The sequence below is a fragment of the Clostridium sp. YIM B02506 genome, assembly GCF_022324845.1.
Lineage (GTDB): Bacteria > Bacillota > Clostridia > Clostridiales > Clostridiaceae > Clostridium_T > Clostridium_T intestinale.
Genome location: NZ_JAKGTG010000016.1, coordinates 38662 through 95809, shown reverse-complemented (window position 1 = coordinate 95809; position 57148 = coordinate 38662). Strand labels below are relative to the sequence as shown.

Below are 57148 nucleotides of genomic sequence, written 5' to 3'. Positions count from 1 at the left end.
ATAAAAAAAAGCAGGGCATGTATTTCTACATACTCTACTCTTTGAGTGTATCATCTTAACTTAATGACATTGAATTAAAATGGAGTGTTCTTTTTATTTATGGTAAAATATTGACAAGAGATAAAACCAATGATAGTATAAAACTTATAAAGAGTTAATAAATAACTCATAAAATGGAGTGATAATTTGTGAGAGTAGAGTTACAAGAAAAATTAGAATTACTAAAAGATAATTATAGTGATGCTAAAAAAGAATTTAAATGGGATATGGCTATATTTAATCATTTTATAGCACTAAGTTATGCTAGCAAAGGTAAGAGGGCAGATACAGAAAAAATTAAAGAAATAAAAACTTATATTAAAGATAATACTGGCTTTTTTTCTAAATTTAGAGGGAACAGCTTATCTTTAATGTCGTTACTTTTGTCTTTTGAGGAAGATTATAAAACTACCTTTAAAGAGATAGAAGAAATGACAATTAAACTTAAAGAAAATGGAATAGCCTCCTATGAATATAGTCCAATGATAGCATACACATTTTTGAAGAATTCTAATAAAGAAAATATGGACGAAAATATTCAAAGAGCTAGATTATTTTATGAAGATATGAAAGATAATCATGTGTTTTTGACATCTAAGGATGACTATGTTTATGCGGCTTTATTAGGATGTACAGATTTAGATGTAAAAGGAACTTGCGATAAAATAGAATATATATATTATAAATTGCACAGTATTGGATACAGTAGGAGCAATGGACTTCAGACAGTATCTCATATTCTATCACTGAGAGATGACTATGAGTTTAGGGTAGAACTGTTTAATCAGATAGTAGTTAAGTTAAAGCAATTAAGGGTTAAAGTTAATAGTTATAATCTAGCTTCCATAGCAGTAGTTGCTTTAATCGTTGATGATTATTCAGAGATTTGTAATGAAATACTAGAAGTATATGAAGATATAAAAAATGCCAAAGGTTATAAATATGGGGTGCAGGCACATATAAAAACAATGTTTAGCTCTATTTTAGTTACAAGTATATATACAGATGAAAAAAATAAACTTATGGATATATCATCAGGGTTAACAATGCAGCTAATTGCAGTTGCTCAGCAACAGGCTATGATGGCAGCCGCATCTGCAGCAGCCGCTTCAGCGGCAGCATCATCATCATAAATTAAGGAGGTTTTTATGAGAGTTATTAGTAGAAGTATGGCTATTTTTATATTAGGGATTATAGGATTTTTTGTTTTTCTAAGTCCAAGTAATACTTGGGCAGCATCCAAGGAATATTATATTTCAAATATAAATATAGAAGCTAAAGTCGATGATAAAGGTAATATGAATGTTGAAGAAACCTACAGATACAATTTTACAGGAAAGTTTAATGGGATAAAAAGAAACGTAAAAACAAAAGGTTCTGATGGGGTTGAGGATGTTAAGGTATCCATAGTAAATAATAACAAGGATGAATTTATAAATGAAAGTAATAGCGAAAACAACAATACTTTTCAGTTAAATAAATCAAGTAGTGAAACTGAAGTAAAGATATTTAGCCAAAGTCAAGATGAAGAAAAAGTGTTTAAGATAAGGTACACATTAAAAAATGTAGTAACCAGTTATAGTGATTTATCAGAGCTTAAATGGGTGTTTTTTGAGAATGAAGATGATGTAAAAATAGATAATATTACTGTATTCTTGACTCTTCCTAATGAAATCACAAAAGAGGTTACTTATAGTGGAGAGGGTCCCAAAAGAGGAGAATTAAGAAATATTGACAATAAATATATAAGGCTTACTTTAAATGATATGGAGAATAATGACGTAATAGGAGCTTCGGTATTATTTCCATCAACTTGGATTAATACTTCTAAAGTAGTAGATAAAACCTATGATGAATACTCTAAAGAGGCTAAAAAACAAAAAACAATTACCACAGTTGTTATAGCTTCAGGAATATCAATAGCAATACTTTTAATAACTATTCCTTTATATTTAAGTAGTAAGCGTAGAAAAAAAGCAATAGATAAATATAGGGAAGATTATGTATTCTTTAACGGAAATCTATATGAAGATATACCATCAGATTTAACTCCTGCATTAGTATCTATATTAGTGAATGGAAGAATAGATATAAATGATTTTCTAGCGACGATATTATACCTCTCAAACAAAGGAATAATAAAATTTGAGGGGAATTACAGTGAAGATGATTATGAAGATGTCTCTATATCAATAGATGAAAATCATAGCTCGGCTTATCTTTTAGATAGTGAAAAGTATTTAATAGGCTGGTTAAAAGGATATATGAAAAATGGGAAGGTTAAACTTTCAAAATTGCAAAAGGTATCTAAGAGTGAAAGCTTTAGAGAGGAATACTCAAGCTGGGAAAATGTAGTTGATATAGATGCTGAAAATCTTAATTTCTACACAAATATTTTAGGAAAGCAGATATTAACAAATGAGTATGAGGATGAAAGACTTAAGTGGAGAGCTTTTGAGAGATACTTTACTAACTTAAATGATGTTGATGATTTAAAGGACTTAAACATATGGAGCAGAATATTACCTTATGCTATAGCTTTAGATATATTTGATGATGTACAGGATTTTATAAAAGGAGATTCAAATTATTATGATTCATATAATCCTATGTATAACTATGGATTTATGTATTTCTATGCAAGTAGTTATCATGATAATTTTAACCACAATTTCTCTAGCTCAGATAGCAGCAGTTCTACAAGTAACTTCTCCGGTGGAAGTGGAGGAGGAGGCTTTGGTGGCGGAGGGGGAAGTAGTGCCTTCTAAAATCTTTTAACTGTGATATAATTTAATATATATTTTAATAGTGGATATATGTGTTATTATCCACTATTTTTTTGGAGGAGTAGGATATGAAAAGAGTTGCAGCTGTTCATGATTTGTGTGGATTTGGAAAAGCTTCTTTAAATACAATTGTACCTATATTATCTTCTATGGCAATTCAAGTGTGTGCTGTACCAACTGCTGTGTTGTCTACTCATACAGGCGGGTATAAGGATATTGCTGTAAGAGATTTAACTGAATATATGGAGGAGCATATAAATCATTGGAAGAAGTTAAATTTGAGTTTTGATTGTATATATTCTGGATATTTAGGTTCTCCTAAACAAGCAAAAATAATAAAAGAGTTTATAGAATACTTTAAAACTAAAGATAATATAGTTTTAATTGACCCCGTAATGGGAGATGATGGAGAACTATATTCATCAATAACAAATGAAATGGTCTTAGAAATGAAAGATCTAGTATCACATGCAGATATTATAACGCCTAATGTAACAGAAGCTTTAATGATATTGGGTAAAGAATATAAGGACAAAGAAGATTTATTATACTGGAAGGAAATTTTGATTAACCTAGCAGAATTGGGTCCTAAAAAAGTTGTATTAACTTCTGTAAAAGCTTTTGGTAATGAAAATGTATTTACTTTGGCTTATGACAAAGATCTAAATAAATTCTATAAGGTTGAGACTCAGCATATAAACATATCATTTCCGGGAACTGGTGATACCTTTGCATCTATAATGCTTTCGTACATACTAAAAGGGGAAAGTTTTGATAAAAGCGTGAGTAGAGCATGTAGCTTTATATATAAACTTATAGAAGAAGGTAAACATCATGTAGAGGATATACGTGAAGGATTACCATTAGAAATGTTTTTAAAAGAACTTATTTTAGATGATTATTATTTAATAGATTCTAAAGAACTATAATAAATAGAAGCCCTCTAGTATGATTTTTAGAAGGCTTCTATTTATTTATTTTAATTGTGTAGCAAGGTATTCTCTATTATGAATTACACTTTGGTTATTCGGAATGTATTTTGCAGCAAGTTCATTATGAAGGTTTGCTTCTACAAATTTACCCTGTCTAGAATAACAAACACATAATTGAATATGAGGAATCCAGGTAGAATAGCTAGCTTGAACTAAAGCAAGGGAACCTTTGTTTTCAGGTAGTTTTGTAGCTAAGTCATACCAAAATATAGCTTGATCTAATTGATTGCTACTAAAGAAATAATAAGCTATTTTACAACAAAAATCAGCTCTAGGTATATCATACTGGAATGTTTTTAAACAATAATGCATAAAGCTATCCATATCTTTCTTTTTAGCATAACATTCAGCTATATTTGAGCAAGCTGTTTTATTATCTTCAACCCATCCTTGTTTTGAGTTTATAAATTTTTCATAGTAAGTTATAGCCTCATCAGTTCTATTGTTATAATAAAGCTCATTAGCAAAATAAAATGTATCTCTTGGAGAAAATTCTTCTCCTCTTGAAGCTCTTGCCTCAAAAATTCTTAAGTTTCTATTGCCGCTAGATTTAAGTTTCTTGTGATATACATTAATATCAGCGCTATGGATATTACCATACACAGATAGATACTCGTGAACTGGCCCTATCCACTCGAAGTTGTTGCTCCTTTTTACAAGTCTATTTCTCCTAAGTTGGCTTGTAGCATTGCCATATTCATCTTGACCTAAAATATAATTCATAGTTACTGAATCTATAGTTGTGTCAAAATTACTTTTTAAATTTATAAGTTTATTTACGTCTTCCTCTAATAAAATGTCGTCGGCATCTAACCACATAATATAATCTTTAGTGGCCTTACTAAAAGAAAAGTTTCTAGCCTTTGCAAAATCATCAATCCATTCAAAATCATAAACCTTAGCACCAAGCTCTTCTACAATACTTTTAGTATTATCTGTAGAACCAGTATCAACGATTATAATTTCATCTAAAGCATCTCGAATAGAGTTTAGACATCTTGCAATAACATCAGCCTCATCTTTTACTATCATACATAAACTTATAGATATTTTTTCATTCATAAGTGCACCTCTTTTGTAATTTATAAAAATACTTTCAAAGTATATTATGAATTTACTCTATAAATGTACACTGTAAATCCCTCCAAAATAATATGAAATGCTAAGAAAATACAATTTATATATATAAATTATAAATTTCATGAACAGGTAAGGAGATATAATAATAATTTATATAGTAAGTAAAATTTTTGGAGGAAAAGATGAAAACTAGTATAATCATATTAACTTATAATAAACTTGAATACACAAAACAATGTATAGAAAGTATTAGAGAATTTACAGAAAAAGATTCATATGAATTAATCGTTATAGACAATAATTCAACTGACGAAACGCCTAAGTGGTTAGAAGAGCAAGAGGACATAATAGCAATATTAAATGAAGATAATAAAGGATTTCCTAAGGGATGTAATCAAGGAATGGAGATAGCCACAGGAGATAATATATTACTTCTTAATAATGATACTGTAGTTACAAAAAATTGGCTTGAGAATTTAACTACTGCTTTATACAGTGATGAAAGTGTAGGGGCTGTTGGACCTGTTACTAATAACTGTTCTAATTTTCAAAATATAGCTGTGACTTATAATAATCTAGAAGAAATGAAAGTGTTTGCTGAAGAGTATAATAAATCCAATAGCGAAAATTGGGAGCATAGACTTATATTAATAGGATTTTGTTTACTTGTAAAAAAAGAAGTTGTAGATAAGATAGGGCTCCTAGATGAAAGATTTTCACCAGGGAATTATGAAGATGATGACTATTGCTTTAGAATTACTGAGGCAGGATACAAATTAATTTTATGTAAAGATACATTTATTCACCACTATGGAAGCCTAAGTTTTAGTGCAGATTTAGTAGCTTTTAATCATTTAATGGCTACTAATGGAATTAAATTTAAAGCTAAGTGGGGTTTTGATGTAGGCTATTCATGTGGAGTTAGAAATGACATTATAGGACTTATAGATTCACCAAAAGATAAGGCGATAAATGTATTAGAGGTTGGATGTGCTTGCGGAGCTACATTAATAAGAATAAAAGACCTTTATAAAAATGCTAATATATATGGGGTAGAGTATAATTTAAACGCAGCAAAAATTGCTGGGAAAAATGTTAAACTGCTAGGATATAATATAGAAACTGATAAAATAGAATGTGAAGAGGAATTTTTTGATTATATTATATTTGGAGATGTACTAGAACATTTACATGATCCTTCTAAAGTATTATTAGATTTAAAGAAGTTTCTAAAAAAGGATGGCTTTGTAGTAGCTAGTATACCAAATGTTATGCACTATAGTGTTATAAGAGGACTTTTAAATGGAAACTGGACTTATGAGGATGCTGGATTATTAGATAGAACACATTTAAGATTTTTTACTTTTAATGAAATTAAAAAAATGTTTATTAATACGGGCTATGTTGATAGATTTTATCTAAAGGTATTTATAGGAAGAAGTCCTCAAGATGATGAATTTATTAATAAAATATCTCCATTAATTGATGATAGCTTAAAATGGCAATTAGATGCATATCAATATCTTGTTAAAGCTCAAAGAATAAACTAAAAATAGGAATATTTTTAATTAATAGATAATATACATGTATAAAATACTTGTATATTATCTTTTTTTATTCTTTAGATAAGTATAGCTTATAGTAAATGAACTTGATGAAGCTGAGAAAGAAGGAATCTAATGTAGAATAAAAAAACATCCTTTTAGAAATAGATTTCTAAAAGGATGCATGGTTAAATTATTTTAGATTCTTATAGTTATTATAAACTATAGAATAACTAGTTGATAGTTAAACCTGCACTTGCATATCCAAGTACTGTATTTATTAGTGTTACTCCAGCAGCAGTTGCTGAGAATACTAATAGAAGACGAGTCTGAGCGGTTACAGGAATAGCTAAACCAGTTGTAATTCCATTACTTACGGCTCCTATAGCTACTATACCAGTTAATGCTGGTGCTAAAGTTACACTTGCACCTGGAACAGCAGTAAAGGTATCGTCAGGTGTAGGCGAACTAAATAATTGAGCTGTAATTGTTATAGTAGTTCCTACAAGTGTTAAGGCAGCTGCTGTACTGAAGTATGCTGAGATAGAAGTAATTGTTCCATCACGAGGAGCTGAGAATGCAAAATTATTAATACCAGTTAGATCTATAGTACCACCAAGTATGCTTATACCTGTTTCATTTGAACCAAATCCAATAATACTAGTAGTACCAACCAAACCACCTGCTATAGTAGTAAGTGCAGCAGGTGTACCAGAAGCAAATGGGATTATAGCACCTGCAGCAGTAGCACCAGTAGCACCGGTAACGCCAGTAGCACCAGTAGCTCCGGTAGCACCAGTAACACCAGCAAGACCAGTAGCACCAGTAACGCCAGTATCTCCAGTAGCGCCAGTAGCACCAGTAGCTCCGGTAGCACCAGTAACACCAGTAACACCAGTAGCGCCAGTAGCACCGGTAACGCCAGTAGCACCAGTAACACCAGTAACACCAGTAACACCAGTAACGCCAGTATCTCCAGTAGCGCCAGTAGCACCAGTAGCTCCGGTAGCACCAGCATCGCCGGTAGCGCCAGTAGCACCAGTAGCTCCGGTAGCACCAGTAACACCAGCAAGACCAGTAGCGCCAGTTACGCCGGTAGCACCAGTAGCACCAGTAGCGCCAGTTACGCCAGTAATACCAGGATCGCCAGTAGGACCAGTAACTCCGGTAGCACCAGTAGCGCCAGTAACACCAGTAGCACCAGTAACCCCAATACCAGGACCAGTAGGACCAGTAGGTCCAGTAGCACCAGTAGCGCCAGTAGCACTAGTGGCACCTCTAAAAACAAGTGTGCAGCAAGCATTATTGCAACAACCATTATTTAATCTATATACCATATTTAAAAGTACCTCCTAATATATAATTAGAAATAAAATATCTCCTATATATAGATTATGGAATTTGGTGAGATTTGCCACATTTTATAATAAACATAGACATTTTTAATTTCTGATAACAAATATAAATAGGGTGAAAGTTGACATAAGGAAAACAATGTATTAGAATTTAATAGTAATTTATGTCCTCATAGTTCAATGGATAGAACAGTCCCCTCCTAAGGGACAAATGTAGGTTCGATTCCTACTGGGGATACCAAGAATAAATAAAGCCGATTTAAACTCAAAGTTTAAGTCGGCTTTATTATGTTACAGTTATTAAATCCAAATAAGTAAATTATATACAGAAAAATTGAGAAAATAATTATTAAACACAAATTAAATAGAATTTTAACAAAAAAAAGTGAATATTCACACTATTTTAGTGTACAATAGAATTAAGATACACACTTATAAAATAAATGTGTAGAAAAGGGGCCATAGGAAATGTATCAGTTTAATCTGAACGTTATCCTATGGTTTTTTTATACACATTATTACTGTAGAAGATAAACCATGAATTACATACAAAAACTAAGAGAAAAAGAGATAATACAAGAAAGAGATTAACAAATCACTTAAAAAGATATCAAATAACCTATTTAATGGTTAAAAATAGGTTGTGATGGAAATATTAATGGTTTATAATGTAATAAAGTAATAAATAGAGGAGAATATAGGATATATGCCCATATACATACAAATATTAGTAACTGTATTATTGATATATGTGTCAATAATAAATCTAGTTAGCTACAAATTAAATCTTAAAGATCTTTTTATAATGATATTAGCCGCAGAGTTTATTGCAGTACCTGTAGCTCAAATAGAAGAGTTTTTAGCCATAATTCCAATGATAATAATAACAGGAGTTATTTTATATAAATATGATAAGAACCTCATGATAAGCATAATAATTCCAATAGGGGCAGTACTTATAGGAGTGGTTGCAGATTATATAGTTAGTAATACATATATATCCTTATTTGGTATAAATGTAACTAGAGGAAATTTTAATATAGGAGTTGCCTTACTGGAGTTTTTTATATGCATAACCATAAGCAAGGTTATAGGATACTTATTAAATAAAAAAATCAAGTTAACTAATATCAATCTAAAAGGAAGGTATGGAGTACTTATAGTTTTAAGCTTACTACTAACGTTAATTATTTTTTATACAAACATTTATCTAGGTAGCAAGGCTGGTTTTAATGAAGATGTATTAAGAGCTAATGGAATTTTATTTTTAACATACTTTATTTTGCTGGGAGTAATTCTTTTTGTTTTAATTAGAAGCTTAACTAAGGAGTTAGAATTTAGAAATAAACAAAAGGAATTTGAGAATCTAAAACAATATACTGAGAGTTTGGAAAAGCTTTATTCTGATATGAGAGTATTTAGACATGATTATATAAACATAATATCATCAATGATCGGATATATAGATAATAGAGATATGGACGGATTAGAAAGACATTTTTATGAAAATATAATTCCTGTAAGTAAAAGTATGCAAAAAAAGGATTTTAAAATTGGAGCAATAAAAAATATCCATATACCCGAGATAAAAGGAATAGTTTCTTCTAAGCTTATAAGAGCGCAGGAGTTAGGCTTAGATGTTCATGTAGAGGTTGTTGAAAACATAGATGATATAAAAATGAATATTATAGATTTAAGTAGGATATTAGGAATTTTATTAGATAATGCAATTGAAGCATCTAAAGAAAGTTTAGAATTTAAGTTAAAGCTCGCATTTATTAAAACAGAAAAAGCAATAATTATTGTAATCTCTAATAGCTACAAGGAAAAAAATATTTCTCTAAATAAGATATTTAAACCTAATTATTCTACAAAGGGATCAGGAAGAGGACTTGGATTAAACAATTTAAAAAAGATAATAGATGACTATGATAATGTATTTTTAGAGACAAAAATGATAGATAATTACTTTATACAAGAGCTACAAATAACTAATACTTAAGATAAAATCTCTGAATTATTTTTCAGAGATTTTTTTTAAAAGTGACGTTTATTACAGAAATAAGCACGTTTACTGCATAATCAACACAAAATTTTACAAATATGTTACATTAAAATAATATACATATAATAAGACAAGGGGGATATTAATGAAGAAACTGAAAAAAAACCACATAATATTAATAGCTATAGCAGTTATAATTTTAGCAACCAGTATAGGATTTTATTTATTAAAGAAAAATATGCACACAAATGAGAAGGCAAAAATAAGCACCTATACAATATCATCAGGAGAAAAGGTATTTGTTAATGGTATCATTGGTCCAGAGGGTACTGAAGATATATATCTAGATGCAACAAAAGGAAAAGTAGATAAGGTTTCAGTCAAAGATGGACAAGTAATTAAAAAAGGAGACAACCTGTTTACTTATAAAAATGAGCAGGTAACTGAACAAATTAATCAAATTAACTCTCAATTAAAGGCAAGTAAATCCCAAAGGGAAGAGCTTTTGGCACAAAAAAAGGCTCAAGAAGAGGCTATTAAAAATCAAGCTTTATTAGCAAGTCAGAATCCAACAGAAGATAAAGCTACTAATACATCAAATATTAATAGCAGCCTTGTATCTACAGCAAGCATAGACAGTCAAATAAGTGCTTACGAGGAGCAATTAGCTTCACTTAAAAACAAAGAATATACAAGTATAAATGCACCTATAGACGGAAGAGTTATACTACATGGCGAGTCTAACAATATGACGAGTCCATATATAACTATAGAATCTGTTAATTTTTATATTAAAGGAACTGTTAATGAAAAGGATCAACCTAAATTAAAAGAAAATCAACTGGCAGAGATAATAATCCTTCCTACAAACAAAAAAATAACAGGAAAAGTTACTACAGTAGGAAACAGACCAGTAACCAATAATATAGCCATTGCTAATGCAACTGCAGCAACTGCTGGTGCAAATATTTCTAACTATGAAGTAATAATAACACTGGATTCACAAGAAAATTTAACTAATGGATTCCATGTACAAGCTACCATAAAGTTAGATGATAAAGGGGTAGAAATACCTAAAACTTCAATCTTAAAAGAGGGTGAAGAGTCTTATGTTTTCAAGGTTTTAGATAAAAAATTAGTTAAACAAGTTATAACTTATAGCGAAGATGGAGAAAAAGCAAGAGTTACAAGTGGTCTATCAGAAGGTGATGAAATAGCAGAAAATCCTAATGATGAAATGAAAGAAGGGATATCTGTTGAGTAAGGTTATAGAGCTTAAGAATATAGATAAATACTATAAATTAAAAGGCGATAGATTACATGCACTAAAATCTATAAATTTAGATATAGAACAGGGAGATTTTTTAATGATTATGGGTAAGTCAGGTAGTGGTAAGACAACCCTTCTAAATCTACTTGGTTTTCTAGATAGCTTTGATAGTGGTAATTATATATTCAATGGGAAAGATGTAACTAACTTAAATGAGAATGAAAAATCAGAATTTAGAAATGAATATTTGGGTTTTATATTTCAACAGTTCCACCTTATAGAATCGTTAACTATAGGACAAAATGTTGAATTACCACTGCTTTATAAGGGAAACATACCCCATAAGGAAAGAGATAAAAGTATAGAAAAATATCTAGACATGGTTGGATTATTAAATAAAAAAAATCAGATACCTACAGAATTATCAGGAGGTCAGCAGCAGCGTATAGCAATTGCTAGAGCTCTAATAAATAACCCCTATGTAATATTTGCAGATGAACCTACAGGAGCCTTAGATAGTAATACAAGCACAGAGATAATGAACATACTTAAAAAGCTTAATGAAGAGAATAAAACCATAATAATGGTTACTCATGATGAGGATCTAGTTAAGTATGCAAATAAAGTAATAAATATAAAAGATGGGGTTATAACAAAGGGGATAGGATATGTCGATAATAAGCTTAATCAAAACAGCGCTCTATAGTTTAAGATCGCATAAACTAAGGGCATTTCTAACCATGATAGGGATAATAATAGGAATAAGTTCCGTAGTAACTATACTTTCCATAGGAAATGGGCTTAAGGCTGAGGTTCTATCATCAGCAGAAGATACAAGTGCAAATAAAGTAAATATGTATTTTCAAGCAGAAAATATTGGAGCTGATACAAGCCTAATAGAACCATTTAATAAAGATGATATATATAATATTCAAAGGATTCAAGGAGTGCAGCAAGTAGAGGCCGCTCAAGGTATTCTAGCAGGATTAAATTTTATAACTAGTGAAGCAAGTTATTTTGATAAAAGAAATTTTATCATGCTAAATTCATATAAAGATAAAAAGTTAAATATAGAGCATGGAAGAAACTTTAGAGATGGCGAAGAAGATAAGAAATTAATAGTACTAGATAAAAATGTTACTAAAGAGCTTTTTGGTTCTCCAGAAAATGCTTTGGGAAAAGCTATAACAATAGGAGGATATAACTATGAAGTTATAGGAACATTAGCTGAAGCTGGGATGCTCTCATTAGATGGAGGGTCAAGCTACATATCAGAAGAAGCCAAAAAGTCTATGACATCAGAAAGCGCTATTAATGCAATAGACATTTATATTAAACCTAATGAAGATAAAGAGTCAGTTCTTGAAGATATAAAGAAAGAATTAAAGAGTAGCCACCCAAACATACAAGGAACTTATGAGGTACAAGATCCTCAAGCTATAACAAAAGCTTTTGAGAAAATTATAGATGGATTAACAACATTTATAGCTTTAGTTACTGGAATTTCCTTATTCGTAGGTGGAATAGGCGTAATGAATATAATGTATGTATCAGTAACAGAAAGAAAGCGAGAAATAGGAATAAGACGAGCTATAGGGGCCAAACCTAAGAGTATTATGCTACAATTCCTATTTGAAGCAATAATAGTAACAGGAACAGGTGGGCTTATAGGAATAGGTTTTGGATATATAGTATCAAGGATAGTAGGAGCATTTTTACCATTTACCCCAGTATTAACGGTAAGTAGTTTTATAGGGGCAACTTTAACATCAGTTATTGTTGGAATAATATTTGGTATAATACCAGCCTACAATGCTTCAAAACTTGATCCTATTAAAGCAATATATATGTAAAAAATATAAGGGCAATTACTTGGCGTAGTTAAGTAATTGCCCTTATTATATATGGTTGTAAATTTAGAGGCTATATTAATTATATGTGTTTAGATTTCCATCTTTATCCCCAAAATAAAGATGTTTTTTCTTATATATAAAGAAGGCCATAAGTGCTGGTAATATTAGTGAGCTTAAAGTTGAAATTTTAAATCCATTCATGATAATAGAATATAAAATATTTATTATTATACATGTAAAAAATATATAAACTCCTAATGACTTTTTGGCTAAAATTAAAATGATACCTAAAACTAAAATTACAATTAATACAATACTAATAATTAAAGTAGGACCACTTAAAGCAGCCATAGCTTCCTCTCCAACAATACTAGAAAATTGATCTTTCATTAAAAGAATAGGAACTAGACCTAATAGAGAAAAACCATAGAGAACTAGTTGAATTATCGATACAGTCAATATTCCTGCACCTAAAGTATACCTTTTATAATCTTCCATAAATAAATCCCCCTCATAAATAATCATGAAAATATTATATCAAAGCCTAATTGAAAATAGTTAAAAGTGTAATAAACGTTGGAAAAACTGTAATAATCGTTAATATTTTACCAAAATTATGCTATAATTTATGGTGCATGCTTTAAAATCAGTTAGGAGGATTGTGATGCTTAAGATATTTATATGTGAAGACAGCGATATTCAAAGAAAAAGATTTTTAAATATAGTAGAAGATTGTATAGAATTCAGTAATTATAATATGGAAGTAGCATTAGAGACAGGTAATCCTAAAGAATTAATAAATCATGTGCGTAGCAATGATGAGATTGGGATATATTTTTTAGATGTGGATCTAAAGTCTGATATAAATGGAATAGAACTAGCTGCTGAAATAAGAAAATACGATCCACGTGGTTTTATTGTTTTCGTAACTACACATGGAGAAATGAGTTACTTGACCTTCAAATATAAGGTTGAAGCAATGGATTATATAGTAAAGGAAGACTATAAAGAGCTTAAACCTAAAATAAGGCAATGTCTAGAAGAAGCCTGTAATAAGTTATCAGATAAAAGAATAGACGATAAAATCTTTAGTGTAAAGGTTGGAGATAAAATAATTAAAATACCTTTTAATAAGATTCTATTTTTTGAAACATCAACCTTTATAAGAAAAATTGTTTTACACGGAGAAAATAGATACATAGAATTTATTGCCCAAATGAAAGATGTAGAAGAAAAGTTAGATTCAAGATTTTATAGATGTCATAAGTCATACATAGTAAACAAGGATAATATAGAAGAGATAGACGTTAAAAAAAGAATAATATATATGAAAAATGGAGAAGAATGTTTAGTTTCTATAAGGCATATGAAGAATTTGATAGAGGATTAGACACTTGTATTAAGGAGACAGAAGATGGATCAATATAGTTCAGTAGTTGTTATCACTATATATACTTATATAGTGATAATTAACTTATCTCATGTTAGATCTAAATTTAAAGAAATATTACCTGTAGTGGTATTAACAATACTAGTAGCTACAGTTCTATTTGAAATTAATAGCATATTAAAAATAATACCAAGCATTATTGGTGGGTCATTGTATTTATATAAGAATACGAAGAAGGCAGCTTATAGTATAGTATATACATTAGCTTCAGTGTTTTTAATACTTATAACTGATTATGCCCTTTGTGCGCTATATTATATGTTAACTAATTCAAATTATTTTGGAGTTTTATTTATAATAGTGGAGCTAATAAGTATGTTCTTGGTAAGTTATTTATTGGGGAATTTAATAAGTAAATTAAAATTAAAGCATATATTATTAAACTATAAGTTTTGGATATTCATGATGATATCAATAGTTTTAATATTAATAAGAATCTACATAGGGGCTGTTGAATACTACGGTTATGCAGTTAATAATAAACATATAGAATATATTAATACATTCTTGTTTTTTATATTATTTACATTGATGATTTTAATAATTTATATATTATTTAGAGGAATAACAAAAGAAGTAGAATTAAAAAGTAAGCAGATTAATTTTGAAGTTTTACAAAACTATACTACAAAATTAGAAGGTATGTATAGCGATATGAGGTCTTTTAAACATGATTATGCTAACATAATATCATCAATGATGGGATATATAGATGAAGAAGACATGACAGGTTTAAAAAAGCATTTCTATGAAAACATATTACCCTTAAACAAAAAGATTGGAAAAAATGATTCAGAAATAGGACGTCTTAGGCAGATAAAAGTGCCTGAGATTAAAGGACTATTATCATTAAAACTAATAAGAGCACAGGAAATGGGCATAGAAGTCTTAATTGATATAAAGGAACCCATAGAACAAATAAGTATGAACATAATAGATTTGACTAGAGTACTAGGCATATTATTAGATAATGCTATAGAGGCTACAGAAGAATGTGTTTTACCTAAAATTAAGGTAGGATTTATAAAAGATAACCATTCCCTAATAATAGTTATATGCAATAGTTACAAGGGAGATATACCATCTGTAGACAAGCTTTATAAAAAGGGGTATTCAACTAAAGGTTTCAATAGAGGAATAGGTCTTACAAGTTTAAGAGAGATAATAAATAAATATGAAGCCATTTATCTAGATACCTTAATTGAAGATGGAGAGTTTACACAAACTATAACTCTAGATAAAAACTTTAAACATAGCCATTAATTATATTTTGGTTGTTATAATTACATATTAAAATACTCTGCTTTGAATTTATATTAAGCAGAGTATTATTTTATTCTAATCCCTCTAAAAATTTTAAATAAGATTATGAAAATATATTTATAAAAACTTTTGTACAGATGTACAACTGTACAATCGTACACCTGTACATCTGTAAAATTATTAATTTGTTAATTTGTACACCTGTACAATTGTACAAGGTTAACAAAATATTGAGATATATAATTTATACAAAAACTTTTAATAATTAAAATTTTTTGTCCAATATCTTCAATTAATTTACGAATATATGGTAAAGAAACTTATTAGGAGGGAGTAATATGAATAAAGAAATAGCCAAACTGTTAAATGAAAACACTTATGATGAGGATGAGATAGAAAGTTATATGAACTTTTCTGATATTGATGACAACAGTTTAAATAGGATAACAAATGATGTTAGGACAAGAATAGCTAGAGGTGGGCTTAAGAAAAGTGGATTACGTGTCCAAGAAATGTTGGAGCAAGGTGAATTTATAGAGAAAACTATTAAAGGTACGGATATAGATGTTTTAGAGGATTCAATGATGATAAACATGATAGCTAAAATACCGTTTATGTCTGGTGATGGTTACTCTTTTAATAGGTTAATGTTTTGCACAAATAAGAGAATTATGATAACTTCAGCAAATTATTATAACAACCCATTTGTAACAGAGAGTTACTTAAAAGAAGAAATCAAAAAGATAAGTTTAGGTAAAAAGGTTAAAAGGCAATTTAGGCTTAAGAGATTGCTTGAAAGTAATTTAAGTTTAGCAAAAGCGCTTATAACACTTTTAGCTGCAATACCTTTTTTGTTTTCAATAGGAGCTGCAGGAGGTACGTTAGCCGCTGGAATATATTTTGCTACAAAGTCTGAATTTTTAGCATTGCTTGGTTTTTATAGCGCTATAATAGGTCTTGGATATATTGTAGTAGTAAGACCTAAACTTATCACAGAAGTTTTATTAGAAACTAAGGATGGTAAAAGTTATGATGTAATTATTAGAAACGAGGATTATGAGGAAATCCATGAGTATTTAAACACTTTTCTAGTTAGGGGGGAGGAGTTTGACAGATAGAGATATAGTCACAGGTATACTAAATAGAAAAGAAGATGCTTTGGAAGAGCTTAAAAATAATTATGGACGCCTTCTTTATGGTGTTATAAATAAGATATTATCATCTTTTTGCGGAGTAATGGATATAGAAGAGTGCTTTAATGATGCGCTTATGAGCATATGGGAAAATATTGATTGTTATGATGAAACTAAAGGGGAACTCAGAAATTTTCTAATATCTGTAGCAAAATTTAGAGCTTTAGATTATAAGAGAAAAATAAGTAAGCAGAAAATAAATCTTGAGTTAAAAGATGAGATCTATAAAGACCAGGATAACATTCAAATAGATGATGAAGGTTTTTACGAACTTATAGAGAATTTAAAAGAAAAGGATAAAGTTATATTCGTAAAAAAGTATTTACTGGATGAGTCTGTAGATAAAATAGCTAAAGATATAAATATGGAAAAAGATACAGTATACAAACGGTTAATGAGAGGAAGAGAGAAAATAAAAGAATATATTGAGAATTAGGGAGGGGTATTAATGTCTAGCTATTATCAAAAGTGTTTTCCAATTATGCATGTAGTTAATTCAACTGATGAGGTATTAAGAAATCTATATTTTACCTATGAAGGAATGATGGGACCAGATGTAAAAATTAAAAAGATAGGTAAGGATAGTATGGAGTCTACTGCCATAGTAACTAGAGATGCAAATGAATATAAAAAATTATTGATGTATCATTATGACAAAGAAGATATAAAACACGAATATATAATAACTAATAGACTATTATGGGGAGATATTAGGGATAGAAAAATTGAAATATTAGGTGTTAATGAGGATGGTTCATACAAACTTAAAATAGAGCATGATTTTGTATTGGTATAATAAAGAAAAGCTAGAATGCTAAATAGGTGCATTCTAGCTTTAGTTATATTAATGTTAGAAATCTAGTCAAAATACTTGGAAGAGTGAGTCTACTTTACGTATTTATTAAGAAAGTCACTAATTTTTTTCTCATAACCTTCTTTATCTTCTCTATAAGCTGTTGCATGAGTAGCATTAGGAACAACAAATAGATCTTTTTCACTGCTACATGCTTCATATAGTTCATAAACCATTTCATAAGGAACAAAGGTATCTTTATCTCCATGGATAAATAAGGTTGGTGTATTAGATTTAGAAACCTGCTTAATAGCTGAGGCTTCACCGAAAAAGTATCCGGCCTTTATTTTAGTTAATAGGCTTGTGGTATTAACTAAAGGGAAGGATGGAAGATTGTACATTCTTTTCATCTGGTAAGACAATTCAGCTTTTACTGAGGTATAAGCACAATCTGAAATTATAGCTTTTACATTGCCAGAAAGAGTTTCACCACTAGTCATTAAAACTGTGGCTCCACCCATGGATACACCATGTAATATTATTTCGGCCTTTGGATTAATATTTGCAATTATATAATCGATCCATTGCAAGTAATCTTTTCTATCATGCCAACCAAAACCTATATAATCTCCTTCACTTTCGCCATGACCTCTATTATCAGGCATTAAAACATTATACCCTAAAGTCTCATAATAAAATCTTGCATATTGGGACATCTCTTTAGCTTTACTAAAATATCCATGAACAATTATAGCAGTTTTATCGGTGGGCTTATTTGCTTTAAGATAATAGCCACGAAGCTTCAAATTATCAAAAGATGTGATTTCTATATCCTCATATCCAATCTCATCAAGCCAAGTTTTTATAGGGGTTACGGCAGGGACTGATTGCTTGAAATCTAGAGATGTGTCACCCTTTAAGAAATCTTTGCTTGTAAGAGCTACTGATAAATCATAAAAATAGAAGCTTGCCAAAGTTAGTCCTATTAATAATATAAGAGTTATTAAGAGTAACGTAATCCTTAGTAAAATTTTCATTAATTCAGTCCTTTCTATAGTTTTATTGTATTTATAATAATATATTAGCTTACATAAGGCAATTGGTTAATAAATGAAATAAAGTATAACGATTATTACATAATTTGCAACGTTTACTACATATTTCACACAAATAAATTTATGTATGATAGAATCAAAATAATAAAAATATAAGGAGGGATATAGATGAAATATGAAAAACCTAAAACTAAGGAAAGAAGCAAAGTTAAAGGGATGTTTTTAATTAGTTTGCTTGTTATTATATACATATTGTTAAGAATAAACATTCCCTCTTTTGATAATAATGAAAACTTAGGTTTATTAATATTTATGTTTATAATTTTAACTATAACTTTTAGAAAAAAAATTTCTTAGGAAATATTTTAAGGGCAGCTTATATAAAGAAAAAGAGTCAATTAACACGAAATGGTTAATTGACTCTTTAACTGTTTTTAAATTATATAGATACCAAAACAAGGTTTTGGATTATCACTTTATGATAACTTCGGTTTAAGAACTCTTTTTGGTTCTTTAACTTTTGGAGTAAGAGTTCTCTTCATGAAAAAGATAGATGTTATTGCAGATATTAAATCTGATAAGGGATAAGCAATCCAAGCTCCCATGGCTCCAAATGAATTTATTAGGATTATTGCTAGAGGAATAAATATTATTATTTGTCTATAAACTGAAAGTAAAAAAGATTTTCCAGATTCCTCTATTGCTTGATAGTAGTAAATTCCAATATAATATATCCCTACTACTGGAAGGATAGATATACATATTCTAAAAGCCGTTATGGTTTCTTTTAATAATTCAGCTTCTTTAAGGAAAAATCCTATTATAGATGGAGTGAATAACATAAGTACGCTCCATATTGCTAAGGAGAATATAGTTACCCATTTTATAGAAACCTTTAAGGCTTTAAGCATTCTTTCTCTATTTTCTGCACCATAGTTATAAGAAACTATAGGTTGCATAGATGAACTTACTCCTATTATTGTAACAAACATAAACATAGAAACCTTTGTTATAACTCCTATCATAATTATAGCATTGTCTCCAGCTGTTGATAAAAGTAAGTTATTAAGTACTACTGAAACCACAGCATCTGAGATTTCTATAACAAAGGTTGAAAATCCTATAGTAAATATATCTTTTATCAAACTTCTTGAAAATTCTTTGTTTAATCCAGAAGCAGTAATATCTAGTTTTAAAGTATTCTTTATTTTATAGAATTTATAACTTATAAATAGGAAAGCTATAAACTGGGATGTTATTGTTGCAATCGCTGCACCTTTTACTCCATAACCAAGCATTGCTACAAATAAGTGATTTATAAATACATTAGCTATAGCACCTAAAGAGTTTGCATAGAGATTTATTTTAGTATCACCTAAAGAGGTCATTATATATCCCATAACTATTGTTAGTCCCTGAAATACTGTTCCTATAAGAATTATAGATATATAGTCTTCAGCAAATGGATATAAATTTTCACTGGCCCCTAATTTAGTTATTATAGGTTGATGAAATACATATATTATTAAAGATAAAATGCCTAAAGATAAAAGTGTCATTATTATACTGTTTATTATTGTTTTTTTTATGCCATTATAATTTTTCTCTCCTAGATTTTTAGCAACAAAGGTAGAAGTTCCAACTGAAATCAACATACCTATGGATGTCATAAATCTTTGTACAGGAAAGGCTATGGTTAATGCTCCTATAGCGTTAGAACCGATGTATCTACCTACATATATAGTATCTACCATGTTATAAAGTTCAACTACTAAGAGAGAAATCATTGCAGGAATAGCAAACTTTAATAAAGTTTTTCCTATTTTACCTTCTGTAAATATTTTATCATTAACTCCCATAGCCCTCACCTCCTTTAACATTATTTAATCTCATAATAATATTATAAGTCAGCGATTCAGTTAATTTGAGTGACTTAAATGAGGTGTTTGAGGTATTAATATGGGCATATAAGAATAACTAATAATGCATAAAAAGCATAAAAAACTTAAAATAAACAACATTAAACCTAGGATTAGTACTTTTTTTAAGTAGTTTATTAGATATTTTGTCTGGTAAATATTAATCGAAACATATAAATATGGTATAATATTTGAAATAACATTTACCAAACTGTAGGAGAGTGATTTTTTTGGATTCAAGTTATACGTTGCAGATAATAGTGCTTATATTTTTACTTTTATTATCTGCGTTTTTTTCAGCATCGGAAACAGCACTTATGTCTTTAAGTAAAATAAGAATAAGGCATATGGTTGAAGATGGAGTCAAGGGAGCAAAATTAGTAGAAAAGCTTACAGAAGACCCAAACAAACTTCTTGGAAGTATATTAGTTGGGAATAATGTAGTAAATATAGGAGCATCTGCATTAGCTACTTCTGTAGCTATGAAGGCGTTTGATGAATCAGGAGTAGGAATAGCCACTGCAATAATGACTATTTTAGTGCTTATATTTGGAGAAATAACACCTAAATCTATAGCGAAACAAAGATCAGAAGGAGTTGCTTTAAAGGTTTCAGGTATTGTAAATATATTTGTAAAAACTTTAAGACCCTTTGTTGCTATATTTACATTTATATCTTCTTTTATATTAAAATTATTTGGAGCAGATTTAAATAAAGATCAGCCATTTATAACTCAAGAAGAGCTAAAAACTATGGTTGATGTTGGTGAAGAGGAAGGCGTTTTAGAGGAAGAAGAAAAGGAAATGATCTTTAATGTGTTTGAATTTGGTGATATTCAAGTTAAAGATGTAATGGTTCAAAGAGTAGATATAGTGGCCTTAGGTTTAGATTCAACCTATGATGATGTTATAGATATAATTAAGGAAGAACAGTTTTCTAGGATTCCTGTTTATAATGATAGTATTGATGATATTATAGGAATAATGTATGTTAAGGATTTAATCCTTTTAAATAATAAAGACAACTTTAAGGTTCAGGATTGTATAAGAGAAGCCTATTATACCTTTGAATTTAAGAAGGTAACAGAATTATTTAAAGAGATGAAAAAAAGTAGAAATCATATGGCAGTTGTATTAGATGAATATGGTGGAACGGTTGGAATAGTGACTATAGAAGACTTATTAGAAGAAATAGTTGGAGAAATAGAAGATGAATATGATGAGCTAGAGGAAGAAATTGAAGTTGTTAAAGAGGATGAATATATTGTAGATGGTAGAATAAGATTAGATGATTTAAGTGATTTAATAGGCGTAAAAATGGAGTCTGAGGAGTTTGATTCTATAGGAGGATTTGTTATAGGTCAGCTAGGAAGAATACCAGAACCTAAGGAAGAAGTAAGCTATGAGAACATGAGGTTTGTAGTTGAAGAAATAGATAAAAATAGGATTAAAAAAGTTAGGATATTTACTTAAGAGGAGAGGTTTTCCATTGAGTTATATGAAAGAAGCTATTAAAGAAGCTTATAAAGCTCTGGAGAAGGATGAGGTGCCTGTTGGAGCTGTAATAGTAAAAGATGGTCATATTATAGCTAGAGCCCATAATTTAAGAGAAAGTTTAAAGTCTTCTTTAGCACATGCAGAGGTATTAGCTATAGGAGAAGCTTCTAGATGTTTAGGGGATTGGAGATTAAATGGTTGTGAATTATATGTAACCCTAGAGCCTTGTGTTATGTGTGCTGGAGCTATAATTCAAAGTAGAATAAGCAAGTTATTTATAGGAACTTTTGATCCTAAACTAGGGGCGTGTGGATCAGCTGCAAATATAATTAATCATCCACACTTAAGTAGTTTTGTAGAAGTGAACTGGACTTATGATACAGAATGTAGCGAAATATTAAGTAACTTTTTTAAAAATAAGCGTAAAAAAAATTGACCACTATGTATTAGTGGTCAATTTTTAATATGCTGCCATTTGATAGTTGTTTAATGGTCCCTGATACACTATTTCAGCAGAAGGTATTTCTAATAAATCCATAGGCTCTACAAAATTTAGAGGCTTGTCAAATTCATAGACATTAGTTTCTTTAAGTAAATAAGCAATCATTTCTGAACAAAAGAACTTGTCCCTCGCTTGATACTCCTTGTTAAATAATTTAAAGAATATTCCTATTAAGTTATATTTAACTTGTTTTCTATTAAAATCTTTAAGTATTGAATTCATTTGAGTGTATTGAGTTGCGTCTACAGTTATTTTTATTACTACAGATGGACAATTTGGATAAAATGAAAAAACACCCTTATTTATTTCTTCTTTTTTAAATTCTCCTAAAAACGGGTTTCTAGCATACTTTCTGCACATGCTGTACATATTGCTTAATTCTTCATCAAGAGAAATGGAAGAATGAGTATATTGTTTTTTTGTGTATAAACGTATAGCTCTAGCATAAAATGTACCTGTTGCTGTAAGTACAATATAAATATCTCTCATCGTCTTAATCACCTCATAGTTTTTATCAAGTAATATAATTATATAACATTAAGTCATATAAGTGTATTTAATAAATCTTAAATTTATATAAAGAATTAATAAAAGTGTTGGAGGTAGTGTAATGAATTTGGCATTATTGGGTTTCGGTGGAGTAGGAAAATCATTTATAAAGCTATTGGTTGATAAAAATGATGAACTTATAGACCAAGGTTTAAATATTAATGTAGTAGCTATATTAAATTCTAAGGGAGGAGTTTATAGTAGTGATGGCATAGATTTACAGAAATTATGTGGTTTAAATGATTTAAGTGATCATTCATTATGGAATAAGAACTTAGATTATAGAGAAGTGTTAAATTCTAATTGTGTGGATTTAATGGTAGAGTTAACACACACTAATAAAGAAACTGGAGAACCGGGGTTAAGTCATATAAGATATGCACTTGATAACAGGATAAATGTAGTGACTGGAAATAAGGGACCTATATTATTAGCATATAGTGATTTAAAAGAGCGGGCATTAAAGAGTGGAGTGTCTATGGGGCTGGGGTGTACTACAGGAGGAGCTCTACCTTCTTTAAATTCTGGATTAATAGAATTAGCAGGTTCTAAAATTTTGTCTATAGAAGGGATATTAAATGGTACAAGTAATTTTATATTAGAAGAGATGGAAAGTAAGAGTATATCCTTTAATGAGGCATTAGAATTAGCCAAGGATTTAGGAATAGCTGAGTCAGATCCATCTTTGGATATAGAAGGATGGGATACTGCAATTAAAATGACTATAATGGCAAATGTTATTATGAATAAAAATATATCACTAAAAGATATAAATGTGGAAGGTATAACCCATTTAAAAAAAGAAGATATAGAAAAAGCAAAGGAAAATGGATTTAAATACAAGTTAGTAGGACTTATATCTAATATAGATAATAATGTTTCCATAGAGGTCAAACCTAGATTAGTAGAAAAAAATAATGTTTTAGCTTCAATTAATGGTAAAAATAAAGGTTTGAGATTTAAAACTGATACTTTAGGGGAATTAGTTGTTATGGGCGGGGCATCTGGAACTATAAATGCAGCTGCTTCTATTTTAAGAGATATCATAAACATACATAAAGGATATAAATATTAATTTAAATTAGAAAATTTTTACAATAACAAATCACACATATCGAAGGTCCTCCATATTATATTATTGAAACTAATATAGAATCCTATAATTTTAATAAGGAGGATAAAAAATGCAAGATAATTTTGAAGTTAATGGTTTAGCAAGGCAACAAGAAATCATAGATGAATGTATAATAGCTAAAAAAGTATACGGAAAGTGTAAACAAAAAGATTGTTTAAGCACTTTTTCTCCTAACACTTGTTGTGGTTGTTCTAGCCATGAAATCTCTAAACATGGTGATTTAGATCCTATACCTATAACAGCGTTAGCGCTAGCAGCACCAGCTATAAACCCAGCTATTATAGCTGTTCTAGTATCCAATGTTCCTGGGGACTCTTTAGCATTTACTGAACCTGTAACATTATTAATAGTTGATTCAGTAATTACTGGAATTACAACTAGTGTTGTTCAAAGTCCATTCTGTGAAAATGGCTATTGGAATGTAAATATAACTTATAATTTTACTATAACACTAACTGTTACAACTGCTGGAGGAGTAAGTGAAACTTTAATTGCAACAACATCTTTCAGTAAGGTTGCTTATTTATTTGGAGGAGAAACAGGAAATTCAACTATTTATACTTTTGACTCAACAACTGTTCCTCAATTCGTTATAAATCCAGAAGCACCAAATGTATTTGTTCAAGCAATTGTTAATCCATTAGCAGCTACTTTAGTTCCTATAGATGTTGAGGGAGTTCTACAATATGTTCCTAATGCAGTAATAGGATTGTTTACTATAATTAAACTTTATAGAATTGTTAATTTATCAGTATCTTCAGCAGGACCTTGCGAGCTTCCAGATTGTGAAACAATCATTCCTGGAGACCCATGCAAGTATTTTGATACTTTAGATTTTCCAATGGATTGTTTTGATCCACCATCTTCAAATGATTATTTCTGCGGAGAATAAAGGAAGATACTATCAACCCCCTGTAAATTTAAGATATGGGGGTTGATTTACGTAATACAAAGGAGGCTGTTATGAAAATTGCTTATATAGTTGTTTTTTACTCTAATAGTGAGTGCCTACAGCTTTTTAAGATACTAAAGAATAAAGAATTTGATATAAGCATGATTGCAACACCATGCACAATTACAGCTGGTTGCTCTCGTGCAATTGAATTTACTGAGAACGATCTTGATAAAGTAATAGAGGAGATTAAGAGCAATTCAATAAGAATTAGAAATGTATATAAAAGAGTGATTAATGGGAAAAGCCTACGTTATGTTCTTGTGAAGATATAGGAGGATTTAAATGATATATTTAGATAATGGAGCTACTTCTTTTCCTAAGCCTCGTAGTGTATATGAAGAGATGATAAAGTGTGTAAGGGATTATTGTGCTAATCCAGGAAGAGGTGCTCATGATATGTCTATAAGATGTGATATGGAGATATATGAGTGCAGAGAAAGGATAGCTAAACTTTTTAATATAAATAATCCATTAAATGTGATTTTTACAGCAAATGCTACAGATGGATTAAATATAGCTATACATGGGTTATTAGAAAAAGGAGATCACATTATTACCTCTTACCTTGAGCATAATTCGGTATTAAGACCTGTTAAGCAAAAAGAGAGACAAGGAGTTGAAGTATCTTTATTAAAAGGTGATAAAGATGGACTTCTTTCAGTAGATGAAATAGAAAAAGAAATTAAATCTAATACTAAAGCTATAATAATAAATCACGGTTCAAATGTAATTGGGACAATTCAAGATATAAAAGCTATTGGGGACTTGGCTAGAAGGAATAATATTAAGTTTATAGTTGATGGTGCTCAAACTGCCGGAACTATAGAAATAGATATAGATAAGTATAATATAGATCTTTTAGCGGTACCTGGACATAAAGGTTTATTAGGCCCTCAAGGAACAGGAGCTTTGATTATAAATAAAAATGTTGCTTTAAAAGAGCTTAAGTACGGAGGGACAGGAAGTCAATCACATAGCTTAGAGCAACCTCAATTTTTACCTGATAAGTTTGAGAGCGGGACTTTAAATACACCAGGAATTGTAGGTTTAAATAGCGGACTAAAGTTTATTGAAGATGAGGGTATTAACAATATAAGAATAAAAGAAAAAACTCTTGTAGATTTTTTATTAGGTGAATTTGAATCTATGCCTTTTATAGAATGTTATGGGACAAATTCTAAAGATAGCTCAGCTATAATATCGATAAATATAGAAGGTATGGAAAGCTCTGAAGTAGGAAAATTATTAAATAAAAAAGATATATACGTAAGGACTGGGTATCATTGTGCTCCATTAGTGCATAAGGTTATAGGGACTGAAAAACGGGGAACCGTAAGGATAAGTCCAGGTTACTTTAATACACTTGATGAAATGAAGCAACTATTGATTGAATTGAAAAAAATATATATCAATAAATAAATATTAAGGATACTGAAATTTCTAGAATCAGAAACTTCAGTATCCTTCTCTATTCAAAAAATTTTTTTAATATAGAGCCTCTTGAGGTCTTTAAGGTCTCAATTTCGTTTTGCAAAGTTTTTATCTCCAATCTGAGGTTTGATATAGTGGATTCTTTATCTAATAATTGAAGTTTAAGTTTAGATACAGTATCACTATTTTCTTGTAATAAGGTAATCCTATCAAAAAGTTCCTTGTTGCTTAAAGTCAAAGAATCTATGACTTTACGCTTATCAGATAACTTCTCTTGTAGGTCAGATACAATACTATTTAGGTTTTTTATTAGGATGTCCTTATCCTTTAGTCTTCTTTCATATTCCTGAACTGTAGAAGAATTTTTTCTTAAGGAATCTTCTTTTAAGGCTCTAATTTCATTATCTTTGGATTCAACAGTTGTCCTAGTTCTCTCTAGTTGAGATATGTCATTTTTTAAATTTGAAATATCTAAATTTAATTTGTTTATTAAGCGTTCTTTTTCAATAAGTTGCCTTTCATAATATAAGGTTGTATCCACTTTTTTTGTTGCGGCACTATGTTTAGGTTCATTATTTATAACTCTTGATATTAAAGATAATACTGAATATTTCAATTTATTATTTTCATATAATATAAAAGCAGATGTAAAAGAAACGCTATCCAAATCACTTTGAACAATATATTTTTCTATTTTGCTTTCTTTAGAATAAGGAATAGTATCTATAGATATTAGATCTCCGCCAACAGATAAAAGATTTAGAAATAACTTATTCTTAAATGTATAGGTTAAGTAAAAGTGGTCTTTTTCATATATAATATATGAATAGTTATTTACATTTTCTGTTGTCTTTAAAGTTTTCCCCTTGAAAACATTATCTATTATAATTCCATATCGTAAGAAAGAATTATAATTGTCCTTTATAGAATAACTAAGAGCTGATAGATTATTTTCTCCTAATATAAATGAATAATCATAAGGAAGAAGAGGAGATTTATCTAAAGTTATGAATGACCCCCAGGCATATTTAGTAGGTGAAAATGCTCTATAACCTATATAGTAGTCTTGAGATTTCTTTAGATATAATACAATTAAATCAGTAGAGTTAACAGTAGCTATAAAGGGAAAATCAGTAGTTTTTTGAATTCTATCAATTAAAACTGGTGCAGTTATATACAAATTAGAATCAATTATTCTATGATAAAGGCTTAATGAGCTATTATCGTATCTTGTATATATTAAATTTAACGAGTTATTTAGAGAAATAACTTGAATATACTCCATATCAAAAGAGTAATTTAATAAAGTATTTTCTCTTATTCCTAAGTCACTATAAGTATAAAACATTAAGGCCTTAGTTGAGGATATAGCTAATATATAGATATATCCATTGTTACTCAAAATAACCGAAAGTAACTTATGACAGTCTTTTATTAAAGAAACCTCCTCTCCAGAAGAATCTTCTTTCAATATTGTATAGCAAATTTCGTTTTTATAGTTTTTATAAAATGTCCATAACTCTTCATTTTTCATGATTAAAAACTCATCTTTTTTATATGAAATCATATTTCCTCCTAAATAATTAATTTCCTTATAAAATATATGATAAGTAATAATGTAATATTTAAAAGAATATAAATATTAAAGTAAATATAGGAAAAATATTTATGTGAGGGCGTAGAATGGCAAAAAAATGCACAGTAGAAATAGTAGGAGGTTTTTTATCCTGGGGTAAAACTTCATTTATTAATGCTTACTTGGAAGAAACTTTGACTAAGGATGAAAAAGTACTTATTATGCAGTGTGAAAAGGGCAACACAGAAATAAGAGATGATTTAAAGTCAGATGATAGAGTTGTTATAAAGGAATTTAGAAGCAACGCCCAAATAGATAAGAGAGTGTTAAATAGAGCTATAAACTTTCATGAACCACATAGAATAATAATAGAAGCAAATGGGGTACAAACTGTAAATAATCTTATAGAAAATGTAGATGAATCAAAAGGAACTTTAGGAGCTTTATTCGTAATTGTAGATGGAAGGATTATTGAAATATTTCTAAAAAGTATGGGAGCTATCATATTATCTTATATTCATAGAGCAAATATGATAATAATAAATAATTGCGGAGATCTTCTCGATGAAAAAAAGAATAAAGTTGAGGATACTATTATGAATCTAAATAAGGATTCATACATATTGATAAGTAAATCAATAGATTCGCTACAAGAAGAAATTAAAAGCAGCAAAATAATAAGTAAGGGAATATACAAAATGATAACGGATTATTTTAAAAATATGTGAATAGGGGGTGGGTAAGAATTAATGGCTTTAAATGATATGTTTAAAAGTTTTTGTGTTTTATTTATTGGAATATTTATAGAAGCTATTCCTTTTATTTTAATAGGTGCTTTAGTAGCAGGTATTATTACCACCTTTTTGACTGAGGAATTAATAAAGAAAGTTCTACCTAAAAACAAGTTAGGAGGAGCCATAGTAGCATCACTATTAGGGCTCTTTTTTCCTCTATGCGAATGTGCCACTGTTCCAGTAACTAGGGGACTTGTGAAAAAAGGTGTTCCTACTAACATAGCAATTACATTTATGCTTGCTGCACCTATAGTAAACCCTGTGGTTATGCTCTCTACATATCAAGCATTTGGTCAAAGTACCAAGGTTTTGTTATTAAGGGTAGGTATAGGGATTACATTAGCCATAATTATTGGTTTTTTATTAGAGGTTCTAAATAATAACAAATATGTTCTAAAAGAAGGAAATATAAGCTTTACTTGTGACTGTGGATGTGAAGAACTTAAAAAAGAAAAAAGCCTTAAGGTATTAATAAGACATATAGGTGAAGAGTTATACAGCATAGGTAAATATTTAATAATAGGAAGTATATTAGCTTCTTTATTTCAAGTGGTAATACCTACTGATATTGTAAATAGACTAGCTGTTAATAAATTGTTAGCCGTAATTGTTATGATGGTTTTAGCTTATTTATTATCACTTTGTTCTGAGGCAGATGCTTTTGTTGCTAGAAGCTTTTTAACTCAATTTTCATTAGGTCCAGTTATGGCATTTTTAATACTTGGACCTATGTTAGATTTAAAAAATAATTTAATGCTTTTTAGTGGGTTTAAGAAAGGGTTTGTGTTTAAACTTATGTTTTTAGTATTTTCTTCATGTTTTATAGTAGGTTGCTTAATATAGGAGGTATGGATGAAGAAATTTAATTTAAATGAATTTATATGGTTTTTGTGTTTGACATTTATTGATTTGTACTTGATATACTTATTAAAAACTGAAGGGCTCTACAATTATGTGCATCCTAAAATGTTTTATTACACTGTATTTGCAATAATATTAATAGGAATTATTTCTTTGTTTCAATTAACTAGAGTATTCACAATTCCTTCAAGACAAGGGGTTAAAAAAGGTTATGGTATTTTTTTTATCGCTTTTATTTTGATGATGTATGGAAGAGAAGTAAGTGGAATAGAAGCTACTGAATATAAGGGAGTAACACTAATATTAAACAATCAGGATATACATGAAGATAAAGAAAGTCATGAAAAGATTAATGAGACGGGAATAATTAAATTTGATAAAGAACATTTTTTTTGTTACTTTGAGGAACTTCAGGAGAATCCTAAAAGTTATTTAGGGAGAGAAGTAGATATAAGTGGCTTTGTATATAAGGTAGAAAAAGAGAAGGGACTTTTTTATTTAGGTAGAAGTGTACTTAATTGTTGTGTGGCTGATTCTCAGAACTTAGCATTAGTATTTAAGGCTGATGAAGCAAACATGCCAGAAAAAGGACAGTGGCTTCAGGTAAATGGAGTTATAAATGTTAATGAAGTAGAGTATAAAGGAAACAAGGTAGCATTACCAACTATTAAGGTGAAATCAACAAACAGAATTCCAAATGACCAAAATGAATTTTTATATAAAGAAGCTTGAATTAATCTTATAGAAGCCCCTTTTGGGGCTTAATTTATTTCACTGTTATTATGAAACCACGTTTTTTGTTATACTAGTTTTATTAGAGTTTGTTACTTAGGAGAATAATATGAAACTTGGAAATAAAATAATGTTATTAACTATTGTAGTAATTATGGCGGTTATAGGGGTAATTTCTAACTTCGCCATGAAAATGGTTAGAGATAAAGTAAATGCAAAAAATGAAAACTATCTATTAGATACTGCTGAAGCTGTCGCTTCTGTACCACTTATAGAAGATGAACTTGAGAAGGGTGTTAATAACTTCAAGATTCAGACATTTACAGAAAAACTTAATTTAAAAATGAAGGTTAATTTTATAGTTGTTATTGATATGAATGGAATAAGGTATTCTCATCCATTAAGACAATACATAGGTATGCCTTTTGAAGGTGGAGATGATAAAAGAGTACTTGAAAGTGGAGAAAGTTACATATCAGAGGGTCTAGGGAGAATAGGATATTCAGTAAGGGCTTTTGCTCCAGTTTATAAAGAGGGTATACAAGTAGGTGCTGTATGTGTAGGGATTTTAAAAACTGACTGGAAACAAGAGGCAACATCTTTTATGTACAAATTAATTCCCTATATAGGTCTAGCTTTTGTAATAGGTGTTATTGGGGCATATGCTCTTTCAAATAACATAAAGAAAACTATATTTGGATTAGAGCCAAAGGAAATAGCTCTGTTAGTTGAGGAAAGAAAAGCGGTAATAGATAATACAAATGATGGTCTAATAGCAATAAATACTAAAGGTGAGATAACAGTATTAAATAAAAAGGCAAAGGAAATTTTAAATATAGATGATAAAGAATACATTTATCCAATCATATTAAATAATTTAAAAGAAGTGCTTGAAACTGGAGAAGAGTATTATAATAGAACTGAAAAATTATCTGATGATACTATAATATTAAGTAATTATAAAGGTATCACAGGTAACGAGGGAAATATAATAGGTGCTTTAGTTAATTTCCAAGATAGATCATTAGTAACTAAAATGGCAGAAGAGCTTACAGGGATAAAGTTATTAACTTGGGATTTAAGAGCACAAAACCATGAATTTATGAACAAACTACATACTATCGCTGGATTAATTCAATTAGAGAGATATGATAAAGCTTTAAAATATATTTTTGATGTATCTGAGATGGGAAATAAGGTAGTGGAATCTCTCAAGAAAATAGAAGATGTGTCAATACAAGGTCTGATCTTAGCTAAGTACCATAAAGCCCAGGAAGCAAAAATAAAATTTATAATAGAAGAGGGATGTAATCTGAAAAAAGAGCGTGAGAAGGTAGGAACTCATGATTTACTCACCATAATAGGAAATCTTTTAGATAATTCTATAGATGTATTGAAAGATAAAGAAAATGGAGAAATGTCTATATTTATATCTGAGGAAGATGATATTATGATACAAGTAAGAAATAATGGAGAGCCAATAAAAGAAGAAATAGGAATTAATTTATTTGATAGAGGATTTACAACTAAAGAAGGTGATAGAGGGTATGGTCTATATAATGTAAAAGAGATACTTGATTCTTTAGGTGGAGAAATAAGCTTTATCAGCGGAAAAATAACAGAATGGAAAGTTAAAATATAAGAGGGGATGATTAGTTGATAAAGGTTATTATTGTAGAAGATGATCCTATGGTTAGAGAGATAAACAAAGAATTTTTAGGCAAGGTCGATGGCTTTAATGTAATCTATGAATGTTCAAGAATTAAAGAGGCTCAAGATTTTTTATCAGAAAATAGTGTAGACTTAATCTTGTTAGATGTTTTTTTACCAAATGGGAATGGAATTGATTTATTAAAATGGGTAAGGAAAAATGATATTAATTGTGATGCTATATTAATAACAGCAGAAAAAGGCGTTCAAAGTGTAGATGAATCCTTTAGATATGGAGCAGTTGATTATTTAGTTAAGCCATTTTCTAAAGATAGATTTAATGAGGCATTGATAAAATATAAAAATAGACATGATAAGATGAGTTCTTTAGTTGATTTAAAGCAAGAGCATATTGATAAATACATAGTTAACAGTGAAAATTCTAATGTAAGTAAAAAAGAAACTGTAAAAGGGTTAAGTTTAGTAACTTATAATGAGATATGGAGAACAATAAATAATAATCCAGCTAAGGAGGTTACGGCTGACAGCTTAGCTGATGAAGTAGGATTAGCTAGAGTTACAGTAAGAAGATATTTAGAATATATGGTTGAGGAAGGAAAAATGGAATTAACCTTAGAATATGGAAAAGTAGGAAGGCCTAACAATTACTATAGATTAAAAAAGTAGCGGAAGCTACTTTTTTTCTTATATATGTGAATAAAATAACATAAAAAAATTAGTTTTCTCGATAAAAAATTAAATGAAATCGGTTAACTAGTAAAAAGCTGTGAACAAAAAGACCAAAATAAACAATAAGAGCAGAATATTGTTTGTTTATTAATTAACAAATATACTCTAGGTGTAGAAAAAAACTTTTACAGGGGGATACAATAATGAAGAAAAAGATTTTAGCGGTAATGATGGTTTTGACAATTGCTATACCAGTCTTAGCTTTAACTGGATGTAAAAAAACTGAAAGTGCTGATGTAGTAGTAATAGGTGCTGGCGGAGCAGGGCTTTCAGCAGCTGTACAAGCTAAACAAGATGGTGCTAAAAATGTTGTAGTTTTAGAAAAGATGCCTATGGTTGGAGGAAATACTAACAGAGCTACAGGTGGATTAAATGCAGCAGAAACTGAGCAACAAAAAGAAAAAGGAATAAAAGATAGCATAGAAACTATGTATGAAGATACAATGAAGGGTGGATATAACAAAAATAACCCAGATTTAGTTAGAAAATTAGCAAATGAAGCTAAAGATTCTGTTGCATGGTTAACTAAGTTAGGAGCTGACTTAAGTGACGTTGGAAGAATGGCGGGAGCAACTAACTATAGAACACATAGACCTACAGGTGGTGCAGCAGCAGGAGCAAGCATAGTAAAAACATTAAAAGAAGCAGCTGATAAAGAAAAAGTTGATATAAGATTATGGAATAAAGCTACAGAGATAGTATTAGATAAAGATGGAAAAGTATCTGGAGTTAAAGCTACAGATAAAGAAGGAAAAGAATATACAATAAATACGAAGGCAGTTATACTTACAGCTGGTGGTTTTGGAGCAAATGAAGAAATGATTGTATCGTATAATGCGAACTTAAAAGGATTTGCAACTACTAACCACAGTGGTGCTACAGGAGATGGTATAAAGTTAGCTGAGGCAATAAATGCAGATTTTGTTGACATGGCAGAAATTCAAACTCACCCAACAGTTGTACCGGATAAAGCAGTAATGGTAACAGAAGCAGTAAGAGGTAATGGAGCTATACTTATAAATAAAGATGGTAAAAGATTCTGTAATGAGTTAGAAACTAGAGACGTAGTTTCAGCTGCAATACTAGAACAAAAAGATAAATTAGCTTATCTATTCTTTGAAGATGGATTAAAAGAAAGTTTAAAAGCTACAGAAGAATATTTTAATATGGGACTAGTTATAGAAGCAGATAATCTAGAAGAATTAGCAAAGAAGATAGAAGTAAATCCAGCATCATTAACTGAAAGTGTTAATAAATACAATACAGGTGTTGAATCTAAAAATGATGAATTTAAGAGACCAGACCTTCCAAGACAGTTAAACAAAGGGAAAGTATATGCAATTCCTGTTACTCCAGCAGTTCACCACACAATGGGCGGAGTTAAAATAAACACAAATGCAGAAGTTATAAATAAAGATGGAAATACAATCCCAGGATTATATGCAGCAGGAGAAGTTACAGGTGGAGTTCACGGTGGAAATAGATTAGGTGGTAACGCATTAGCGGATATAGTTACTTATGGAAGAACAGCAGGAAAAAATGCAGTAACATTTATAAAATAATTTATAATTTGGAGGATTTATATAGTGAAAAAGTTAATGAGATTAATGAGCATATTAGTGGTTTTAAGTGTTTTATTTGTTGCATGTAGCAGCGGCAAATATAAAGATGGAACATATACAGGAGAAGGAAAAGGAGCTTCAAGTAATATAAAAGTTGAAGTAACTGTAAAAAGCGGTAAGATAGATAATATAGAAGTTCTTGAGCATAAAGAAACTGAGACAATTATAGATGGTGTTAAAAATGAATTAATACCAAATATAATAAAAAAACAAAGTACTGAAGATGTAGAAGCTGTTAGTGGAGCATCGTCTTCATCTCATGGAGTGTTAGAAGCAGTTAACCAAGCTCTAGAAGGAGCTAAAAAATAGAATCCCTTAAAGAACCGTTACAATTAAATTTGTAGCGGTTTTTTATTTTATAGGAGAATATAAGAAGATAAGAGTATAAGAATATAAGAATATAAGAATATATCTTCTTATAAATATAGATTGTTAAGAATATATAGTGTTTATGAGCCTTAGAGCGGACTCGATATAAAATAGAATAAATATAAAACTGTATTAAATTCTATCATTATAGAATACACTTCAAATTCTTCATATAAATTCTATAAAAATGTGGTATCATAGAAAATATAAAAAAAGTATGGAGGAGAAAGACATGAATCCAGTTGCGTTTGATTTATTTGGAATAGAATTTAGATGGTATGGAATTCTTATTTCTTTAGGGATTATACTTGCATTTTTATTAGCGTATATAAATGCGCCTAAAAGAAAAATAGATTTTGAGAAATTAATTGATATATTTATAGTGGCATTTCCACTAGCGATAGTGGGAGCAAGAGCTTATTATGTTATATTTGAATTAGATTATTATAGAAATAATTTATCTGAAATTATAAATATAAGACAAGGTGGCTTAGCTATACATGGAGGTCTTATTGGAGCTATGCTTGGAGCTTTTATATATACGAGATGGAAGAAGATATCTATGTTAGATTATGCAGATTTAGCAGCACCATCAATAATACTAGCTCAAGCATTAGGTAGATGGGGAAACTTTTTTAATTCTGAAGCGCATGGTGGAAAAGTATCAGAAGAATTTATAAGTAAATTTCCAGAGTTTATTCAAAAAGGAATGTATATAAATGGATCTTATTATAATCCAACATTCTTATATGAATCTATTTGGAATGTTCTTGTGTGTATATTTTTAGTGTGGATATATAGAACATATAGAGGAGACCTTAAGGGAAGATTGTTCTTTGCTTACTTTGCATTATATTCATTAGGAAGAGTGTTTATTGAGGGCTTAAGAACAGACAGCTTATACTTTATGGGAATAAGAGTAGCCCAATTAGTAAGTGTTATAGGTATAATAGTTGGAGTTATATATATAGCAGCTGTAACTTTTAGAGAAAGAAATAAAGCTTAAGATATATGGGAATAGTTATTGATAGCTATTCCCATATAGTTTTCAATAAGTGAAAACTTACCACAGGTCTATTTTAGTATAATGCCTTGACTCAATACTTTTAAATTGTTATAATGGAATACGTGTCAGGAAATTAGGTGATAACCTAATATACCTAGAGGAAATGCACTGATATGGAGAGATGTCTGAGCGGTTGAAGGAGCTCGCCTGGAAAGCGGGTGTAGGGGAAACTCTACCGGGGGTTCGAATCCCCCTCTCTCCGCCATATGCCGTGCTAGATGGGGAGTTAGCGGTGCCCTGTAACCTGCAATCCGCTATAGCAGGATTGAATTCCTCGCCTAGGCTTTAATTTGTGGAGTCTGCCCTAAGCAAGTAGTGTTGAGGATTGGGTCCCACGCAACGGAAGCTCATGAACCTCGTCAGGTCCGGAAGGAAGCAGCGATAAGTGAATCCTTCCGTGTGCCGTGGATTAACCTGGTCTGAGCTAACTACTTAGGTAACGTTCATAGATTACTGTCGAAGTGAGGTGCACGGTGTTATATTGTATATTAACCTTTAAGAGAAATCTTAAAGGTTTTTTTCATTTTAAAGGAAGATTAAAAAAAAGAATATACTATAAAAAAGTTATCAACAACATATTGTGGACAATGTGGATAACCTATACTATATGTAGAAATTTCGACGGCATGCGGCTGGAAAACAAGAAAAAATATGTAAAAAAATATCACAAAAAAAGGTTTGGTAGAATTTACATTAATAAAACTCCTTAATAAGGTAAAAAATACTTTAGAAAAAAGGAGGGTTTATATAATGAAAAAATTATTAGGAATACTTTTAACAGCTATGCTGATTTTAGGAATAGTTATGGTTCCAGTAAAGGCTAAAGAGGATAAAGTTGCAGGAAATATATACCCATTTCAGCTTCCAGCATTAAAATATGCATACAATGCACTAGAACCATATATAGATGAAGCTACAATGAGAATACATCATGACAAACATCATCAAGCTTATATTGATAACTTAAACAAGGCATTAGAAAAATATCCAGAGCTTCAAGATAAAACTTTAGAATACTTATTATCTAATTTAGAAAAATTACCTAAGGAAATTAAAGAACAAGTTAGAAATAATGCAGGTGGACATTATAATCATACATTCTTTTGGGAAATAATAGGGCCTAATAAAGGTGGAGAAGCAAAAGGGGAATTAAAAACTGCTATAGATAAAACTTTTGGTTCGTTTGATAAATTTAAAGAAGAATTTAAAAAAGAGGCGTTAGGTAGATTTGGATCTGGATGGGCATGGTTAATTAAAGATGATAAAGGAAATCTTAAGATAGTATCTACTCCAAATCAAGATGGACCAGTAGAATTAGGTGTTAAGCCTATAATAGCTATAGATGTATGGGAACATGCATATTATCTTAAATATCAAAATAAAAGGGCTGAATACATAGATAATTGGTGGAATGTTGTAGATTGGGATAAAGCTGAACAGCTATATAAAACTAAATAGATTTTTATAAAAGGGAGATATCTTATCTTCCTTTTATTATGGATAAAATTAATATTTACTAAAGCTTATTAGAAAATGTATAATTATAAATAAAATAAAAGGGGGGAGGAAGTGCAGTGAAAGTAAAAAAGAGAGTTAATTATGTAGTAAATGGATTATTTATGATTTTAGGATGTGCTTTAGTATCAATAGGATTAGAGATATTTTTGGTTCCCAATGGGCTTGTAGATGGGGGCGTCGTAGGAATGTCAATTATGGCAAGTCATGTATCAGGGCTTCCTCTAGGACTATTTACATTTTTGTTTAATGTTCCATTTTTTATATTGGGATATAAACATATAGGAAAGACTTTTACTATATGTACTTTATTTTCAGTAATTTGTTTATCTATAGGAGTAAGTGTATTACATCCTGTACCAGGAATAACCCATGATATATTATTAGCAGCGGTTTTTGGTGGTGTAATAATGGGGGCAGGAGTAGGACTTATAATAAGAAATGGCGGTTCTTTAGATGGTACAGAAATAGTAGCTATTATCTTAGATAAGAGGGTCAGTTTTTCTATAGGTGAGATTGTTATGTTTTTTAACCTTTTTATATTAGGAATATCTTCCCTAATATTTGGATGGGATAAGGCAATGTACTCATTATTAGCATATTTCATAGCATTTAAGGTAATAGATATTGTTGTAGAAGGATTAGATGAAGCTAAAGCTGTAATGATTATATCAGAACAGTACGATGATATAACAAGTGCAATCATGGACAGGCTAGGAAGAGGGCTTACATTATTAGATGGAAAAGGTGCATATAAAGGTTTAGAAACTAATGTTATATATGTAATAGTCTCTAGACTTGAGATAACTAAATTAAAATCTATAGTTTTAGGGTTTGATGAAAATGCATTAATAACCATAGGAAATGTTGAGGTAACTGGTAAGAGATATAAAAAGAGAGCTATACATTAATAAAAAGAGAGTATTAGAAATTTTCTAATGCTCTCTTTTTATTAGATTTGTATACTGATATTTTAAATTGTTCTCTTCTTGTACAGGACTCTCATAAGTCTTTTCCCATTTAGAGTAGTCTATTTCTGGAAAGAAAGTATCACCATTAAAATTTTTATAAACTTTGGTTAAATAAATCTTTTCAACATATGGGAAGAACGAAGCGTAAATTTCTCCGCCACCAATTATAAAAACCTCTTCAGGATTATTAGAGTATTTTTCTAAAATAGTTTCTAATGAATTAATAACAGTCACGTTTTTATCATCTATACTAAAATTTTTATCTCTAGTTATAACTATATGATGTCTGTTAGGAAGAACTTTTGGTAGAGAAAGAAATGTTTTTCTTCCCATAACGATAGTATTACCATCAGTTATTTCTTTAAATCTTTTTAGATCCCCTGGCAATCTCCATAGGAGATTGTTATCTTTACCAATAGAATTATTTTCAGCTACAGCTACTATTATTGAAAGCATAAGAACATCCTCCTTTATCTAGTAATTATATAATAAAATGGTGTAAGTATAAAGATACAAAAATATTTTATATTTAAAAATATTTTTCCCAAATAAGTAAGTGTGACTACATGCGGATTGATGTGAATTTACTATGTATAAGCTCTTTAATAAATGGAAAATTCATATTGACAATTTAAATACAAAGTGGTATTTTTAATAATAATTCAAGAAAAATATAGTATTCATACTAAAAAACTAGGCAATAACTATTAGGGGGAGAAAACATGAATATCAAAGTTAACGGAGAACAAAAAAGTTATGAAGAAATTTTAACAGTAACTGGGCTTTTAAAGGCAGAGGATGTAGAAATGCCAGATATGGTTTCGGTTCAATTAAATGGGGAGTTTTTAGAAAGAGATAGTTTTTCTGACACCAAGCTTAAAGAAAATGACGAAGTAGATTTCTTATACTTTATGGGAGGTGGAAGTATTGGACTTTAGAGATGATCAAATAGAGAGATATTCTAGACACATAATACTTTCAGAAGTTGGGGTAGAAGGACAAGAAAAACTTCTTAATTCTAAGGTTCTTATAATAGGTACTGGTGGACTTGGGGCCCCAGCGGCAATGTTTTTAGCAGCAGCAGGTGTTGGAACTATAGGACTCGTTGATGCTGATGTTGTTGATTTATCTAATCTTCAAAGACAAATAATTCACCAAACAAAAGATGTAGGCAAGCTTAAAGTCCAATCAGGAAAAGAAACTATAAATGAAATGAATCCAGATATAAATGTAATAACTTATCATGAGTTTGTTACATCAGAAAATATATTGAAGATAATAGCAGATCAAGATTATGACTTTATCATAGATGGTACAGATAATTTTTCAGCTAAGTTTTTAATAAATGATGCCTGTGTATTAGCTAAAAAGCCATTCTCTCATGGTGGGATAATAAGATTCCAAGGTCAGCTTACAACATATATACCTGACAATGGAACACCTTGTTATAGATGTATATTCCAAACACCACCACCAGAAGGTGCAGTTCCAACTTGTAGAGAAGCTGGAGTTTTAGGGGTTATGGGAGGAGTGATAGGAACACTTCAAGCTACTGAAGCATTAAAATATTTGCTTGGAATCGGGGAACAACTTGCAGGATATCTTCTTACTTATGATTCATTAAAGATGCAATTTAAGAAAATCAAAGTAAATCATAATAAGAAATGTGGAGTTTGTGGAGAACATCCTACTATAACTGAACTTATAGATTATGCAGCTCCAACTTGTGACCTTAAGCTTTAGGTTTAACTTAGGAGGGCTATATAATGATATATTTACCAAAAGTAGAGTATGAAAAGATAATTAACCAAGCTAAAGCAGAATACCCATTAGAGTGTTGTGGACTTATCGCAGGTACAAAAAAAGAAGAGGATATCTATATAGAAAAGGTATATGCATTAAGAAACATAGATGAAAGTAGTGAACACTTTTCTATGGATCCCAAAGAGCAGTTTGATACTATTAGAGCTATAAGAGGAAAAGCACTGATATTATTAGGGAATTACCACTCCCATCCTTATACTCCATCAAGACCATCAGAGGAGGATAAGAAACTTGCCTACGATCCTAAAGCTTTATATGGAATAGTTTCGCTAGAAAAAGAGGAGCCAGTTTTTAATATATTCAAGATAACTAAAGAAGGTGTGGAGAAGTTAGAATACCTAATTAGTTAAATAATTATTTGGGGTGTGTGAAGATGATTAATGTATTAGAAGAGCATTTTAAAAGTGTAGAAGAGTTTGATATAAAGTCGAAACAGTATCTAAATAAAGAAATAGACCCATTAAGATTTAAAGCATTTAGAGTAGCTATGGGAATTTATGAACAAAGAGAAAAAGAAACTTACATGGTTAGACTTAGAATACCTGGTGGAGTAATTAACCTAGAACAGTTTGAAACAGTATCTAAACTAGCAGATAAGTATTCTAACGGTAAAATACATCTGACTTCTAGAGAAGATATTCAGTTTCAAAATGTAGAATTAACAAATGTTCATGCTATTATGGAAAAGTTAATAAAGGTGGGAATAATCACAAAGGGAACTGGTGGAAATACAGTAAGAAATGTGGCTTTATCACCATTATCAGGAGTTTCTAGTGATGAAGTCTTTGACGTAACTGCTTATGTAAAAGAGGTTACAGACTATCTTATTAAGGATCCATCAACTATGAATCTTCCAAGAAAGTATAAAATAGCTTTTTCAAACTCTCCAGAAGATACAGCCAATGCGACTATTTCTGACTTAGGATTTATTGCAAAGCTTCAGGATGGAGTTAAGGGCTTTGAAGTATATGGTGGAGGCGGCTTTGGTGGAAATCCACGAGTAGCTATTAAGTTATCACATTTTATAGAAACTAAAGAAGCTTTATATTATGTACAGGCTATGAAAGAACTTTTTGAAAAAGAAGGAGATAGAAGCAATAAACATAAAGCTAGAATTAGATATATAGTTCATAGATTAGGGGAAGAAAAATTCCTTGAGCTATTCAATAATGAGTTAAATAGGGTAAAAGCGAGTAGAAACCTAGATTTAGTTATAGAGGACAGTGCTTTTGAAAACACTGACTATGATGCAGGATATTCTATTGAGATAAAAGATGAATATAAAAATGTTATATTTAAGCAAAAGCAAGATGGATATTATTCAATTTATGTTCATCCTCAAAGCGGAAATATGAATTCAGAATCTATAAATAAGATAATAAATTTTGTTAAGAATTTAGGATATTATGCTGACATTAGGCTAACTTCTACGCAAGGACTTTATGTAAGAAATTTAAAAGGAAATGATGTAGAAAAACTAGCACAAGAGATTGAAGAGTTTTCATCAAGATTTGATTTAGATAATTCAGTAACCTGTGCAGGAGCATCAACCTGTCAATTAGGATTATGTTTATCTCAAGGACTACTAAGGGGAATAAAAGAAGAGTTTAAGGGAGCAAGTGATGAAATCAAGGATGCTTTACCTAGACTATTTATTTCTGGATGTCCTAACTCTTGTGGACAACATCAAAAAGGAGCAATTGGGTTTAGTGGAAGAGCAATAAGATCTGAGGATGGATTAGTTCCATCTTATTCAATATCATTTGGTGGATTCGTAGGTGCTGGTGGAGCAAAAATGGGTGAGGTTTTTGGAGATATTCCAGCTAAAAAGATTCCTAAATATCTTATAGATCTTGCTGGTTTAAAAGTTTCTTCAGAAATTAAGGACTTTGAGAAGTTCCTAAAAGAAAAAAGAGAAGATATAAAGAAATTAGTTGAAGACTATTCTTCTGTAGATAGCGCTAAAGAGAATCCAGAACTTTATTATGATTTTGGTGCTTCTAAAAAGTTCTCTATAGAAGGTAGAGGAGCTGGAGAATGTAGTACAGGAGTATTTGATGTTATAAAGTTAGATTTAGCCAATGCAGATAGCTCACTTCAAAAATTCTCTGTAAGCAAAAGTTCAGCTGATCTATATAGCGGAGCAGTATCAGCAGCTAGAGCGCTTTTAATATTAAAAGGTGTTGATACAGATAAGGATAGACAAATATTTAAAGAGTTTAGCAAACATTTTATAGAAGAGGGATATGTAAAAGAAAGTATAAAAGATCTTTTTGATGAACTTATAGATTACAAATTAGGAGATGTAAGTGATATAACCTCTAAAGAAGATGATATTAAATACTTAGCAACTAAAGTTAAAGATATGTATGCTTCTTTAAATGGACAATTAGAAATAACCTTAGCGAAAGAAACTGAAATAGAGGCAGAAAAGGTTGAAGATTCTAAACCTTCTGTTCAAGTTGTTGACTTTAGAGGTGTTCAATGTCCTATAAACTTTGTAAAAGTTAAGGTAGAGCTATCTAAGATAAAATCTGGAGATCAGAGAGGGTTTTACTTAGATGATGGAGCGCCAATAAATAATGTTCCTAAGAGTGTTGAAAAAGAAGGACACAAAATAATTTCTATAGACACTAACTATGATGGCTATAACTTATTAGTTATAGAAAAGAAGTAGGGGGTGCGCTTATGAAGTTTACCACGAAGTTAATTCATGGAAATGAGGCTTTAGATAGTACAGGAGCTACTAACACTCCTGTGTTTCTATCCAATGCATATGCTCACACTTCACCAGAAAAGCTTGAAGGAATATTTAAGGGAACAGCTATGGGGTTTGCTTATACAAGAATATCAAATCCTACTATAAATGCCTTTGAAAGAAGAATAGCTAGTGTAGAAGGTGCAATGGCGGCTACAGCAGCGGCTTCAGGCATGAGTGCTATATATCTAGCTATTATGAACATAGTTGAAAGTGGAGACGAAATAATATCTTCTTCAGGATTATTTGGAGGAACTTATACTTTATTTAGAAACCTAAAATCCTATGGGATAAAAACTAATTTTCTTGAGACTTTAGATGAAGAATGTTTAGAAAAAGTAGTTACTGAAAAAACTAAGGTTCTATTTGCAGAAGCTATAGGAAATCCTAAGCTAGACATTTTAGATATTGAAAAAGTAAGTGAGTTTTGTAATAAGCACAATATTATATTTATTGTGGATTCAACCATAACAACTCCATACCTAATAAATCCTATAAAATATGGAGCAGATGTTGTTATACACTCAACTTCAAAATATATAAACGGAACTTCTAATTCAATAGGTGGAGTTATCGTTGATGGTGGAAGTACTAAATATAAAAGTGAGAAATTCGAGAACTTCAGTAACTACTCTAAGAAGTTTGGAAAGATGGCCTTCACAGGTAAGCTAAGAGATACAATAGGAAAAGATTTAGGTGCAGCCTTATCACCTATGAGTGCTTTTTTAAATCTTACTGGAATAGAGACTCTGTCATTAAGAATGAAGCAGCACTGTGAGAATACCGTAAAGGTTGCAGAATACTTAGAGGCTCATGAAAAGGTGGTTTCAGTAAATTATCCTAAATTAAAATCTTCACCTTATTATGATTTAGCTGAAAAATATTATGAAAAAGGTGCCAGTGGGATTTTAACTTTTAGACTAGGAAGCAAAGAGAGATGCTTTAAGTTTATAAATGCATTAAAACTAATAGTTAATCTTACTAACGTAGGAGATACAAAAACACTTATAATACACCCTGCATCAACTATATGCCTAAACAATACAGAGGAAGAAAAACTTCAAATGGGAGTTTATGAAGATCTAATAAGATTATCTGTTGGAATTGAGGATATAGAAGATATAATCGGGGACATTGAAGAAGCATTAAAGGCTATATGAGGTGATGATATGGAGAAAAAATCAACTAATGTAGTGTGGCACAAAATGAATGTCTCTAGAGAAGATAGAGAAGAGCTATTAAAACAAAAGGGAGTTGTCTTATGGTTCACTGGTCTATCTGGGTCAGGAAAGTCTACTGTAGCATCAAGCCTAGAGAAGAGGCTTCATGATATGGGAAAACTGACTTACACCCTAGATGGAGATAATGTAAGACATGGATTAAATTCTGATTTAGGTTTTTCAGATGAAGATAGGGTAGAGAATATAAGAAGAATAGGAGAAATATCTAAGCTTTTTGTAGATGCTGGAGTGATAACCATAGCTACTTTTGTTTCTCCATTTAGAGAAGATAGACAAAAGGTAAGAGATCTACTTGGAAAAGATTTTGTTGAGATATACATTGACTGTCCAATAGAAGTATGCGAGAAACGAGATCCTAAAGGAATTTATAAAAAGGCTAGAGCAGGAGAGATAAAACATTTCACTGGAATTGATTCACCTTATGAAAGTCCTATAAATCCAGAGATAGTAGTATCAACCCATTTAAATACTTTAGATGAATGTGTAGATAAGTTAGTAGCTTATCTAGAGGAGGGTTTATGGAGCTAAAAACTAAGGTTTTAACTACGGATCTTTTAATAATAGGGGGAGGAGCAGCGGGCTGCTTCTCTGCTTTAAAGGCTAGTGAAAATGAATCAATAAAGGTCTTAGTAGCTGAAAAAGCAAATATAAAAAGAAGTGGTTGTCTAGCGGCTGGAGTGAATGCATTAAATGCTTATATAGTTGATGGAGAAACACCACAATCATTTTTAGATTACGTAAAAGAGGAGTTTTACGGTGTTATTAGAGAAGACTTAGTTTACACAATTGCAGAGAGACTAAATAGTGTAACTAAAAAAGTAGAAGAATATGGACTTCCTATATTAAAAGATGATAAGGGCAATTATCAATCAAGAGGGAAGAGAAGTATAAAAATAAACGGTGAAAATATAAAACCACTTTTAGCAGAACAACTAGCTAAGAGAAAAAATATAGAAGTTCTAAATGGAGTTAATATAACTGATTATATAGTGAAGGATAATAAGGTCATAGGTGCTTACGGCTTCTCTATAAAAGAAAATATTTTCTATGCGATATATAGCAAAGCAACTATTTGTGCAACAGGAGGAGCTGCTGGAATATATAAACCTAATAATGCAGGCTTTTCGAGGCACAAAATGTGGTACAGTCCTTTTAATACTGGGGCAGGATATGCTATGGGAATAAGAGCTGGAGCTGAGATGACTACCTTTGAGATGAGGTTTATAGCTTTAAGATGTAAGGATACTATAGCTCCTACAGGAACTATAGCTCAAGGTATAAGAACTCCACAAATAAATGGCAGTGGAGAAACCTATGTCAGAAAGTATGGAGATCCTACTACTATAAATAGACTTCACTCAACTTTAATGGAGAATATGCAGGGACTTGGACCATGTTACCTTAAAACGCAAGGTATATCAGAGGAACAGGAAATGGACTTATTAAAGGCTTATCTTAATATGGCACCTAGCCAAACTTTAAAGTGGGTTGAAAATAATACATCACCATCGACAGAAAATGTTGAGATAGATGGAACTGAACCATATATAGTTGGTGGACATACAGCTAGTGGTTATTGGGTAGATAGAAATAGGAAGAGTACATTAGAAGGGTTATATGCAGCAGGAGATGTGACAGGGGGAAGCCCTAAGAAATATGTTACAGGATGTTTTGTTGAGGGAGAAATAGCATCGGAGGATGCCTTAGAGTATATAAAGAAGCAACAGTTAGAAACTTTAGCTGATAGTGAAATTAATAGTAAGCTTGAAGAGTTAAATAAATTTTTCCTAAATGAAGAAGTAGATTTATCTATAGAAGATTTAGAAAAAGAAATGCAGACCATAATGGATGAGTATGCAGGTGGAATATCTAAATATTATAGATATAGCAAAGAAAGCTTAACTATGGCTAAAACTAAAATTAAAGAGCTGTTTGAAAAAGTTAATAGATTAAAGGCTAATGATTTACATGAACTTCTATTTATTTATGAAATAATAGATAGACTTCAGGTTTCAGAGGTGCTTATAGAACATTTATTAACAAGAGAAGAGACTAGATGGAAATGCTATGAAGAAAATATTGATTTTCCTGAAAGAGATGATGATAACTGGTTTAAGTATGTAAACTCTGTATATAAAGATGGGGCTATAAAGATTATTTTAAGAGATATAGTAGGAAAGGATGAAAATTATGAGCATAAGAATTCGTAAAGAAACATGTATTAAATGTGGAAAATGCTTAGAGGTTTGTCCTGGAAGCTTAATATATAGAGACTCTGAAGGCAAGGCATATATTAAGTATGAAAAAGACTGCTGGGGTTGTACGGCATGCTTAAAAGAATGTCCAGTAAAGGCTATAGAATATTATTTAGGTGAAGATATAGGCGGAAAAGGGGCTTATCTTTATGTTAATAAACAAAAAGAAGATCTTCACTGGCATATAGTAGATAAAAACGGAAATGAAAAAGTTATAACAACTAATAGAAAAGAATCTAACAAGTATTAGGTTATAAAATCTAAGAAGGGGGAAAAGCATGGGGAGAAGAACCATAAGCCTAGCTTTAAGTTTTATTTTTATCCTTGCAATGTTAGCAGGCTGTGATTCTAAAAAAAGTAATGAAGATTCTTCTACCGTAAGAGTAGGTTTTTTTGCAAATTTTACTCATTCACAAGCTTTGATAGGTAAAAACAGAGGAGATTATCAGAAAGCTTTAGGAAGCGACATTACTATTGATTGGAAGCAATTTAATGCAGGTTCTTCAGAAATAGAGGCTTTTCTAGCAGGAGAACTTGATTTAGGATTTATAGGACCTGGACCAGCTATAAATGGATTTACAAAATCCAAAGGAGATGTTGTTATTATTGCTGGATCTACAGATGCAGGAGCCATTTTAGTATCTAAAAAGGATTCTGACATTAAAACTGTTAAAGATTTAGATGGTAAGAGAATAGCTATACCTCAGTATGGAAATACTCAGGATTTATGTCTAAGATATCTATTAAGAGAAAATGGATTAATGGAAACAACTAAAGGTGGAACTGTTGATGTAGTTCAGGCTACTAATGCAGATATAAAAACTCTTTTAGATAAAGGTGATATAGATGGAGCTTTAGTTCCAGAACCTTGGGGAGCTAGATTACAAAAAGAAGTAGGAGCTAATTTAGTTCTAGACTATAACGATATATGGAGAAATGGAGAATATCCTACAACTGTTGTTATTGCTCGTAAGGAATTTTTAGAAAAACATCCAGATGTAGTGGAGGATTTTTTAAAAGCTCATGTGGAGCTAACAAGCTATGTAAATAACAATAAAAAAGAGGCAGCTTCTTTGGTTAATGAGGAAATAAAAAATTTAACTAAAAAATCTTTAGATGAAGATGTATTAGAAAAAGCTTTCAGTAGAATTACAGTAACAAATGACCCAAATCCAGAAATTATGAACGAGATGATAAATTTATCCTTGAGGGTTAGTTTTATAAAAGAAGAGTATAAAGGAAGCAATTTATTTGAATTAGATATACTTAATAAAGTTCTACTTAAGGGGGATGCCAGGTGAGTTTAAGAATAGAAGCAGTAAGCAAAAGATTTATAACGAAGCATAAAGATACACACACCCTAGATACTATAAATCTCACCTTCAAAAAGGGGGAATTTATATGTCTTTTAGGCCCTTCAGGATGTGGAAAATCCACCTTGTTAAATATAATTGCGGGGCTTGAGAAACCTACTGAAGGTAGATTGTTTTTAGATGATAAAGAGATAAAAGGTGTTGGACCAGATAGAGCCGTAATGTTTCAGGAATCAGCATTGTTTCCTTGGCTTAAGGTTATAGATAATGTGGAATTTGGAATGAAGGTAGCTGGAGTTCCAAAAGAAGAAAGAAGAGAGAAGGCTTTAAAGTATATAAAAATGGTGCATTTAAGTAAGTTTCAAAACTCTTATATACATGAACTATCAGGAGGAATGAGGCAAAGAATAGCTTTAGCTAGAGCATTGACTCTAGATTCAGATGTACTACTTATGGATGAACCTTTTTCAGCATTAGATTCTCAAACTAAAAGTATTTTAAGATTACAACTTCAAAATATATGGTGGGAAACTAAAAAAACTATAATATTTGTTACGCATAACGTTGAGGAGGCTGTCTTACTAGGAGATAGGGTCATTGTAATGGCAGCTAACCCTGGCAGAGTAAAAAAAGAATTTAAGATACAGCTTGGAAGACCTAGAGAAGAAGGAAATCTAGATGTTGCAGCAGTAACCGCTGAAATCATGAAAGAACTTAAAGAGGAGGTGGAGAAGGTTGCAAAAGCAGAATACGATAGTGATTGGAGTATTAAAGAAAGTAGCATTTTATATGATTCTACTAATGATCTGGGAGCTGGTTTATAAACTGGGGGTAGATGTATTTAAGATATGGAAGCCATATATTTTCCCATCTCCAATAGATGTAGCCAAAACCTTAGGAGAACTTATAAGTGATAATACTTTGTTTATAGCTATAGCAGCTAGTATAAAGAGGCTTTTTATAGGCTATTTAATATCTTTAATAGTGGGAATAGCTTTAGGGCTTTTAATTGTAAGATATAAATATTTGGATGAAAACTTCAGATCCATGATATTAGGGCTTCAAACACTACCTAGTATATGCTGGATACCTTTTTCAATCCTTTGGTTTGGAATAAATGAGCAGGCAATTATATTTGTTATAGCTATAGGATCAATATTTGCAATATCCATAGCTACAGAATCAGGAATTAAAAATGTTAATCCTATATATGTTAAGGCAGCAAGTACTATGGGAGCAAAAGGCTTTAGGTTATATTGGAGCGTAATAATTCCATCAGCACTTCCGGCTATAATATCTGGGATGAAGCAAGGTTGGTCATTTGCTTGGAGAGCTTTAATGGCTGGAGAAATGATGTCAGCAACTAAGGGACTGGGACAGGTCCTTACAGTTGGGAGAGAACTTGGGGATATAAGCCAAGTAATGGCTATTATGATAGTAATAATAATATTAGGATTTGTTTTTGATAAATTAGTGTTTGAAAAGTTAGAAAAAAATATTAGATATAAGTGTGGATTAGAAGTTAAATAAGAAGGGGGCTATCAAATGGATCATTTAGATAGATTAGAAGCAGAAAGTATTTATATATTAAGAGAAGCATATAAACATTTAGGGAAGTTAGGTATGCTTTGGTCAATAGGTAAGGATTCTACAGTAATGTTGTGGCTTGCTCAAAAAGCCTTTTATGGAAATTGTCCGTTTCCATTAATACACGTAGATACAACTCACAAAATACCAGCAATGATAGAGTTTAGAGATAAAGTAGCTAAAGAATATAATCTAAACCTTATAGTAAATACAAATCATAAAGCTTTAGCAGAAGGAATGGGACCCGAACAAGGCAGATTAGTATGTTGTAAAGCACTTAAAACAGATGCTCTTAATGAAATCACAAAAAGAGAAGAGTTTGATGGACTTATAGTTGGAGTTAGAAGAGATGAGGAAGGCTCAAGATCTAAGGAAAGAATATTTAGTGAAAGAAATGCTGAATCAGAATGGGATTATACTGATCAACCACCAGAATTATGGAATCAATTTAAGACAGATTTCAGAAAAGGAAACCACATAAGGGTGCATCCTATCTTAAACTGGACTGAGCTTGATGTTTGGGAATATATAAAGAGAGAAAATATTCCTCTAATTGATTTATACTTTGCTAAAGATGGTAAGAGATATAGAAGCTTAGGTTGTGCTCCATGTACAAACCCTATAGATTCAAATGCTACTACTATTGACGAAATCATAGAAGAACTTAAAAATACAAAAGAAACTGAAAGATCAGGTAGAGCACAAGACCAAGAAGATGCACATGCATTACAAAAACTAAGAAAACTTGGATACATGTAGGAATGGGGGGCAACATAGTGAGTAAGGAAAGAGAAAATTTAAATATAGTAGTTGTAGGACACGTAGATCACGGTAAATCAACCCTTATAGGTAGACTTCTTTATGATACAGATTCACTTCCAGCAGGGGCTATAGAGAAGGTGAAAAGAATATCAGCAGAGAAGGGAAAGAGCTTTGAATATGCTTACCTTTTAGATGCTTTTGAAGAAGAACAAAAGCAAGGTATAACAATAGATATAACAATGCTTCAATTTTTTACTGAAAAAAGAGATTACGTAATTATAGATGCACCTGGACATAAAGAATTTTTAAAGAATATGATATCGGGAGTAGCTAGTGCAGAAGCTGCAATACTAGTAGTAGATGCTAAAGAGGGTATACAAGAGCAATCAAAAAGGCATGGATACATACTTTCACTTTTAGGAATAAAGAAAGTATATGTAGCAGTAAATAAAATGGACTTAGTTGATTATTCAGAGGAAAGATTTAATGAGATACAAGCTCAATTTAATGAATTCCTAAATAACTTAAACATATATCCAGAAAGGTATATTCCTATATCAGCCTTCTATGGAGAAAATATAGTTTCAAAGGCTAAAAATATTCCTTGGTATAGAGGTGGCTCAATCCTAGAAACTATGGACAGTATAAAGAAAGATCAAGGAATTGAACGTAAAGGCTTAAGATTCCCTATTCAAGATGTATATAAATTTGATACAAGAAGAATTATAGCAGGAAGATTAGAAGCAGGAACACTAAAAGCTGGAGATGAAATAGTTATATATCCAAGCGGAAAAACTACAAAGGTTAAAACTATAGAATACTGGCAAGAAAAAGATAAAACTGATAAAGTAACAGCAGGAATGTCTGTAGGAATAACTGTTGAAGATGAATTCTTTAATAAAAGAGGAGAGGTAATCTGTCATAAAGAAGATCCTATTACAGTTGCAAATGTATTTAATGCAAATATATTCTGGCTTGGAAAAACTCCGCTTGTAGCAAATAAAAAATATAAGCTTAAAATTACTACAGATGAAGTAGAATTCGAAGTTTTATCAGTAAATAAGATAATAGACGCAGCAACATTAGAAAGCAAAGCAGATTTATCTGAAATTAATAAAAATGACGTAGCAGAAGTAACAATAAAAACCAAACATGCTATATGCTTTGATGAATTTACAAAACTTCAAGCTACAGGAAGATTTGTAATTGTAGATGGATATGATGTAAGTGGTGGTGGAATTATATCTGGAGTTGAGGATTCTTTAAGAAGAGAAATTAAAGAACTTAAAACTAACAATCTAGCAATTAGAAAAAGACTTGTATCTAGAAAAGAAAGAGAAGCTAAGCTTAATCAAAAAGGAAAAGTAATATGGCTTACAGGTGTTCCTGGCTGTGGTAAAAATGAAATAGCAGTTAAGCTTGAAAAGAAGCTGTTTGATTTAGGTAAAAAGGTGTATTATTTAGATTCATCTAACTTAAGATTTGGCTTAAGTTCAGACTTAGCTTTTGATAGAAAAGATGCGTATGAACAAACAAGAAGAATTGCGGAAGTAGCGAATCTTTTTGCAGATAGTGGAACAATAACAATAGTTTCGGCAGTAAGTAGATTTAAAGAAGACAGAGAATACGCAAAAGATATCATAGGTAAAGACAGCTATACGGAAATATATGTAGAAGCTCCTAGTGAAATCTGCAAAAAGAGAAATCCTAATGCATTTAAGAATGATAATGCAAAGGAATATCTATATGAAAAATCAGATTATCCAACACTTTCTCTATATATAGATGACGCTGAATTTAACTCAGATAAAAAAGCAGAAGCTATTTTAGAAACTCTTAATTTAACAGTAGAATATTATATATAAGCATAAAAGACTCACTATGCGCTCTAGTATAGTGAGTCTTTTTTCTATGTAGAGCTAATGGGAAAAGTTATAATAAACGAGGTTTCTTCTATAGAACTTTCAACAGTTATATTTCCTTCATGAAGTTCTATAATATTTTTAGCTATAGCTAGGCCTAAGCCTGAGCCACCAGATTCTTCTGAACGAGATTTTTCAACTCTATAGAATCTCTCGAATATAAAGGGGATGTCTATAGCTGGTATAGGTTCACCATAATTTATAAATTTAATAATTACTTTACCAAGATCTTTATGTACGTATATGTCTATAAAAGGACTAGACTTAGAATGTTTTATACAATTAGTTATAAGATTTTCAAAAGCTCTTACTAATTTATTTACATCCCCGAATATAAAGATTTTTTCATCAGGAAAATATAATCTGCACTCCATATTAGCTTTTCTAAAATTCAATCTATTTTCAAGAGTAATTTGATTTAATAACTCTATTAGATTTATATTTTCTTTAGATAGTTTGAGTCCATAATTATTTAAGGTAGTAAGCTCAAAAAGATCATCTATTAAAAATTTTAATCTTTTAGATTTTAAGTAGGCTATATTAGTGTAGTGCCTTAAGGTAAGTTCATCTTTATATTTATCTGAATCAACTAGTTCTAAATATCCTATTATAGAAGTAAGAGGGGTTCTCAAATCATGAGAGATGTTAGTTATAAGATCTCTTTTAGTCTGCTCAGATTTACGTTCCTCTAAAATAGCATCATTAAATTTACTCATTATGGTATTTATATTTTTAGCAAAACCTCCTAGTGAAAGTTTTGAATTTATGGGAATACGAGCTTTAAAATTACCATTAGACATATCCTTTACTTGATTGCTTATTTCTAAAAAGTATATAATCTTATTTTTAGAAACCATATGAAAGCTAAAAAGGAATATAAAGATTGCAAAGATATTTTTAATCAAATCAACATTCAATAATAACCTAAATTTATATATATACATTGTTAAAGTTGAGTTATCACTAACTATAAAAAATAAAAAAGCTTTCCAAATAATTAAGGACATTAGAAAAATTAAACCAGTAAGCAATACTGGATAAATAAACATAGATAATAATAGTAATTCATGTTTATAAATATCAGATTTTTTCAATTTTATATCCCACCCCCCAAACAGTATGAATGATTTTTTCACCTTCGGTATAATATTCAAGTTTATCTCTAAGATTGCTTATATGAACCATAACGGTGTTATTTGATTGATAATACTTTTCTTTCCATATCTTTTCAAATATTTCTTCACTAGAAAAGATTCTACTAGGGTTTGTAGCTAAAAGAATCAGTATATCAAATTCCTTAGCAGTTAAGGTTATCTCGTTATCATTTACGGAAACAAAATGTGTGGACTTCCTAATAGATAAATTACCAAGCTCTAATAAATCATCATCTTTGTTTATTTCAGAAGAGTTATTGAATAAATAAGTCCGTCTCAACAAAGTTTTTACGCGAACCACTAATTCTAAGGGATCAAAAGGCTTAGTTATATAATCATCAGCTCCTGTTAAAAGACCGGTGATTTTATCCGTATTTTGCCCCTTAGCACTGAGCATTATTATTGGTATATTCATAGTTTGACGTATTTCTCTACAAACTTCTATACCATCTATACCAGGCATCATTACATCTAAAATTACTAGATGAGGAGTTTCTTTACTTAACATATGTAAAGCAGAGTATCCATCTGATGCCTTAAGGATTGAGTAACCTTCATTACCCAAATATATTTTTAGAAGGTTTAATATTTCTTTGTCATCGTCTACAAGTAAAATTTTTTCTCTCAATTTTATCACCCCAGTAGATTATAATACAAAATTATTTCTCTAGGTATTGTTCTAATACTAAGTCCTTAGTAAATATCTCTTTTGAAGCCTTTTTCCCAACATAACGTATATGCCAAGACTCGTAACTATATCCAGTAATAGATTCTTTCCCTAATGGATACCTAATAATGAAACCATACTTATAAGCATTTTTTGATAGCCATTTTGCTTCTGGAGTGTTTTCGAAAATCACATAAGAATCCTTAGTTGTTACATCCATAGCTAGACCTGTTTGATGTTCGCTGTATCCTGGTTTCGCTACGTATTCGTCAGCATGTTTTCTACCTTGCTGCTTAATAGTTCTCTCATAAATTGATTTCTGAGTAGAATAGGAGCGGTATCCAGATAAGGAGTATAAATAAATATTATCCTTTTTTGCAGCATTAAATAATTCCTCTAAAGCTGTTGAGACTTCTTTTCTCAAAAAATGCTCTTCTTCAATTGAGTTTGGAGAAAAACTAACATTTGGTATAGTTAGGTCATCAGGCTTATAATCTTTATCTAATTTATTGTCTTTATTTACAAGCAACAAAATACTAGAATAATCCTTTGAATTGTCCATAGAGGATTTTATTAAGTGTTTAGGAAAATTAATTAATATTAGTATCAGTAGTAATATTAATAAAAATACTTTTTTATTACCTCTCCTTTTCTTATAATACCTCTTCACAGTTTATACCTCCTAAATATTTATCTGATATCTAGCCCAAAGTGGCAAGATTTTAGCCTTATTGCTCCTTGCGAGAATAAGTTCAATAAGGCAATTTTACAAATAATTATTAAAGAGGCTTATAATTAAACCTTAAGAAACCTAAAGAAATTATTAATAAGTTAGTATATTTAAGAAATTCTTTAGATTATATAAAAATAGTGGCTAAAAACTAATTTTTCACTTAGTTTTTAGCCACTTATAATATTATAATTTTCCTAAAGTTAGCTTTCCAGAAGAAACACTTAGATTATAAGTATTACCTCCATCTTTATATTTTGCAACACCACTTTTATTATCTTTATTAAAGTCGGATAGGGGGAAGTCCAATACTATACTTCCAGAAGATCTTTTATATCTAACTTCAAAACCATTATTATCAGGGATTGATATATCTGTTTTACCAGAAGATACTTTAGAACTTAAGGTTTCAGGAGTTATTTTGCTAGATATTTTTGTACTACCACTAGAAGTTTGAGTATCTATATTAGTGAATTCACCTTCTACCACTAACTTACCAGAACTAATATCTGTTGTCATGATATTAGACTTAATAGCGTTCGCATTAAGAGTACCGCTAGATAATCTCAACTCCGTATTTTCAGCAGTTAGATTTTTTAAATCACAAGTTCCTGAACTAAGATATACATCTAAATTTTTAAAGTTCAGACCATCCATTGAAAGTTTACCAGAGGACATAGATATAGATAAATCATCAGAATAATCTTTTGGTATATATAAGTCTATTTTCTGAGAAAAAATCTTTACACTAAAGAATGTAATTTTGTTAGGTTTAGTAAATATAAGAGAATTACCTTCCTTTGAAATAGAAATTAAATCTTCATTTTTAAGAGTAGTAGTTGAGCTTTGCAAAAGTTTAACTTCATTAGAGTCTGTAGGGTATATAGTTACTAGTTCACTTCCAAAATTTCTTAAGTCTATTTTACTAATAGAATCAATAGAAGCTGTCTGCTCGTTTGTAGAAGTATACTTCCCATTTAACCTAAATATAAAATCTGTAGGACTAAAGTTTCCAAGGATTAAAGACACTAATATAAATAAAGATACAATTGCCAATATAGAAGAAGCAATTATTCTTGTTATAGCAAATTTTTTATTCATAACTACCTCCTTTTCTTTAAGTCGAAGGCAGCTGAAATAATCTGATCAATTGCCGCACCTATGACAAAAATTATCCAAGAGAATGGCCAAGCATTAAAGTAAAAACTTATAACAAGATATATAGCTACAATTGTAATCCACATAGCAGAAGTGATTGATTTTTTAATTCGTACATTTTCTGAGTTAGCAGCTTTCCATTCTTTAAATTCCTCTACTAAAGTTTCATCTTTTTTTAAATATTTAGGACTAGTCATTCCGTTATATATAAGAATTCCAGTAGCTATTGCTATACATATAAACATTGGTATAACTCCTAGATTCTCATCTAAAGAAAGAATATCAAAAATTATTACAAAGCAAGGGCTCAAAATATATAATCCAACTGCTACAGCTACTAATAAAGCTGATTTCTTTTTTCTTTCATCAATTAAATCTGAGTTAACTTCATCTGGAGAGTTAAGGCGATTAATTAATTCGTCCACATCTCCTATACTTGAAATAACAATATTGCAAGCTTCATCTTCTGGATATCCATCTGACATTAAATCAGTGTATTTTGCATCTAAGTTTGAAAGCAGTTCTTCTTTTAAGTCGTAAGTTTTTTTATTTTTAGGTGCATCTTCAAATAAGTTGTTAACGTATCTATAAAGTTTATCATTCATTAATAACCCCTCCATTAAATTAAACTATCAATTAGTTTTTTTGTTCTTTCCCATTCTGATTTATTATAAGTATAAGATTCACGTCCAAGTTTCGTTATTGAGTAATACTTTCTCCTGGCAGCTGTGTTTTCTTCTCCCCAATAAGAAGTTATTAAACCTGACTGTTCTAATCTACGAAAAGCTGTATATAAAGTTGCTTCTTTTAGTTCATATTCATTATTTGTTTTCATTTGTATGGATTTATTTATTTCATAGCCGTAGCTATCTTTTTCTAATAATTGAGATAAAATAATAGTTTCTGTATGACCTCTAATCAAATCTGATGCAATAGACATAGTTTCCTCCTTTGCAATATATCGTCTCTATAGTTATATAATATAAATATATACCTCGCCTGTCAAGGTATATCTGAATAAAAAAGCAAACAGTATTAAATTTATAAAACTAGTAATTTAGGTTAAATTTATTTTAATTTTGTCAGAAAAGTATTGTAGAAACAGCTTTTATGTTAAAATTCCTAAGAATGGAAGAATGGAAGAATGGAAGAATGGAAGAATGGAAGAATGGAAGAATGGAAGAATGGAAGAATGGAAGAATGGAA

The 57148-nt window shown here is 30.4% G+C and carries 57 protein-coding genes, 2 tRNA genes and 1 other RNA gene; 46 read left to right on the top strand and 14 right to left on the bottom strand.

The window, feature by feature from the left end:
• Positions 1-188: 188 nt before the first annotated feature.
• From L1S49_RS13390 to L1S49_RS13380, 3 genes are all read left to right on the top strand, one after another.
• Positions 189-1172, top strand: a complete 984-nt coding sequence (locus L1S49_RS13390) for a DUF4003 family protein (protein WP_083553575.1) — start codon at positions 189-191, stop codon at positions 1170-1172.
• Between the two features lie 15 nt (positions 1173-1187).
• On the top strand, positions 1188-2807 hold the full coding sequence (locus L1S49_RS13385; protein ID WP_238905288.1) for a DUF2207 domain-containing protein: 1620 nt from the start codon (positions 1188-1190) through the stop codon (positions 2805-2807).
• Positions 2808-2893: 86 nt separating this feature from the next.
• The gene (locus L1S49_RS13380; RefSeq protein ID WP_238905281.1) at positions 2894-3754 is read left to right on the top strand and encodes a pyridoxamine kinase; all 861 of its coding nucleotides are present in this window, start codon (positions 2894-2896) and stop codon (positions 3752-3754) included.
• Positions 3755-3799: 45 nt separating this feature from the next.
• On the opposite strand, the gene L1S49_RS13375 is transcribed toward L1S49_RS13380, so the two are convergent.
• The gene (locus L1S49_RS13375; RefSeq protein ID WP_238905279.1) at positions 3800-4879 is read right to left on the bottom strand and encodes a glycosyltransferase family 2 protein; all 1080 of its coding nucleotides are present in this window, start codon (positions 4877-4879) and stop codon (positions 3800-3802) included.
• A 200-nt stretch (positions 4880-5079) separates the two neighbouring features.
• Here L1S49_RS13375 and L1S49_RS13370 point away from each other — a divergent pair, with 200 nt between their 5' ends.
• A complete protein-coding gene (locus L1S49_RS13370) occupies positions 5080-6447 on the top strand; it encodes a bifunctional glycosyltransferase family 2 protein/class I SAM-dependent methyltransferase (RefSeq protein ID WP_238905277.1) in 1368 nt (455 codons plus the stop codon).
• 227 nt (positions 6448-6674) lie between these two features.
• Here L1S49_RS13370 and L1S49_RS13365 read toward each other — a convergent pair whose 3' ends face one another.
• Positions 6675-7778 carry an exosporium glycoprotein BclB-related protein gene (locus tag L1S49_RS13365; RefSeq protein ID WP_343073978.1) on the bottom strand — a complete coding sequence of 368 codons (1104 nt, stop codon included), beginning with the start codon at positions 7776-7778 and terminating at the stop codon, positions 6675-6677.
• Positions 7779-7962: 184 nt separating this feature from the next.
• Between L1S49_RS13365 and L1S49_RS13360 the strand changes: the two genes are divergently transcribed.
• The 5 genes from L1S49_RS13360 (at position 7963) to L1S49_RS13340 (ending at position 12924) form a co-directional block, all read left to right on the top strand.
• Positions 7963-8037, top strand: a tRNA-Arg gene (locus L1S49_RS13360).
• A 465-nt stretch (positions 8038-8502) separates the two neighbouring features.
• Entirely contained in the window at positions 8503-9798 is a 1296-nt protein-coding gene (locus L1S49_RS13355; RefSeq protein ID WP_238905276.1) for a GHKL domain-containing protein, read from the top strand.
• Between the two features lie 148 nt (positions 9799-9946).
• Positions 9947-11065 (top strand): biotin/lipoyl-binding protein, encoded by a 1119-nt coding sequence (locus tag L1S49_RS13350; RefSeq protein ID WP_238905274.1) that lies wholly within the window; start codon positions 9947-9949, stop codon positions 11063-11065.
• Entirely contained in the window at positions 11055-11777 is a 723-nt protein-coding gene (locus tag L1S49_RS13345) for an ABC transporter ATP-binding protein (RefSeq protein ID WP_337250876.1), read from the top strand. The genes L1S49_RS13350 and L1S49_RS13345 overlap by 11 nt, the downstream gene beginning before the upstream one ends.
• Positions 11740-12924: an ABC transporter permease gene (locus L1S49_RS13340; RefSeq protein WP_238905270.1), complete on the top strand. Its 1185-nt coding sequence runs from the start codon at positions 11740-11742 to the stop codon at positions 12922-12924. Before L1S49_RS13345 ends, L1S49_RS13340 begins: the two co-directional genes overlap by 38 nt.
• A 75-nt stretch (positions 12925-12999) precedes the next feature.
• On the opposite strand, the gene L1S49_RS13335 is transcribed toward L1S49_RS13340, so the two are convergent.
• Positions 13000-13422, bottom strand: a complete 423-nt coding sequence (locus tag L1S49_RS13335) for a hypothetical protein (RefSeq protein ID WP_238905268.1) — start codon at positions 13420-13422, stop codon at positions 13000-13002.
• Between the two features lie 166 nt (positions 13423-13588).
• Here L1S49_RS13335 and L1S49_RS13330 point away from each other — a divergent pair, with 166 nt between their 5' ends.
• The 5 genes from L1S49_RS13330 to L1S49_RS13310 all read left to right on the top strand — a co-directional run bounded on the left by L1S49_RS13330 (position 13589) and on the right by L1S49_RS13310 (position 17626).
• On the top strand, positions 13589-14314 hold the full coding sequence (locus L1S49_RS13330; protein WP_238905266.1) for a LytTR family DNA-binding domain-containing protein: 726 nt from the start codon (positions 13589-13591) through the stop codon (positions 14312-14314).
• 24 nt (positions 14315-14338) lie between these two features.
• Complete coding sequence (locus tag L1S49_RS13325) at positions 14339-15637, top strand: sensor histidine kinase (RefSeq protein WP_238905264.1); 1299 nt, start codon at positions 14339-14341, stop codon at positions 15635-15637.
• 338 nt (positions 15638-15975) lie between these two features.
• Positions 15976-16755: a hypothetical protein gene (locus L1S49_RS13320; protein WP_238905263.1), complete on the top strand. Its 780-nt coding sequence runs from the start codon at positions 15976-15978 to the stop codon at positions 16753-16755.
• Complete coding sequence (locus L1S49_RS13315) at positions 16745-17266, top strand: sigma-70 family RNA polymerase sigma factor (RefSeq protein ID WP_238905261.1); 522 nt, start codon at positions 16745-16747, stop codon at positions 17264-17266. The genes L1S49_RS13320 and L1S49_RS13315 overlap by 11 nt, the downstream gene beginning before the upstream one ends.
• Before the next feature lie 12 nt (positions 17267-17278).
• Entirely contained in the window at positions 17279-17626 is a 348-nt protein-coding gene (locus tag L1S49_RS13310) for a hypothetical protein (RefSeq protein WP_238905259.1), read from the top strand.
• Positions 17627-17715: 89 nt separating this feature from the next.
• On the opposite strand, the gene L1S49_RS13305 is transcribed toward L1S49_RS13310, so the two are convergent.
• Positions 17716-18660, bottom strand: a complete 945-nt coding sequence (locus L1S49_RS13305) for an alpha/beta hydrolase (protein ID WP_238905257.1) — start codon at positions 18658-18660, stop codon at positions 17716-17718.
• A 186-nt stretch (positions 18661-18846) separates the two neighbouring features.
• On the opposite strand from L1S49_RS13305, the gene L1S49_RS13300 reads away from it, so the two are divergent.
• Positions 18847-19035 carry a hypothetical protein gene (locus L1S49_RS13300; RefSeq protein WP_238905255.1) on the top strand — a complete coding sequence of 63 codons (189 nt, stop codon included), beginning with the start codon at positions 18847-18849 and terminating at the stop codon, positions 19033-19035.
• Positions 19036-19154: 119 nt separating this feature from the next.
• Here L1S49_RS13300 and L1S49_RS13295 read toward each other — a convergent pair whose 3' ends face one another.
• Positions 19155-20537, bottom strand: coding sequence for an MATE family efflux transporter (locus tag L1S49_RS13295; RefSeq protein WP_238905253.1), 1383 nt, complete (start codon positions 20535-20537; stop codon positions 19155-19157).
• Between the two features lie 290 nt (positions 20538-20827).
• On the opposite strand from L1S49_RS13295, the gene L1S49_RS13290 reads away from it, so the two are divergent.
• Positions 20828-22069, top strand: coding sequence for a hemolysin family protein (locus L1S49_RS13290; RefSeq protein ID WP_238905246.1), 1242 nt, complete (start codon positions 20828-20830; stop codon positions 22067-22069).
• A 25-nt stretch (positions 22070-22094) separates the two neighbouring features.
• Positions 22095-22529, top strand: coding sequence for a nucleoside deaminase (locus L1S49_RS13285; protein ID WP_238905293.1), 435 nt, complete (start codon positions 22095-22097; stop codon positions 22527-22529).
• A gap of 24 nt (positions 22530-22553) precedes the next feature.
• Here L1S49_RS13285 and L1S49_RS13280 read toward each other — a convergent pair whose 3' ends face one another.
• Positions 22554-23084, bottom strand: coding sequence for a hypothetical protein (locus tag L1S49_RS13280; protein WP_238905241.1), 531 nt, complete (start codon positions 23082-23084; stop codon positions 22554-22556).
• 121 nt (positions 23085-23205) lie between these two features.
• On the opposite strand from L1S49_RS13280, the gene L1S49_RS13275 reads away from it, so the two are divergent.
• The 4 genes from L1S49_RS13275 (at position 23206) to L1S49_RS13260 (ending at position 26653) form a co-directional block, all read left to right on the top strand.
• Positions 23206-24219, top strand: a complete 1014-nt coding sequence (locus L1S49_RS13275) for a homoserine dehydrogenase (RefSeq protein WP_238905239.1) — start codon at positions 23206-23208, stop codon at positions 24217-24219.
• Positions 24220-24328: 109 nt separating this feature from the next.
• On the top strand, positions 24329-25171 hold the full coding sequence (locus tag L1S49_RS13270) for a hypothetical protein (protein ID WP_073021679.1): 843 nt from the start codon (positions 24329-24331) through the stop codon (positions 25169-25171).
• 71 nt (positions 25172-25242) lie between these two features.
• Positions 25243-25506: a DUF3343 domain-containing protein gene (locus tag L1S49_RS13265; RefSeq protein ID WP_021803924.1), complete on the top strand. Its 264-nt coding sequence runs from the start codon at positions 25243-25245 to the stop codon at positions 25504-25506.
• 10 nt (positions 25507-25516) lie between these two features.
• Positions 25517-26653 (top strand): aminotransferase class V-fold PLP-dependent enzyme, encoded by a 1137-nt coding sequence (locus L1S49_RS13260; RefSeq protein WP_238905238.1) that lies wholly within the window; start codon positions 25517-25519, stop codon positions 26651-26653.
• Between the two features lie 49 nt (positions 26654-26702).
• On the opposite strand, the gene L1S49_RS13255 is transcribed toward L1S49_RS13260, so the two are convergent.
• Positions 26703-28232, bottom strand: a complete 1530-nt coding sequence (locus L1S49_RS13255) for a hypothetical protein (RefSeq protein ID WP_238905236.1) — start codon at positions 28230-28232, stop codon at positions 26703-26705.
• 116 nt (positions 28233-28348) lie between these two features.
• Here L1S49_RS13255 and L1S49_RS13250 point away from each other — a divergent pair, with 116 nt between their 5' ends.
• The 12 genes from L1S49_RS13250 (at position 28349) to L1S49_RS13195 (ending at position 38511) form a co-directional block, all read left to right on the top strand.
• Positions 28349-28969 (top strand): GTP-binding protein, encoded by a 621-nt coding sequence (locus L1S49_RS13250; RefSeq protein ID WP_238905234.1) that lies wholly within the window; start codon positions 28349-28351, stop codon positions 28967-28969.
• Positions 28970-28990: 21 nt separating this feature from the next.
• The gene (locus tag L1S49_RS13245; RefSeq protein WP_238905232.1) at positions 28991-29878 is read left to right on the top strand and encodes a permease; all 888 of its coding nucleotides are present in this window, start codon (positions 28991-28993) and stop codon (positions 29876-29878) included.
• Positions 29879-29887: 9 nt separating this feature from the next.
• Positions 29888-30628, top strand: a complete 741-nt coding sequence (locus L1S49_RS13240; protein ID WP_238905226.1) for a TIGR03943 family protein — start codon at positions 29888-29890, stop codon at positions 30626-30628.
• A 109-nt stretch (positions 30629-30737) separates the two neighbouring features.
• Positions 30738-32270, top strand: coding sequence for a sensor histidine kinase (locus L1S49_RS13235; RefSeq protein WP_238905219.1), 1533 nt, complete (start codon positions 30738-30740; stop codon positions 32268-32270).
• A gap of 14 nt (positions 32271-32284) precedes the next feature.
• A complete protein-coding gene (locus L1S49_RS13230; protein WP_238905217.1) occupies positions 32285-32965 on the top strand; it encodes a response regulator in 681 nt (226 codons plus the stop codon).
• Between the two features lie 206 nt (positions 32966-33171).
• Entirely contained in the window at positions 33172-34590 is a 1419-nt protein-coding gene (locus tag L1S49_RS13225; protein WP_238905215.1) for a flavocytochrome c, read from the top strand.
• A 24-nt stretch (positions 34591-34614) separates the two neighbouring features.
• A complete protein-coding gene (locus L1S49_RS13220) occupies positions 34615-34959 on the top strand; it encodes an FMN-binding protein (RefSeq protein ID WP_139259372.1) in 345 nt (114 codons plus the stop codon).
• A 277-nt stretch (positions 34960-35236) separates the two neighbouring features.
• Positions 35237-36025 carry a prolipoprotein diacylglyceryl transferase gene (lgt, locus tag L1S49_RS13215; protein ID WP_275299595.1) on the top strand — a complete coding sequence of 263 codons (789 nt, stop codon included), beginning with the start codon at positions 35237-35239 and terminating at the stop codon, positions 36023-36025.
• Between the two features lie 175 nt (positions 36026-36200).
• Positions 36201-36290, top strand: a tRNA-Ser gene (locus tag L1S49_RS13210).
• Between the two features lie 4 nt (positions 36291-36294).
• Positions 36295-36559, top strand: an RNA gene (gene ffs, locus L1S49_RS13205) — signal recognition particle sRNA large type.
• Positions 36560-36889: 330 nt separating this feature from the next.
• Complete coding sequence (locus tag L1S49_RS13200) at positions 36890-37543, top strand: superoxide dismutase (protein ID WP_238905290.1); 654 nt, start codon at positions 36890-36892, stop codon at positions 37541-37543.
• 161 nt (positions 37544-37704) lie between these two features.
• Positions 37705-38511, top strand: coding sequence for a YitT family protein (locus L1S49_RS13195; protein ID WP_073021842.1), 807 nt, complete (start codon positions 37705-37707; stop codon positions 38509-38511).
• Positions 38512-38535: 24 nt separating this feature from the next.
• On the opposite strand, the gene L1S49_RS13190 is transcribed toward L1S49_RS13195, so the two are convergent.
• Positions 38536-39027: a dihydrofolate reductase gene (locus L1S49_RS13190; protein WP_238905213.1), complete on the bottom strand. Its 492-nt coding sequence runs from the start codon at positions 39025-39027 to the stop codon at positions 38536-38538.
• A gap of 266 nt (positions 39028-39293) precedes the next feature.
• Between L1S49_RS13190 and thiS the strand changes: the two genes are divergently transcribed.
• Genes thiS through L1S49_RS13125 form a run of 13 tightly spaced genes read left to right on the top strand, consistent with a single transcriptional unit; the run spans position 39294 to position 52176 of the window.
• Entirely contained in the window at positions 39294-39509 is a 216-nt protein-coding gene (thiS, locus tag L1S49_RS13185; protein WP_238905211.1) for a sulfur carrier protein ThiS, read from the top strand.
• Positions 39499-40314: a molybdopterin-synthase adenylyltransferase MoeB gene (gene moeB, locus L1S49_RS13180; RefSeq protein ID WP_238905208.1), complete on the top strand. Its 816-nt coding sequence runs from the start codon at positions 39499-39501 to the stop codon at positions 40312-40314. Before thiS ends, moeB begins: the two co-directional genes overlap by 11 nt.
• 23 nt (positions 40315-40337) lie before the next feature.
• Entirely contained in the window at positions 40338-40745 is a 408-nt protein-coding gene (locus L1S49_RS13175) for a M67 family metallopeptidase (protein ID WP_238905206.1), read from the top strand.
• Positions 40746-40768: 23 nt separating this feature from the next.
• Positions 40769-43072 (top strand): sulfurtransferase TusA family protein, encoded by a 2304-nt coding sequence (locus L1S49_RS13170; RefSeq protein ID WP_238905204.1) that lies wholly within the window; start codon positions 40769-40771, stop codon positions 43070-43072.
• 11 nt (positions 43073-43083) lie between these two features.
• A complete protein-coding gene (locus L1S49_RS13165) occupies positions 43084-44313 on the top strand; it encodes an aminotransferase class I/II-fold pyridoxal phosphate-dependent enzyme (RefSeq protein ID WP_238905200.1) in 1230 nt (409 codons plus the stop codon).
• 9 nt (positions 44314-44322) lie between these two features.
• Entirely contained in the window at positions 44323-44922 is a 600-nt protein-coding gene (gene cysC, locus L1S49_RS13160) for an adenylyl-sulfate kinase (protein ID WP_238905198.1), read from the top strand.
• Positions 44913-46604: an adenylyl-sulfate reductase subunit alpha gene (locus tag L1S49_RS13155; RefSeq protein ID WP_238905196.1), complete on the top strand. Its 1692-nt coding sequence runs from the start codon at positions 44913-44915 to the stop codon at positions 46602-46604. Before cysC ends, L1S49_RS13155 begins: the two co-directional genes overlap by 10 nt.
• On the top strand, positions 46585-46899 hold the full coding sequence (locus tag L1S49_RS13150) for a 4Fe-4S dicluster-binding protein (RefSeq protein ID WP_073021647.1): 315 nt from the start codon (positions 46585-46587) through the stop codon (positions 46897-46899). Before L1S49_RS13155 ends, L1S49_RS13150 begins: the two co-directional genes overlap by 20 nt.
• A 28-nt stretch (positions 46900-46927) precedes the next feature.
• Positions 46928-47950, top strand: a complete 1023-nt coding sequence (locus tag L1S49_RS13145) for an aliphatic sulfonate ABC transporter substrate-binding protein (RefSeq protein ID WP_238905195.1) — start codon at positions 46928-46930, stop codon at positions 47948-47950.
• The gene (locus L1S49_RS13140) at positions 47947-48786 is read left to right on the top strand and encodes an ABC transporter ATP-binding protein (protein WP_021803901.1); all 840 of its coding nucleotides are present in this window, start codon (positions 47947-47949) and stop codon (positions 48784-48786) included. Before L1S49_RS13145 ends, L1S49_RS13140 begins: the two co-directional genes overlap by 4 nt.
• Positions 48764-49492: an ABC transporter permease gene (locus tag L1S49_RS13135; protein WP_238905194.1), complete on the top strand. Its 729-nt coding sequence runs from the start codon at positions 48764-48766 to the stop codon at positions 49490-49492. Before L1S49_RS13140 ends, L1S49_RS13135 begins: the two co-directional genes overlap by 23 nt.
• 15 nt (positions 49493-49507) lie before the next feature.
• Positions 49508-50308 carry a sulfate adenylyltransferase subunit CysD gene (gene cysD, locus L1S49_RS13130; RefSeq protein ID WP_021803899.1) on the top strand — a complete coding sequence of 267 codons (801 nt, stop codon included), beginning with the start codon at positions 49508-49510 and terminating at the stop codon, positions 50306-50308.
• 17 nt (positions 50309-50325) lie between these two features.
• Complete coding sequence (locus L1S49_RS13125) at positions 50326-52176, top strand: GTP-binding protein (protein ID WP_238905192.1); 1851 nt, start codon at positions 50326-50328, stop codon at positions 52174-52176.
• 44 nt (positions 52177-52220) lie between these two features.
• Here L1S49_RS13125 and L1S49_RS13120 read toward each other — a convergent pair whose 3' ends face one another.
• The 6 genes from L1S49_RS13120 to L1S49_RS13095 form a co-directional block, all read right to left on the bottom strand.
• Complete coding sequence (locus L1S49_RS13120; protein WP_238905190.1) at positions 52221-53327, bottom strand: ATP-binding protein; 1107 nt, start codon at positions 53325-53327, stop codon at positions 52221-52223.
• Entirely contained in the window at positions 53314-54015 is a 702-nt protein-coding gene (locus L1S49_RS13115; RefSeq protein ID WP_073021632.1) for a response regulator transcription factor, read from the bottom strand. Before L1S49_RS13115 ends, L1S49_RS13120 begins: the two co-directional genes overlap by 14 nt.
• A 31-nt stretch (positions 54016-54046) precedes the next feature.
• Positions 54047-54724: a M15 family metallopeptidase gene (locus tag L1S49_RS13110; protein ID WP_238905188.1), complete on the bottom strand. Its 678-nt coding sequence runs from the start codon at positions 54722-54724 to the stop codon at positions 54047-54049.
• Between the two features lie 246 nt (positions 54725-54970).
• Positions 54971-55885 (bottom strand): DUF4097 family beta strand repeat-containing protein, encoded by a 915-nt coding sequence (locus L1S49_RS13105; RefSeq protein ID WP_238905186.1) that lies wholly within the window; start codon positions 55883-55885, stop codon positions 54971-54973.
• A gap of 2 nt (positions 55886-55887) precedes the next feature.
• Positions 55888-56547 carry a permease prefix domain 1-containing protein gene (locus tag L1S49_RS13100; RefSeq protein WP_238905184.1) on the bottom strand — a complete coding sequence of 220 codons (660 nt, stop codon included), beginning with the start codon at positions 56545-56547 and terminating at the stop codon, positions 55888-55890.
• 14 nt (positions 56548-56561) lie between these two features.
• Positions 56562-56882 (bottom strand): PadR family transcriptional regulator, encoded by a 321-nt coding sequence (locus L1S49_RS13095; RefSeq protein ID WP_238905182.1) that lies wholly within the window; start codon positions 56880-56882, stop codon positions 56562-56564.
• Between the last annotated feature and the right edge of the window lie 266 nt (positions 56883-57148).

Coding starts and splice junctions, on each gene's coding strand:
- L1S49_RS13385 (WP_238905288.1), top strand. CDS start 1,188: ATGAGAGTTATTAGTAGAAGTATGGCTATTTTTATATTAGGGATTATA.
- L1S49_RS13380 (WP_238905281.1), top strand. CDS start 2,894: ATGAAAAGAGTTGCAGCTGTTCATGATTTGTGTGGATTTGGAAAAGCT.
- L1S49_RS13375 (WP_238905279.1), bottom strand. CDS start 4,879: ATGAATGAAAAAATATCTATAAGTTTATGTATGATAGTAAAAGATGAG.
- L1S49_RS13370 (WP_238905277.1), top strand. CDS start 5,080: ATGAAAACTAGTATAATCATATTAACTTATAATAAACTTGAATACACA.
- L1S49_RS13365 (WP_343073978.1), bottom strand. CDS start 7,778: ATGGTATATAGATTAAATAATGGTTGTTGCAATAATGCTTGCTGCACA.
- L1S49_RS13355 (WP_238905276.1), top strand. CDS start 8,503: ATGCCCATATACATACAAATATTAGTAACTGTATTATTGATATATGTG.
- L1S49_RS13350 (WP_238905274.1), top strand. CDS start 9,947: ATGAAGAAACTGAAAAAAAACCACATAATATTAATAGCTATAGCAGTT.
- L1S49_RS13340 (WP_238905270.1), top strand. CDS start 11,740: ATGTCGATAATAAGCTTAATCAAAACAGCGCTCTATAGTTTAAGATCG.
- L1S49_RS13335 (WP_238905268.1), bottom strand. CDS start 13,422: ATGGAAGATTATAAAAGGTATACTTTAGGTGCAGGAATATTGACTGTA.
- L1S49_RS13330 (WP_238905266.1), top strand. CDS start 13,589: ATGCTTAAGATATTTATATGTGAAGACAGCGATATTCAAAGAAAAAGA.
- L1S49_RS13325 (WP_238905264.1), top strand. CDS start 14,339: ATGGATCAATATAGTTCAGTAGTTGTTATCACTATATATACTTATATA.
- L1S49_RS13320 (WP_238905263.1), top strand. CDS start 15,976: ATGAATAAAGAAATAGCCAAACTGTTAAATGAAAACACTTATGATGAG.
- L1S49_RS13310 (WP_238905259.1), top strand. CDS start 17,279: ATGTCTAGCTATTATCAAAAGTGTTTTCCAATTATGCATGTAGTTAAT.
- L1S49_RS13305 (WP_238905257.1), bottom strand. CDS start 18,660: ATGAAAATTTTACTAAGGATTACGTTACTCTTAATAACTCTTATATTA.
- L1S49_RS13300 (WP_238905255.1), top strand. CDS start 18,847: ATGAAATATGAAAAACCTAAAACTAAGGAAAGAAGCAAAGTTAAAGGG.
- L1S49_RS13295 (WP_238905253.1), bottom strand. CDS start 20,537: ATGGGAGTTAATGATAAAATATTTACAGAAGGTAAAATAGGAAAAACT.
- L1S49_RS13285 (WP_238905293.1), top strand. CDS start 22,095: ATGAAAGAAGCTATTAAAGAAGCTTATAAAGCTCTGGAGAAGGATGAG.
- L1S49_RS13280 (WP_238905241.1), bottom strand. CDS start 23,084: ATGAGAGATATTTATATTGTACTTACAGCAACAGGTACATTTTATGCT.
- L1S49_RS13275 (WP_238905239.1), top strand. CDS start 23,206: ATGAATTTGGCATTATTGGGTTTCGGTGGAGTAGGAAAATCATTTATA.
- L1S49_RS13270 (WP_073021679.1), top strand. CDS start 24,329: ATGCAAGATAATTTTGAAGTTAATGGTTTAGCAAGGCAACAAGAAATC.
- L1S49_RS13265 (WP_021803924.1), top strand. CDS start 25,243: ATGAAAATTGCTTATATAGTTGTTTTTTACTCTAATAGTGAGTGCCTA.
- L1S49_RS13260 (WP_238905238.1), top strand. CDS start 25,517: ATGATATATTTAGATAATGGAGCTACTTCTTTTCCTAAGCCTCGTAGT.
- L1S49_RS13255 (WP_238905236.1), bottom strand. CDS start 28,232: ATGATTTCATATAAAAAAGATGAGTTTTTAATCATGAAAAATGAAGAG.
- L1S49_RS13250 (WP_238905234.1), top strand. CDS start 28,349: ATGGCAAAAAAATGCACAGTAGAAATAGTAGGAGGTTTTTTATCCTGG.
- L1S49_RS13245 (WP_238905232.1), top strand. CDS start 28,991: ATGGCTTTAAATGATATGTTTAAAAGTTTTTGTGTTTTATTTATTGGA.
- L1S49_RS13240 (WP_238905226.1), top strand. CDS start 29,888: ATGAAGAAATTTAATTTAAATGAATTTATATGGTTTTTGTGTTTGACA.
- L1S49_RS13235 (WP_238905219.1), top strand. CDS start 30,738: ATGAAACTTGGAAATAAAATAATGTTATTAACTATTGTAGTAATTATG.
- L1S49_RS13225 (WP_238905215.1), top strand. CDS start 33,172: ATGAAGAAAAAGATTTTAGCGGTAATGATGGTTTTGACAATTGCTATA.
- lgt (WP_275299595.1), top strand. CDS start 35,237: ATGGAGGAGAAAGACATGAATCCAGTTGCGTTTGATTTATTTGGAATA.
- L1S49_RS13200 (WP_238905290.1), top strand. CDS start 36,890: ATGGTTCCAGTAAAGGCTAAAGAGGATAAAGTTGCAGGAAATATATAC.
- L1S49_RS13195 (WP_073021842.1), top strand. CDS start 37,705: ATGATTTTAGGATGTGCTTTAGTATCAATAGGATTAGAGATATTTTTG.
- L1S49_RS13190 (WP_238905213.1), bottom strand. CDS start 39,027: ATGCTTTCAATAATAGTAGCTGTAGCTGAAAATAATTCTATTGGTAAA.
- thiS (WP_238905211.1), top strand. CDS start 39,294: ATGAATATCAAAGTTAACGGAGAACAAAAAAGTTATGAAGAAATTTTA.
- L1S49_RS13175 (WP_238905206.1), top strand. CDS start 40,338: ATGATATATTTACCAAAAGTAGAGTATGAAAAGATAATTAACCAAGCT.
- L1S49_RS13170 (WP_238905204.1), top strand. CDS start 40,769: ATGATTAATGTATTAGAAGAGCATTTTAAAAGTGTAGAAGAGTTTGAT.
- L1S49_RS13165 (WP_238905200.1), top strand. CDS start 43,084: ATGAAGTTTACCACGAAGTTAATTCATGGAAATGAGGCTTTAGATAGT.
- cysC (WP_238905198.1), top strand. CDS start 44,323: ATGGAGAAAAAATCAACTAATGTAGTGTGGCACAAAATGAATGTCTCT.
- L1S49_RS13155 (WP_238905196.1), top strand. CDS start 44,913: ATGGAGCTAAAAACTAAGGTTTTAACTACGGATCTTTTAATAATAGGG.
- L1S49_RS13150 (WP_073021647.1), top strand. CDS start 46,585: ATGAGCATAAGAATTCGTAAAGAAACATGTATTAAATGTGGAAAATGC.
- L1S49_RS13145 (WP_238905195.1), top strand. CDS start 46,928: ATGGGGAGAAGAACCATAAGCCTAGCTTTAAGTTTTATTTTTATCCTT.
- L1S49_RS13135 (WP_238905194.1), top strand. CDS start 48,764: ATGATCTGGGAGCTGGTTTATAAACTGGGGGTAGATGTATTTAAGATA.
- cysD (WP_021803899.1), top strand. CDS start 49,508: ATGGATCATTTAGATAGATTAGAAGCAGAAAGTATTTATATATTAAGA.
- L1S49_RS13105 (WP_238905186.1), bottom strand. CDS start 55,885: ATGAATAAAAAATTTGCTATAACAAGAATAATTGCTTCTTCTATATTG.
- L1S49_RS13100 (WP_238905184.1), bottom strand. CDS start 56,547: ATGAATGATAAACTTTATAGATACGTTAACAACTTATTTGAAGATGCA.
- L1S49_RS13095 (WP_238905182.1), bottom strand. CDS start 56,882: ATGTCTATTGCATCAGATTTGATTAGAGGTCATACAGAAACTATTATT.